This is a genomic window from Melioribacter sp. (genome assembly GCF_049325435.1).
In the GTDB taxonomy this organism is placed as follows: domain Bacteria; phylum Bacteroidota; class Ignavibacteria; order Ignavibacteriales; family Melioribacteraceae; genus Melioribacter; species Melioribacter roseus.
The window spans coordinates 115,343-173,013 of sequence record NZ_JBMOLD010000014.1 but is presented as its reverse complement, the minus strand read 5'-3'; the positions used below and the strand labels follow the sequence as shown (position 1 = coordinate 173,013).

Here is a 57,671-nt window from a genome sequence, read left to right as displayed (position 1 = left end):
TCGGCGTCAATATTATTACATGGGCTCTGATCAATTGAGATGAACGAAAAGATAATTCATATAAAGAGCAAACTGAAAAAGTTTCTCGTTCGCGAAATCCTCGTCGAATTATCGGCGGGACTATGCGCTTTCCTTTCGTCGCTCGTTCTCATGACGATTCTTCTCGCTATTTCGGAAAACCTTTTCCGGTTTTCTTCTCATTCAAGAACAATCCTCTTTTATTTGTTTATTGCCGTCGCCATTATCTCGTTCGGATATTTCTTTCTTCTACCGGCAATAAAAAAAATAATTTCGTATTTAAATCCCGATTACGATTCGCTGGCAAGAAAAGTCGGCAATTTTTTCCCGTCGGTAAAAGACGAACTTGTAAACGCTCTCGAATTGATCGAAGAAAAAAATCCTTCTTACTCCGGTCAACTGATAGCCGCAGCTTTCGATAAAATATACGATAAAGTAAAAGCTCTCGATTTCAATTCCGTTATCGATACCCGTTTATTAAAAAGGCGTTTTCGGGTTTTGCTGATATTGTCGATTGCGTCGGTTTTATTGTTTTCAGCTTCGAATGATATGAGAGCGTCTTTTGCGCGCTTGATTAATTACAACGTCGAATACGCCGAGCCCATGAAATTTCGGTTTGTTATCGAACCGGGTAATTATAAAGCCGTCAAAGGCGAAGAAATCAATATATCGATTAAAACAACCGGCGAAAGTCCCGGGCGTATAAATCTTTACATAAAGACCGACGCCGACGCAGAATTTGCCGGATATCGCCTGCAGCCGGATTCCGCCGGAATTTTCCATTACCGGATTAAATCGATTTTCCGATCCGCAATTTATTATGCCGCAGCCGAAGGAATCGAAAGCGAAGTTTATCAAATCGAAGTTACGGACCCTCCGTTTATAACCGCGCTCGATTTAACAATAATTCCGCCGGCATATACAAAACTTTCGCCCGAATATCGAAACAACGACGGCAACGTAACCGCGCTGCCGGGCAGCCGGGTAAATTTGAAAATCGAATCTTCCAAACGAATATCAAAAGCGGAATTAAAATTTGAATCCGGTAAAAGAGTTACGCTAAAACATTCGGGCAGCGGCGCTTCGGGCGGCTTTACCGTATCGAACAACGATAGTTACATTATTTCACTGAAAGACGAAGAGGATAATTTTAACAAAGACCCGATTACTTATTTCGTTAAAACAATCGAAGACGAACCGCCGTCGATCGAAATGGCGGCGCCGGACGAAGACGTCAAATTAAACAACAATCCGGTCGTGCCGTTGATCGTCCGCATAAAAGACGATTACGGATTTTCGCGTCTGCTGTTGAAATACCGGCTCGTCGCTTCCAAATACCGCGCAGCGGAAGAATCTTTCAACAGTAAGGAATTGAAAACAGGCGGAGGAAAAGAAGAAGAAGTTTTCCACGCCTGGGATTTGTCGCCGCTCGTACTCGCCGAAGGCGAAAGCGTTTCCTATTATCTCGAAGTGTTCGACAATGATAATATAAACGGGCCGAAATCCGCCCGGACAAAGAGTTATCTTATTACCGTTCCCTCGCTCGACGATTTATTCAATAACATAAACGAAGCTCAAACAGAATCTTTAGAAGAACTCGAGGAAACTTTGAAAGAAGCCGAAACTCTCGGAAGGGAATTGCAGCGGATAAGCGACGACCTTAAAAAGAATCAAAAGGAAATTTCGTGGCAGGAAAAGGAAAGAATCGAATCCGCCGCAGAACGCTACAAAAACCTGCTCGAAAAAGCCGAAAAAATCGCCGATAAGATTTCCGAAATGAAAAACGAAATGATGAAAGAAAATCTCCTTTCGGAAGAAACACTTAAGAAATACGAAGAGCTGCAAAAATTAATGGACGACATGAACAGCGAAGAGATGAAAGAAGCTCTCCGCAAACTGCAGGAGTCGCTCCGGAGCTTTATGAGAGATAAAACTCAATTATCCGCCCAGGATTTGAAACTGAACGAAGAATATTTCAAGAAAAGTCTTGAACGGACGATTAATCTGCTCAAACGGATTCAAGTCGAACAAAAAATCGACGAGCTTATTAAAAGAACGGAAAATATAGCAGAAAAGATCGACGAACTTCAAAAGAAAACCGAAGAGAGCGCTTTGTCGGATTCAAAGCAGAGAGAAAACTTAATACAGCGGCAAAACGACATTTCGCAGGAACTCGAAAATCTGAGAAAAACGATGGAAGACCTGGAAGAAAAAATGGAAGGACTCAATAACGTTCCGAAAGAAGAACTCGAACGAGCCATCGAAGAATACTCAAAACAGTCGAACGAAAAACTTTCCGAAGAAGCCCTCGAAAAGCTCCGTCAAATGATGAAATCCGAAGCTCTGAAAAATCAACGTCAGCTTTCGTCGAATATGAAAAACATGCTCAAAGAATTTCAAAATCTGCAAAATTCAATGCAGCAGATGAATCAGGTGAAAACATTGCTCGACATGATGAAACTGCTCGACGATTTGTTGACTCTTTCGAAAGAACAGGAAAAGTTGAAAGAGGAAACCGAGAAATTAGATTACTCGTCGCCCGAATTCAGCGAAAAGGCTAACAAACAAAATAATTTGCAAAGCGGTTTGAACAAAATTCTTCAGAAGATGACAAAAATGTCGCAGGAAACATTTGCAATTACTCCGGAAATGGGCAAATCGATCGGCAAAGCGTTTGCAGAAATGCAAAATTCCACATCGGCGTTGATGTCGCGCAATTCCGGAAGAGCGGTTCAATCGCAAACCGCCGCTATGACAAGTCTGAACGAAGCCGCATCGATGATTAAAACGGGTATGGATCAAATGATGAACGGCGGACAGGGCGGCGGCATGATGAGCCTGTTCCAGCAATTGCAACAGCTTTCCCAACAACAAATGAATTTGAATCAATTGACGCAAAAGCTTCAGCAGGGCGGGCTTTCGCAGGAAATGATGTCGCAATTAAAACGTCTGGCTCAGGAACAGGAGCTGGTAAGAAAATCACTCGAACAGTTGAACCGCGAAGCGAAAGCCTCCGGTCAATCGAAACGGCTCGCGTCGAATCTCGAAAAGATTCTGGAAGAAATGAAAGAAGTCGTCGCCGATATGCAAACCGAAAAACTCAACGACGATTTGATTCAAAAACAGGAGAGAATTCTTTCCAGATTACTCGACGCCCAACGCTCAATAAACGAACGCGACTTCGAAAAGAACAGAACCTCTCAATCGGGAAAGAATCTCGAAACGGAATCGCCCGAGCCATTGAACCTTTCCGACGAAGAAACTCGCAACCGCCTTCGCGACGAATTGATGAAAGCCATCAACGAAGGATATAAAAAAGACTACCGGGAATTGATAAAAAAATATTTCGAACAGCTCGAAAAATCGGGTTCGGTTAAATAGTCCTTAGTCTGAAATCGGCAACGTATAAATTATTGTCGATATCCGCAGCCAGGGGATTAATATCGAATTCCGCGACCGCAGGATTTTCAATCATCATAATCGCGCAATTTCGGATTATTTCAACTAGCGAATCGATATCGACTCCGGATTCGCCCCGCACTCCCTTGATTATTTTTCCAATTTTAGTCTCCGAAATCATTTCGTAAATATCGTTTCTGCTCGAGTAGCAGGATCGAATCGATGTGTCTTCCAGTATTTCAACGTACTTGCCGCCGGCGCCGAACATAATAACGGGACCGAATGACCTGTCGCGAAAGCCGCCGATCAGAAGCTCGTGTTTGATTTTCAAATATTTTTGCACGAGAAAACTTTCCGCTTTCAACCCGTTTTTTTCGAAGCTTTTTTCAATCTCTTTTGCTTTTTCGATCAACTCATTTTTATCTTTAATGTTCAGGCAAACCGCGTTCAACTCGCTTTTATGGATTGCATGTTCGTTAATTCCTTTAATTACCGCAGGAAAAAAATCATCGTTGATTTCCGTAAGTTCATCATATTTCAATATTGCGTTTTCGATCAAAGGCAGATTATATTTTTTTGCTGTTTCATTCAGCTCGGTTTGCGTAAGGTATTTTCCCTTAGGTTTAATCAGGTTTGTTACTTTTCTGTTCAGAAGTTCATGATATTCTCCGCGGTCGGCATTAAGCTTCTCAAGACGATTGTTGTAGAAGAATATATTCGACAATATTTCGGGAGCGTCTTCGGGATTTCTGAAAACCGGTAATTTCAATTTCGAGCTTGTTTTGTAGCGTACCCAGAATTCCGGCAAAGGCATCGTTGTGTGTATAACCGGCTTGGTTGTATTGTCTTTGTTAAAATTGTTATAAATCGCTTCGGCTATTTCAAAAGGTTCAACCATCACCGGTTCAACAAAAATGGTGATTACGGCGTCTACGTTTTCGTCTTCGATCAATAATGCCGTAACGTTTTTATATGTTTCGTCGTCGCCCGAAGGCAAAAGATCGACCGGATTTTCGGCGCTTCCTTCGGGATGAATAATCGATTTGACTTTTTCTTTCGTAGAATCGTTTAAACGAGCAAGTTTAAGTCCTCTTTCCTCGAGTTTGTCCACGCATAAAATTGCGGGTCCGCCCGCATTGGTTACTACCGCAATGTTTTTGCCTTTAATTGCCGGAAAGTTTTCAAAGCCCTTTGCCGTATTGAACAATTCGTTCAACGTTTTAACTCTGATAACTCCGAACTGTTTTAATAGGGCGTTGACAATTTTATCGCTGCCGCTGAGCGCGCCGGTATGAGACGAAGCGGCTTTCATACCGCTTTCGGTTCGACCGGCTTTCAAAACAATAACCGGTTTTTCGACTTCGCCTTTTATAAACGGCAATAGAAAATTTAGTCCGTCGTCGAAACTTTCGAGATAATATGTAAGTACGGCTATGTTGTCGTCTTTCTGCCAGAAACCGAGAAAGTCGTTTTCGTTGAGGTCGGCTTTGTTTCCGATACTGATAAAATGAGCGAATTTTATATCGGTTTCCCTAATTGTATTGAGCACTGCCGCTCCGAGAGCGCCGCTCTGCGAGAAGAATGCGATTGAACCGGTTTCGGGTTTCTCGGCTACAAATGTTGCATTAAGTTTATAACCGGGCAGCGTATTAATTACTCCCATACAATTCGGACCCACGAGCCGCCCGCCGTTCTTTTTTATTAAATCGGAAATCTGCTTTTCGAGTTCGGCTCCCTCTTTGCCAACTTCACGGAATCCTGCCGTTATCAGAATTATTGCTTTGACATTCTTTTCTATCAGCTCTTTAACCGAATCCGCCACAATGTTTTTGGGGAGCGTTACAATTGCAAGGTCAATCTGTTCTTTAATTTTCTTAATCGAAGCATAACATCGATAAGCCAGAATTTCATCGACTTTCGGATTTACGGGAAACACTCTCCCTTTAAAGCCGTAGTCTCTTATATTTTTAAGAATTTCGTAACCAATACTTTTCGGTTTTGAGGACGCTCCAACTATGCAAATCGATTCCGGATAAAAAAATTTGCTTAGCGTTTCCATCCAATCCTCTTTTTTGTATTTAAAATAAGAAAGTGCGTCTTTAAATTGAACCTAAAAAGAATAAATGCGCTTGTATTCATTAAATAAATTATTGAACCGTGAATAAAATCCCGGCATATATAATCAACTTGGCGGTTTCACAATTATAAACTCAAATAGGCATTCTCCTTCATTAAGAAAACCGACCGTAATTAGCCATACGCCAATCCCGATTTCCAAAAATATTCTTATTTTTGCGTTTAATTTATCGTTTAAGAAGTCAAATAAATCGGGGAATAAAAAAATGAGCAAGAAAGTAGTAACCTTCGGCGAGATAATGCTTCGTCTTTCTACGCCGGGATACACTCGTTTTGTCCAGGCGCAGAATTTCGACGTAACATTCGGCGGCGGCGAAGCAAACGTAGCTGTATCGTTGTCGAATTACGGATTCGAGTCGTATTTCGTTACAAAATTGCCGAAACACGAAATCGGTCAAAGCGCGGTAAATCATCTGCGCCGTTTCGGGGTTAAAGACGACTACATAGTACGAGGCGGCGATCGTATCGGCATTTATTTTCTGGAAACGGGCGCCAGTCAGAGAGCTTCGAAAGTAATTTACGACAGGGCAAATTCGGCGGTCGCTCTGATGAAAAAGGGGGAAGTCGACTGGAAAAAAGTATTCGAAAACGCCGCCTGGTTTCACTGGACGGGAATAACCCCGGCTCTCGGTAAAAACGCGCAGGAAATTCTCAACGAAGCGTGCGAAACAGCCAAATCGATGGGAGTTACGGTAAGCTGCGATCTCAATTTCCGGGCTAAAATGTGGACTACCGAAGAAGCTCAGGCTGTAATGAAACCGTTGATGAAATATGTAGACGTATGTATTGCAAACGAAGAAGACGCCGAAAAAAGTCTGGGACTTAAAGCCGATAAGACAAACGTAGAAGCGGGCAAACTCGACGAAGAAGGATATTTTAACGTGGCAAAGAAACTGAAAGAGACATACGGTTTCCAAGCCGTTTCAATTACTCTCAGGGAAAGCTATTCGGCGTCGCGAAACGGCTGGAGCGCATTGTTGCTCGACGACAAAGACTGCAAAGAACCGTACCGCTCGAGAAGATACGACATCGATATTGTCGACCGTGTGGGCGGCGGAGATTCGTTTGCAAGCGGTTTGATTTACGGTCTGCTTACAAAAGAAAACTCAAAGGAGGCTCTTGAATTTGCAGTCGCCGCCTCTTGTTTGAAACATACGATTCCGGGCGATTTTAATCTTGTAAGCGTCGACGAAGTGGAAAAATTAATTAAGAGCGGCGGCTCGGGCAGAGTGGAAAGATAGAATTTAAAGCGGGGAATTTTCCCCGCGTTTTTTTCTATTAATAAACTACTCCATTAATCTTTTCATAATTGCTTCGTAATCGTCTTTGTTGTTCATATTAAAAAAAAGTTCGTCGCTGTAAAATTCCAGTCCTGCCGGATCGATGATTGTTGTATCTGCGGCATCTAGAAGACGATGAAGGGACTTATGGTTTCCGCGGCTGCCGGTCTCTTCAAGTATGTTTTCTATTAAGGGCAGTAGTTTTTTATTGTAAATACCAACCAGCGGCTGCAAATATCCTGCGGCTCGCGAAATCAGAATATCGCTTCGGGATTCGTAATTCAAAAAATATTCTATCATTTCCGCGCTCATCAACGGCACGTCGCAGGAGATGACAAAATTCTTTTCGGTTGCGGAATTTTTCAAAGCGGAATGAATGCCGGCAAGAGGTCCGCTGTTTCTATATACATCTTCCGCGCTTTTCAATCCCAGAAATTTATACTCTTCCGGATCGTTTGTACTGAGGATAATCTCCTCGAAAAACGGTTCCATCAACCTTAAAATAATTTCAATAACCGTAATTCCGTTAATTTTCAGCAAAGATTTATTCTCGCCCATACGCGAGCTTTTGCCGCCCGAGAGAATAACGCCCGTGATATTTTGTCTTTTTTTCATGCGTTCGTCAAATTTTTATACATTTTACGCTGTCGCCTTTTTGAGGATTGCGAATTTCCTCCGGTAAAACAATGAGGCAATTGGAGGCGCTCATTTCGACCAGATTTCCCGACGACTGAGAGAACTCGGACGTAACATTCCATACACCGTTTTCTTCGTATAATATTCCTCTGGCAAAATGCCTCTTTCCGTCCCGTTTTTTCAAATTGTTCTGTAAAACCGCAGTAATCAATTCCGTCTCTTTTTGTTTGAATAAATAATCGATTGCCGGCTCGATAAACACTTTATAATTCACGAGCGACGAAACCGGATTGCCGGGCAACCCGAATATTAATATTTTTTTGTCGTTATTTTCAAAGACGCCGAAGTAGATCGGTTTGCCGGGTTTGATATTAACTTTCCAAAATTTTCTTCGCACGCCGAGTTCTTCGAAAACATCTTTTAAAAAGTCGTATTTTCCCACTGATACGCCTCCGGTAGTAATCAAAAAATCGATATTCGATTCCAGCGTGCCGCGTATCTTTTCTTTAATTAAATTTCTGTCGTCTTTTACGAATCCGAGATTCAATGCAGAATGATTCTGTTCCTTAACGGCCATGTACAAAGAATAAATATTCGACACTCTTATTTTGTCGTTTGCCGGTTTTTCACCAACCGGAATCAATTCGTCTCCCGTGGCAAGGACTGCAAATTTCAACTTAGAAAATACTTTTACCTTTTCCCTGCCGCAGCTTGCAATGGCCGCCGCTGTTTGGGGTTTAATTTTTGTAAACGCGGGCACGGCGATTTTGTTTAATTCGAGGTCGCTTCCTTTGCGGCGTATGTTCAATCCTTTTTTGAAAATAACGTCCGGTTTCAGGCGTAATGTTCCGTTGTTTATTTCGACATCCTCAACCGGAACGACAGTATCGGCGTTACCAGGAAGCTTACCGCCCGTTGTAATCAAAACCGCTTCGTCTTCGGATATTGCAACGGGCGAATAATTCCCCGCGGAGATTTCGCCCTTCACGTTCCACTCGTTTCTTTCTGAAAACACAAGCGCATAACCGTCAACGGCGGAATTATCGAACGGCGGTAAATCTACGTCGGCTATAACGTCTTCGGCAATTATTCTGTTATACGAGTCGAGCAGATCAATTTCTTCAATGCCCGGCTCCAGTTCCGAGATTTCTCTTTTAATTATTTCCAGCGCTTCAGAATAATTAATCACGCTTTTTCTCTTATTATCTTTCAATGTTTGTTGTTTTATTGTATCGGCAGAGAGACGAATAATTATATCACATAATTTCTATTCTGTCGCCTTCGAATATTTCGCCGCCTCGTATTACTTTTGCAAAGATACCTTCGCGCGGCATAATGCAGTCTCCCGCTTTCACAAAGATTGCGCATTTACTGTGGCACTCTTTTCCAATCTGAGTAATTTCGAGTATTGCTTCTTTCCCAATTTTAATACGCGTTCCTATTTCAAGCTTTGGCAGTTCGATAAATTCGGTCGTAATATTTTCAGCAAAAGCTCCCGGTCGAAGGCGGGAAAGTCCTTTTTTTCTCATCACATCGATACTTTCGAGCGCAAGAAAACTTACCTGCCGGTGCCAGTCGCCCGCATGAATATCTCCTTCAATGCCGTAATTTTCAATCAACTTTGCCGACGGAACGTTAGTTTTGGGAATTCCTTTTTTCTTGCTGATTGAAATGGCGACAACTTTACCGCGCGGATCTATAGAACGCAGGCTCGCCTGATTGGGCTGATTTTCGCTGATTTTTAGATTCGTGTTAATCTGCTCAGCCTGCTTCTCCGGCGTGCGGGTCTGCGTCTTCCGGGTTCTATTTACTCCTAATAAAATTTCCACTTTTACCTCCGGTTTTACTCAATAATTTAATTTCGCCGATGACCGTAGATTTGTCGATCGCTTTACACATATCGTAGACGGTAAGCGCCGCAATTGACACGGCTGTCAGCGCTTCCATTTCAATACCCGTTTGAGCGTTTGTCTTTGCGAACGATTTTATTTCGATCGTTTTCTTCTTGCGGTTTAATTTTAATTCCACGTCGATTTTAGATATAAAAATATTGTGGCAAAGCGGGATCAATTCGCTTGTTTTTTTGGCAGCCTGAATGCCCGCGAATTTGGCGATCGAAAGAACGTCGCCTTTTGACACTTCATTGTTTTTAACCGCATCAAAAACCTCTTTCGACACTTTTACTTCGGCATACGCTTCGGCAGTTCTAACTGTAATTTCCTTGCCTGTAACGTCAACCATATTAGCTTTGCCTTTGCCGTCAATGTGCGATAATTTCTTTTTCATCCGCCTATGCTCATCATATTGTTTTGATTTAATTCCGCCAATTCTTTCGCGCCCGGATGTTTCATCCATTTCGAGTTCAACGAATTAAGAATGAAATTAATGATTGTTTCGTCGCTTGTCGATTCGCCGGACAGCAAAGATTTCAAACTTAATTCCGAGGGATTTGCGAACAGACAATTTTTAATTTTTCCCGTTGCCGTAATACGCAAACGGTTACAGCCGTCACAGAAATGATCCGAGATCGAACTGATGAATCCGAGTTTTAAGTTTTCTCCTTCCACGAAAAAATCTTTGGATACTTTTCCGTCGCCGTCTATTTCTTTAAGGGAATATTTTTTTTCGATTTGCGTTTTCATCCCGTTCCAGCTAAAGAATTTGGAATCGTCCCATTGATTTCCCGTGAACGGCATATATTCAATAAAACGAAGCGTAATGGGATGGGATTTGAAGTATTCAACAAAGTCTGTCAGCTCTTCATCGTTAATATTTTTAATGACAACTACATTCACTTTAACGGATTTGAAATTTAGTCCGGTTGCTTTTTCGATTGCCGAGAGCGTTTGAACAAAGTAGTCTTTCCCCGTGATTGCAATAAATTTGTTTCTATTAAGAGTATCAAGACTGATATTGAGCTTATCGACCCCGAAGTTTTTGAGCGATTCGATTTTGTCGGACAGTCGAGCGCCGTTTGTTGTAATTCCGATTTCGAATCCGTATTGTTTTTTTAATGGATAAATCATTTCAAAAAATTCAATTACATTTTTTCTAATGAGCGGTTCGCCGCCCGTGAAGCGAATTTTCTTTACTTCCAGATTCTTGACGAGTATGAGTATTAAACGATACAATTCCTCATAAGAAAGAATGGACTTGTTTGTATCGTAGCGCGCATGCGAATTAGAAGGATTGCAATAAATACAATTGAAATTGCACTTATCAATCAACGATATACGGACGTAATCGTGAATTCTTCCAAATTTATCTGTCAGTTTCATATTGTTTTTAAGTTAATTATCAAATTGCGCTTTAATTTACAGCAATACCATTCCAATAATCGCGGCGATAATCACTACGTATGCCGGGTGGAGCTTGAAAAAGACAACGAGCGCAGCGCCGACGCCTAGAATCAAATATTCCTGCCAGGTTCCTCCGTTTTTGACTGCGTATTGATACATGATTGCCGCAATCATTCCGATTACGGCATATTTTATTCCGTTAAACGCTTTTGCGACAAGAATGTTTTTTTCGTAAATCGAATAAATATATGTGAATAAGAGTATCAATACGGCGGGAGTAAGAATATTGCCAAGATTGGCGGCTACGGCTCCCGCAATGCCGGCGGTTTTATAACCCGTATAGGTCGCAAATTTAATCGAGATGGCTCCCGGAAAAATTTCAACCATACCGAGCACTTTCAAAAATTCATCCTGCGTAAGCCATTGATGATTTTTAACAACTTCTTTTTCAATCAAAGGAATCAACGAGTAGGCGCCGCCGAATGAAAACGAGCCGACTTTTACAAATGCCCAGAAAAGATTTACCAAGCTTTCGATCATTTTTTATTCTCGAGAATATCGTCTATCCAGCTCAACGCAGCCATCATCGAGGGCAATCCGATAGTGGGCAACGACAGCAAAGCTACCTGTCTCATTTCTTCCGGCGCGCAGCCGGCTTTAAGAGCTTTTCGTGCGTGTGAATGAACCGCGCCTTCCAAACGAGCGCCGGTCGATATTGCAAGTTTGATTAATGCACGGGTTTTTTCATCGAGCGGACCGGCAGAGTGAACCGCATCGCCCAGCGATTCGTATGCTTTTGCCACTTCGGGATAATCTTCCGTGAACTTCAGATATCTTTTCGGTATTTGCGACATAATTCTAATCTCCTTTATAAATGTTTTATGTAGTAAATGCATAAATAATATTTCTGCAATAATTGCATATATCTGGATTCCCGCTTGCGCGGGAATGACATTACAATATCAAAAAACCCCGCTTTGCGGGGCGGGGTTTTAAAATATAGACTTATCCTAATTAATCGCTAATCTATTTTAACTCTCCTTTGCAAAGCGTTCTGCCGAACTGAATCGGCGAACCGGCAGGTTAATCCCGCTCTAAGCGGAACAAGTCCGTTTCCAGACCTACCCTATCGGTTGCATCTCATAGAGTAGAACTCCTTAGAGGATGCAACTCGGAGAAAAGAATTCAAAGAACAGTCAAAATTTACTAAATTTTTATGAGTTTCACTTTAGTGTCATAGAACGAAACGCTACCGCCAACGGGATCAACCAAACAAGTGTTGTTTCGTAATGATGAATCAGTCCACATTGCTGCATTAGCGTGTACGCCTTTAGCTCTGCGTGGATCACCTTTAATTGTTTCGCCATCAACTTCAAAATCTGCAGCACCTGTTGCCCAATGACCGAAGCCCAACACAAAAGAAATTACACCAGGTCTCATGGTTTCAGTTAAAATTGCTTTTCCAACGATATCTCTAACTTTTCCATTTTTAAAGTCCCACTTCCCTTCAGTATTTGTCGCACTAATAACTTTTACCATATCATCTTTTCTTATACCTAATCTTGCCGCATCTTTAGGATTAATCATTATTCCGTTTTCAGGCATAATTGGTTGCAACCAGTAAGCAGCGATTGTTCTTGATTTCGTTTGAGTTACAGTTCTATGTGTAATTAAATGTAAATCGTAACCTTCTGAAATTTTATCTACACTCTCTTGAGCATAATTCATTATTGGAAGATACTTAGCATAGCCGTAGTAATTCTTCCCTGTCGCTGCATATTTCTTTGTTGCCGTTTTTTCTTGATAAAGATTCAGCAATGCAGCGTAACGATGTTTAAGTTTATCGCCATCAAAAGACTTATCGTGTTCTTCAAATCTTCCTCCACGATTGAGAATATAGACGACCTTACGCCATTTGTCTTCACCAACTATTTGCTTCCATCTCTGTTCATCAAAAACGGATTTATCAAGGTGTCTGCGCGCTTTTGAAAATACTTCAAGTTCCCTGTCGTCTGCATCCGGAACAGGGGATTCGGTATAAGCAAGATTTGCAATTGCTCTTAGATAAAGATCATCAGGTTTAGTTATATCCAATCCCTCGCCAAGTGCATTTTTTCCAAATGCTTTCAAGCCAAGCTTTTCATTCAAACCCATAAATAAAGCTTCCAAACTGCAAGGAATTTCTTCTCCGTAGACTTTAACTTTTTCCGGAATAGCAGAAATTACCGGTTGACGAACATTTTCAACTTTAGACGGCATATTCGGGTGTGAACCCTGAAACTCCCATCTTTCAAGATATGAAAGGTCAGGAAAGATATAGTCGGCGTACATTGAAGTTGAACCGATGATTATATCGCTGCAGAAGAACAAAGGAAGTTTATTTACATCAGCAAGAATTTCTATGTTTGTGTGACCTGCCGGCAATGCATAAGTAGGGGCTCCCATATAGAAGAACAAAGCTTTTATTGGATAAGGATACGCTTCTCCTATGCTTGGAATAATTTCCTCATAAATATCTGAAGAGAGTGGATACCAGTTTCGCTTGGCGGGATAGCCTTCGAAGAGTGTTGTTTTATCGTAATCAACACCGTGACGTATTGAACTGATTCCAAAAGCAGGAATCTTATCCTTAACTTTTTTCAAATCAAATACACCGCCTTTCGAACCATCATACTTGTAAGTAGACGCTTTACACATTCCGCCGGCCCAGTCGAAATTACCGAGAAGCATATTGATTGACATCCAGCTTAGAACATTATAAAAGCCGTTAGTATGTTGTGCCGGACCGCGATGAATATCAACTGCAGCTTGTTTGCCATAGCTTGTAAGTTCGCGTGCAACTTCAATAACATCTTTTTCAGTTACTCCGGCAATTTCACACCACTTTGTAATTGAATTTTCTTCAGCAGATTCTTTTAGAATTTGCAATCCGGATTTAACTCTTACTTTCTTTCCTTCTTTATTTGTTAATTCAGTGTCAACAAACAAATCACCATAAACAGGATTTTTTTCATCATTAGGATCAACCCAGGTTGGTTTGCCATTGACCATCACCACCATAAACTTTTCTTCATATTCAATTTCATTAGTCTTGTCTTTCGGGTCTTCCATCTTTCTTTTATCAGCTGACTTCAAACCAAAATCTGCTGCGCGAATTAATTTTCCGGGCTCACCGTCTTTTATTTCAACTAACCAGGTTGCGTTTGTCCAGCTTGTTTCATTGGTTTCTTTTGCAGCTGCTTTGTTTGCATTGCGTAAAAACTTTTCGTCATAACGATTGTTATTTATAATCCACTGAATCATTGCAAGCGCAAGTGCTGAGTCTGTTCCGGGTTTTATCGGAAGCCATTTGTGAGCTTTACTTGCTAGTTTGGAAAATCGTGGATCTGCAACTGCAATTTTTGTATAACCCTTTGCAAGGTTTTCAGTTAAACGAACTGTTCTGTTTGTTGGTCCGTAATTAGCCTCAAATAGGTTAGCACCGACAAACAAAACATACTTCGCGTGTTCAAGATCTGCCTGCCAGTAAAATTTTTGACCGCCAGTGAATTTTCCGCCTTGATATTGTTCGCTGATTGCTTTGCAGGTAAAGTATAATGAGCCCTGACAAACAGTTGTATGTCCGTGTAAGTTTGTTGTCCCGAAAGCGGATTGAAAACGAGAGAAGAAGTCTTTTCTTCCGTTTTTCAATCTACCAAAAGCCATAACGAATTGATTATTTTTTGGTCCCAAATCAGGATGATCGGGGTCAATTAGTTTATCAAGATTATCCTTATGTTTTTCTTTGAAAGCTTTAATAAGTTCTTGTTTCTTTGCTTTATCTTTTTCATCCCAAATAGCTTGAATATCTTCTGCCATTGCTTTTGCAACATCGGCATCTCGCAAAGCCATAATATCTTTCAATCCTTCAACTACGCGGTTTTCTTCTCCGGGAACATTCGCAAATAATTTTCCACCTTCAACTATTTCCTGAATGGCTTGCTCAAATGGAATTGTAATCCATTTGTTTTCACCTCTTTTGCCTGCTCGTTTTAATACTTTTCTAATCCTATATGGATCGTAAGCAATTTGAACACCGGCTTGACCTTTAGGACAAAGAGCGCCGTCAATTCTTGCAGCTTCATCAATGTCGGTTTTCATTGGCAGATGCGGTACCATTGTCCACGGATTGTACGGATTGCCATCGATCTTTGCTAGTACTCCATCCTGAATTTTGGCTTTTATTCCGCAACCGGTGTTACAATTCAAGCAGACAGAGTAAATAATATTTTCTGGATTGCTGAATGGATAATCAACATCAGGTCTTTTACTTTTAATAATCATTTGCTGAGTTTGAGCGGAAGCTTTTTCGCCACCAAAGATTGATGCGAGAGCGCCGCCGCCAAGCAAAGCTCCCTTTGCTAAAAAACTTCTTCTTGATTTGTCTATTAATTCCTGTTTCATAATTCTGTTCCTAATTTCTTTTTAGTAAACTGTGAAAGAAACTTAATACCGAAATAAACCAAAGCAACTCCAAATGCGCCGATGAACAGAGCAATAAGGTATTCATTCAATGTTGCCGAGTAATCGAACCTTAATCTTTCGTGATAGAAAGCCTCTTTTAATCCTTTAAGTTCTGCTACGGCTTGTCCCGGAATTAGAATATTTAATCTTGCAGAAACAAAAGTTACAGCAACAATAAAAGCTCCGGTTCCAACCGTCTGATATGTTTTACCCTTTAATAAAAGATAAAGCGCTACTAATGCTCCACCTAAGTGAACAAACCAGAAAACCCACCAGAAAGGACCAAACAGAATAAGTTCAACAGCTTCCCGAATGTGTGAATTAGGCGACCAGAACACCAAACTGTATTCTGCAAATTCTGCTACAAAGTAAAAAATAATTCCACCAATTATTGTGTATCTGAGCATCTTGAATGGTTGATGTGTTAAATCGAATTCTTCATAATGTAAAAATGTGTAAACGAGCAGCAACACAGCGCCGCCGGATGTGATTGCAGAAACCAAAAATAAAATTGGCAGCAATGGAGAACTCCAGAATGGTTTTGCATCCACAACGCCAAAGAAAGCTCCACTTTGACTTGGGAACGCAATCGAAAACAAAAATCCCAATGACATTAAAGGAAGAATCCATCTTTTCTTATCGTGAAAATCTGTTTGTTTTGCTTTATTCAAAGTCAGATAGAAAATCACTCCGGCAGTAATAATAAAGAAAGTGTACATCCACGCATTAAACGCCATCATTGAACCGAAGTTTGGAGCATAAAGTATTCTTGTAAATCTGAAAGGCTGTCCGAGATCTAACCAAATAGCAAACAAACCTGTGATTACAGATGCAACGGAAACAATAATTACAACTCTGAAGTTTTCTCTGAATCCTGTTAAATTAAAAATATAACCCAGGGTTCCCAGTGCAAAGACGCCACCGGCAATTCCAACAAAATGAAAATAAAGTGCAACCCACAAACCCCACGGGACATAGCTTCCATAGCCGGCCAATCTTTCACCCGTTATGAACTTCATAATAAGGGCAACAAGACCGATTGAAAAAACAACCATCCAAATTTTGGATAAATTTTTATAAGTTCTTTCTAACATAATGCACCTCAAATCAAATAAATAACTGATGGTTTAGTACCTTTTTCTTCGAGCAACTTAACTTGATTGTGTTGCCTGGCCATTTCAGCAACTAAAGAATCCGGGTCATTCGCATCACCGAAGTAATTTGCTCGACCAACGCAGGTTGATACGCACATTGGAAGCTCTCCCTCATTCAATCTGTGCAAACAGAAGTGGCATTTGCGTGCATTGCCTATTGGAGAATTATGACCTTCGCGATTCCAGCTTTTTCCATACTCATTGCTTGACAGCAATTCATAAGGTTGAAGTTCGGGCGTATCTTCTGTATAGTATTCTCCGAAATCACTTGTTCTTGCGCCATAAGGACAAGCTGAAATACAATATCGGCATCCTATACATTTGTCATAATCAATCTGCGTAATACCATCGGGTCTTTTCCAGGTTGCGTTAACAGGGCAAACAGCAACGCAGGATGGTTCTTCGCACTGCATACAAGGTCGAGGGAAAAATCTTAATTGTGTATTGGGATATTCGCCAATTTCTTCCTGGACCACAGGACGATAAACGACTCCCGGAGGCAATTTGTTTTCTGCAATACAGGCGACTGTACAAGCGTGGCAACCGACACATTTGCGTGTGTCTATAACCATCATCCATCTTCTTTCTTCGACAGGCTTAGCGAGAGCTTTTTTGAGTTCCGCCTGCATTCTGATTAGTATATCTGATTTTTCGTTTATCTCAACTGTTTTGAATTCGGGTATATCACGAATAGTTTCTTTGCCGGTTGGAACTTCCGGCGGAGGGCTTAAGCGGGAAGCCGTTACAGCAGCAACTGAAGCCGCAACACCACCGCCAACAACTCCGGCTGTTCGCAAGAAATCCTTACGGGAAATCTCTTTGCTTAATAAACCTTCTTGTTTTTTTTCTTCCGTCATTATTTTTATCTCCGTTTATTTTCTTCGCACTTACAAATAGTCTGCGCTGAAATTTTTATAAGAATGAATAGAAGAATGTTATTCTTGGTGTAATTGATGCGTCAATGCTTCTTCCGTTCGGAATTGATTCATAAGTTTCAATAATAACATTCGGGCTGATTGTAACTTTTTCATCCGGCTTATAATTCAAGCTGAAAATGAACCAATTTCTTGAATCTCCTTTAACGCTTGAATCTGTATTGGGATCGAAATAATCATATCTTCCAACAACTGCTAATTCTTTTGAGATGTTGTATGATGCAAATGCTGAGATTCCCATCCCGTTTTTATCTTTTACATCTGTTCCATTTACCATTCCATTTTGTCTTGAGTTTAAGAAGCCTTCAACACCAAATGAATATGCATCTTTTTCTTTATAACCAAGGAACAGAGAGTATGTTAAGTCGTTATTTGCAATGGTTGCCGGTGGATTTGATTTACTTGCCGGATCGTTAATATCCGGACGAGCTTTTAAGTCAGCATAAAGAGTAGCAGTAAATTGTTTGGTTGGTGAATACTGAATGTGTGCATAAAATCTTTTGTATTTGTCTTTCTCAGGTGAGTTTCCGCTACCATTTCCGATCATCGCCCAGTATTTGAATAAACCACCCTGATCAAATTTTCCTTTCAATGCAACCGCAATATCCCGGGAAGAAGAAATCCCCCTTAAATCCATGATAGTTTTTTCCAGAAATCTTCCCCAGAATGTTTCCGTAATTTCCCAGGCTGGGGTTGGCTGAATACCAATAATTAAATCACTCCCTTCAAAGATATCCTTCCATCTGAGATAAGCATCTTTAACAAACACACCAATCTTATTATTAGTTGTGTTGGCAATTTCATTAGCTTCCAGACGGAATCGCGTTGTGAATGATTCAGAAATATCGTAATCATAAGTAAAATAAATTCTGCGTAACTGAAATCCGTTTAAATCTTTTGTCCCGCCATTTACTACATTAGGTAATGATGATAAACCGGTATCTCTTGCAACATTATAAAAATAATCTCCGAACATATAACCGGAGATACGCCCTTTATTCACGACCTCCTGTGAAAAAATGTTGTTTGTTGATAACAAAATGAGCGCAACGCTTAAAAGAATCTTTTTCATTTTTCTCTCCTTTAGAAGTATTATTTAGTTAAATCTTCCGCCGATTTATTTCCTTCTTGAATTCACGTATTCCGCTGCCAATACTTTGGGATAGCTCAGGAATACGTTTGGCTCCGAACAAAACGATTAAAACTTCCGTTAAGCCGGAATTAGCCGGCATATTAACTCCTGTAAATTTTACTATATTAACTCAACTTGCATGCCATATTACCGAGCTTCTATTTTATATCGAAAAACGAATTTTTTATAAGACGCAAGTCTGCCTTCAGCCGATTTTTCGTCATCGACGACGAGTTTTCGACTATTTAACAGAATCTTAACGGTATAATAACATTCTGTTAATATTCCCAAACTATTTTCGTGTTAAAACTCGGAGGAAGGATTATGTATAGGAAAACTTTACTTGCGGCGTTAATACTTTTAGGATTGTCGTACATTGCTCGCGGATCTGCTCATGAAGCCCAAAACATTGTAATAATCGAAGTTGTAACCCAGTATAGATTTGTTTATGACGACGGCGTTTTTAGAAAAGTCTATTCGCCCTTTTCAATACTTGACGAAAACGGACAAACGGTTATAAATTCTGGCGAGGTTTATGACCGACCAACACAAATAAAAATTAAGCCCGGACATTATAAGATTGTCGTGAAAAATAGCTCTGGATATTCAAAAGCAAAAGAGATAACAATTAAGCATGGGAATCGCTTTCAAGTAATAACAATAAACGAACTGCCGGCGCACGGCGGGGGCGCATAGTTATAAACCGTATTTTTCTATTTTACTTTTTAATGTAGAAGGCGGCAGGTTTAACAACTCGGCTGCTTTTGCTTTGTTATAGCCGGCGCTCACGAGAGCATTTTTTATCAATTTAATTTCCAATTCCTCCACAATTTCAGTAAAGGGTTTATTTTTGTCAGAGTCTAAATATATATCCCCGGAAGGGAAGGATAATTCCCGGGGCAGCTTTGCCGCTGTAATCTTGCAATCCCGGCACAGAATCGATAATCTTTCGGCAATGTTTTTTAATTCTCTTACATTGCCCGGCCAATTATAATTCTCTAATATTCGATAGACGGCTTCATCAACTTCATATTGTTTGCCGTTGGAATACTGATGTAGGAAATGATTAAAAAGCGGAACAATATCTTCCTTCCTTTCGCGCAACGGTTTTAAGTATACGGGGAGAATGTTTAATCTGTAATACAAATCCTCCCGAAATTTTCCGGATTTAGACAATTCATTAAGATCGGCTTTTGTAGAAGCAATAACCCGCACATCGATCTTAATCGGTTCGCTGCTGCCGACCCTTTCAATTTCCTGTTCCTGTAAAACGCGCAACAATTTCACCTGAATGTCGAGCGGAACGTCGTCAATATCGTCGAGGTAAATAGTGCCTTGATCGGCTTTTTCGAATCTGCCGAGACGTAATTTATCCGCGCCGGTGAACGCTCCTTTTTCGTGTCCGAAGAGTTCGCTTTCTATTACTTCTTTAGAAAGAATTCCGCAACTAACTTTTATAAGCGGTTTGTTTTTTCTGGGGGAATTGTAATGGATTAAATTGGCGATTAATTCTTTGCCCGTACCAGTTTCGCCGATAATTAACACTGTTGAGTTGGTTTCGGAAATAATTTTTAATGTCTCTTTAAGTTCTTTTACATAATCGCTCTCGCCTATAAAAGCATCGAAATTATATTTGTCCTCAAAATAATTTTGGTATTCTTTGTTTTCAATTCGAAGCGATTTTAATTCTTTAACGCGATTCAATAATAACAGCATTTCCTCTTTGTCGAAGGGTTTTGTAATATAATCATAGGCTCCCTTTTTCATCGCTTCTACCGCAGTTTCAACGCTGCCGTATGCCGTCATAATAATAACAAACGAGTTCGGACTCAGTTCTCTTAACTTCGGCAGCAGTTCAAGTCCGCTTAATACGGGCAATCTAATATCTGAAATTATTACGTCGTATGTCTTTTTTTTGACAACATCAAGAGCCTGCAGCGGATTTTCAAAATCATCAACCGAATATCCGGCATCCTTTAGATCGTCTTTTAAGGATATCCTTAATATTTCTTCGTCTTCAATAATGCAGATATCTAATTTATTCATTGAGTCTTTCTTTGATTATAATTCTGTAAAATAGATTATTTATAAACCCCAAGACTTTCAGGGAGTCATTTTAAAAATTTTTGGGTAATTGTACTTTTACCGTCGTTCCGTTTCCTTCGACGCTTTCAAAGCTTATTTTTCCGTTATGCGCTTTAATAATATTATATACAATCGAAAGCCCCAATCCAGTGCCCCTGCCCGGTTCTTTTGTTGTAAGAAACGGGTCGAAAATATTATTTAATATTTTTTTCGGAATGCCTCGGCCAGTATCTTCAATCATGATTACGACATTATTATTTTCTTCATACACGGAAATTGAAAGTCTTCTTTCGCTTTCGGGCTCGTATTTTAATTTTTCCTCAATTGAGTCTATACTGTTAATAAACAAATTCAAGAAAACTTGTTCAAGTTGGTTTTCATTGCCTTTAATTTTTTTGAGATTTTGGGGAATATTTTTCGTAACTGTAATTCTTAATTTTTCGAGTCGATGCCCAACGAACAGCAATGAATTTTCAATGACTTTATGAATTGACAAGTAACCGAAGTCTTCGTTTTGTTTTCTGGAGAAATTAAGTAAATTACCCACCACTTTTTCGATTTTCTCCACTGCATTATCCATCATAGCAAGATATTTTTTATTCTGGACAATATTTTCCGGATCGTTTATCAACCTGCGAATACAATTTTTAAGTCCGGCAATAGGGTTATTAATTTCATGAGCTATACCGGCCGTAAGTGTGCCTACGGTTGCAAGTTTTTCCGATTGAATAAGATTGGCGTTGGCTTTTTGCAAATCGCGGTATGCTTTGTCAAGCCTAACAATCATCTGATTGAATCGATCCGCAAGTATATCTATTTCGTCCTCTGCCCTAAAGTACATTTTTATTTTCCCAAGAAACCTGTCTCTGATTTTGATAATTGGAATAGGATTAATTCCAATGTTCGCCAGATCGATTCTGTCGGCCACATTCTGAATTAACTTAATAGGTTTCGTTATGAAATTGGCAAAAACAAAGGCTCCAATAATACCAAAAGCCAAAAAAATTGCAACCATAATCCAAAAGACCATAACCGTCGCTTCAACGTCGTTTTGAATAAAATTTTCATAAAGGCCTACTCTCACTTCTCCCACCTCTCCGCTCAGCACCGGTACGGCGATATCAAGAATCAAACTGCTTTCATCGTTTTTTAATTTAAGCAACTGCGTATTATAAATTTTATTGCCATCGAGGGAATTAGCTGCTGCCAGATTACCGGAGAGCCGGTTTTCAAAAGTGTGAACAATCGGCTTTTTCTCCGTGTCGAGAACGAGAATATAGGCAATCGTAGAATCTGTGTTTTTTATATTATTGATGGTGTTTTGTATCGAAACATAATCTTCGAACAAGAGATCCGGCGTTATCTGATTGGATATGCTCCTAGCAATGAAGAGTCCCCTTTTTTCTGTTTCCTTTTGAAGCGAAGTTTGAACGTTATTAAAAATTAGTATAGAGTTTACCGAACCGAAAACAATAACTATAAGAATAATAGCTATCGAAAATTTCCAGAACAACGGCACCTTAAACTTAATTTGATTATCATTGATATAGTTCATCATTGCCTTCTATAAACTTGTCTATATGAATCTTTTTTAAAATTCCTTTGCCTCTGGGTTCATTGTGAAGGTTCAGCATAATTTCTTTTAATTTATTTTTTATTATTGGGTCCAAATCTTTTCGCACCACAAAAGGCGGAATTCCATAGTCTTCCGATTTTTTGATTATTTTTATTTTCTTCACTTTTTCCGGTTGTGTTTTTTCCAAAAAGTCATAAACCAGTCCGTCAATAGTAGCTCCATCCACGAAATTTCTGGCAACCGCTTGAATTGAGTAATCATGTGCATTTGTGTAGATGGTTTTATTGAAAAATTTATCGGGATTTGTTTTTTTTCTTTTCAATAAATTAACTACATAGGCATACCCGGAATTCGAAAGCGGATCGGTAAAAGCAAACGATTTTCCTTTTAGTTCTTCGAAAGAATTAATATCGCTCTGTTTATTAACTATTATATATGCATTATAAAGCGCTCTTCCGTTAACCACAGGCACAACAAGCAGTTCAACGGGTAACTCGTTTTTTTCATTAACATAAGCGCCAGTACAGATAAAAGCAAAATCGAGCTTTTTCTCCTTCAGAAGAAAATTAACTTCGCCATATGTTTTTCTTTGCTTGAAAATTATCGGGACATCCATTTTTTCAGATATATAATCAATCAAGTCCTTATACAGATTGAATGTCTCGATGGGCGAAATCATTGTCGATATGGCGACATATAGTTTTGCATTGTCGGTTGTATCTTCATTAGTCAATTTATTGTCGTTCTCGTAAATATCTATCTCTTTTATGTTTTCTTCCTGTCCGCAAGACCATAAAAAGAATAAAATTACGGGCAATAATATTATGTTAGTGTATTTCATGCTGTACCGTTTTTCTTTTAGTTGTTTTTATTGTTTCTGATAATAACATTCAGGTTTCCGATGATCTATCTTTTATCGAACCATAATTCCGTATATTATACAAGATTTTTGCTTATAAATACGAAATTCCGTCTCACGACAAATTCGCTATAAATAAATATAAACGATATTTCTATGAATTTCCCATCCTCTTGAAATTTAAATTCAACTTCGATACATTTCGGTAAATAACGAAATGAAATTTATGAAAAATCATTCCGTACAACTGTTCAAAGCGCTTTCGGATTTAAATAGATTGCGCATATTAAAAATACTTCAAAGCCGTCCCCTTTGCGTTTGCGAAATTACGGAAATACTGCAGTTGGCAACGTCGACCGTATCCCAGCACCTTAAAATCCTTAAAGAAACAGGGTTTATAGTGGAAGAAAAGGACGGCAAATGGGTCAACTATATGATAAACCCGCGTCCGTCGGACCCCAGAATAAGTTCTATTCTCAGCTCGCTCGATTTCTGGATAGCAGACGAAAAGACAATAATTCGCGATAAAGAAAAAGTTATGAACATAAATCGTCATACAGTATGTTTTTAAATACATTTCGTTTATTATCGAAATATACGGAATAGATTATGAACTGGAAAGAAGAGTACAAATCCTTTTTCTGGATTACCGCGTTTTTCGTTTTTGCCTATTTTATGCCGATCGAAACCGAAACATTTCGCAATGCGATTGTCGACGCCTTCGCTCTCGCCAAGTGGTATGCCCAGGAACACGTTCTTCTCTGTTTGGTGCCGGCATTTTTCATTGCCGGCGTAATAGCCGTATTTATAAGTCAAGCCTCCGTTGTAAAACATTTCGGAGCCAAGGCAAAAAAATGGAAAGCATATTTAATTGCATCGGTTTCGGGTACTATATTAGCCGTTTGCTCGTGTACCGTACTTCCGCTTTTTTCGAGCATTCATAAAAGAGGCGCAGGTTTGGGACCGGCAATAGCCTTTCTTTATTCGGGACCGGCAATCAATATTCTGGCTATAATACTTACAGCGCGAATTCTCGGATTCGAACTTGGCGTGGCGAGAGTCGTCGGAGCTGTTTTGTTCAGCGTAGTTATCGGACTGATAATGGCTTTTATCTATCGAAAAGAGGAAAAAGAAAAAGCCGAGGCTCAACTTGCAATTCCCGAAATTCAGGAAGACAGACCACTTTGGCAAACTACCGTTCATTTTTTCATTTTGGTTGCAATTCTGGTTTTCGTCAACTGGGGCAAGCCCGACGAAACCGAAGGATTCTGGAGCGTTATTTACGCCAATAAATGGTACATAACTTCTCTGTTTGGAATCGGACTAGCTTGGTCGCTCATATATATTATAAAAGTTAAAAAGCCATACGTTATTGCCGGTTCGGCAGCAGTGATTATATCGGCATTGATTTTTCATGACAATCCGACCGTACCGTTTGTAATTGCAATAATTGCAATGGGTGTCGCGCTTACATTCTCGGAAGGCGAACCAAACCAGTGGCTCGGAGAAACGTGGGGATTTACAAAACAGATAATGCCCTTGCTGGGAGCGGGCGTTCTTGCCGCCGGTTTTTTACTCGGATCAGCCGAGGGTAACGGAGGCATTATACCCAAAGAATGGATTTATGCCCTGGTAGGGGGTAATTCGTTGTTTTCGAATTTCTTTGCATCGATAACGGGAGCGTTTATGTATTTTGCCACGCTTACCGAAATTCCTATTCTACAAGGCTTGATTAATAACGGCATGGGAAAGGGGCCCGCTCTGGCTCTGTTGCTGGCCGGCCCGGCTCTCTCTCTTCCTAACATGCTTGTAATTCGAGGCGTAATCGGCACGCAAAAAACCACCGTTTATGTTTTCCTTGTTGTAATTATGGCAACAATCAGCGGATTGATATACGGAGCTTTGTTTTAGTTCGTTTACACAATCACCGAAAGAAAATAATTAGAAAGGAATAAAATGAAAAAAAGAATATTAATACTTTGCACCGGCAATTCCTGTCGCAGTCAAATGGCGGAAGGATTTCTCAAATCGTTCGACCCCGACCTGGAAGTTTTTTCGGCGGGCACAAATCCATCCTCTCAAGTTCACCCGAACGCAGTAAAAGTAATGAAAGAAGTCGGAATCGATTTGTCAAATAACTATCCTAAAAACGTTGACGAATTCATTAATCAATCTTTCGATTATGTCATAACCGTCTGCGACAATGCAAAGGAAACCTGTCCGGTCTTCATGGGCAAAGTAAAGCATCAGCTCCATATCGGCTTCGAAGACCCGGCCGAAGCTACCGGAACGGAAGAAGAAATATTGAATACTTTCCGCAGGATACGCGACGAAATCAAAAGGGACTTTTATCAATTTTATATAAACGAAAAACAAAAGGAGGAACAATAATGCTCGACATTAAAGTGCTTGGACCCGGATGCGCCAACTGCATCAAACTCGAAAACCTCGTTAAAGAAGTAGTAGAGGAAAACAATATTCAGGCAAATATCGAAAAGATAACCGACCCGATGAAATTTGCAGATTACGGCGTAATGATAACTCCCGGTCTTGTGGTTAACGGCAAAGTGCTTTCGAGCGGTAAATTGCCTACGAAATCCACGCTCGAACATTGGTTGAAAGAAAATTTACAATAAGTATAATTACGATTCAATAACGTAAAGGTTGCTCAATGAACAAAGCCATTTCAAAAAGACTTTCTTTTTTCGATCGGTATCTAACGCTCTGGATTTTCATAACAATGTTCGTCGGAGTCGTTCTGGGTTCTGTTTTTCCCGGGATTGCGGATTTCTGGGATTCGCTCAGCAGCGGAACGACAAACATTCCGATTGCCGTCGGACTGATATTAATGATGTATCCGCCGCTTGCAAAAGTAAAATATGAAGAGTTGCCCGTCGTATTCAAAAACACAAAACTCCTAACTATCTCGCTAATCCAAAACTGGATCGTCGGACCTTTGGTAATGTTTCTGCTTGCTATTTTGTTTTTGCCCGACAAACCCGAAATGATGATAGGCGTAATACTCGTCGGACTTGCACGCTGCATAGCGATGGTACTCGTTTGGAACGATCTCGCTCAGGGCGATTCCGAACTTGCCGCAGGACTGGTAGCCTTCAACGCCATCTTTCAAGTGCTTTTCTATTCCGTTTATGCGTATATTTTTATAACATTACTCCCTCCGATATTCGGAATGCAAGGCGCATTAGTTGAAGTGTCGATTTCGGAAATCGCGGTCACAGTTTTAATATATCTGGGAATTCCGTTCGCCGCCGGTTTTGTGAGCCGCTTAACTCTTACAAGAACCAAAGGAGAGGAGTGGTATAAAACCAAATTCATTCCCAATATTTCATTACTGACCCCGACAGCACTTCTCTTTACAATCTTTGTTATGTTTTCATTGAAAGGCGATAAAATAGTCGAGCTTCCGCTTGACGTTATAAGGGTTGCAATCCCGTATACGTTCTACTTTACGATAATGTTTTTTGCCACATTCTTCTTTGTTAAAAGGCAAGGAATACCGTACGAAAAAACAACCACAGTTGCGTTTACTGCCGGCAGCAACGATTTCGAACTTGCCATTGCCGTTGCGGTAGCTGTCTTCGGAATCAATTCTCACGCGGCTTTTGCCACTGTAATCGGTCCCCTGGTTGAAGTGCCTGTATTGATCGGACTCGTAAATGTAGCGCTGCGATTAAAGAAAAAATTCGGATGATTTGTTCTGTTCCGGCACTGCTGTTATTTTTCCTTTATGAAAAAAGGAAGGGAAGTAATGGAAAAGATTAAAATAGAATTTCAATATTTCGAAAATTGTCCGAATCATGAAGCAATGCGCCAAAATCTCATCGAGGCAATTAAGGGAATAGAAAATAAAATCGAGTTGACCGAAGTCAAAGTGGAAAACGAAGAAGTAGCGCGGAGAGTCTCTTTCAGAGGCTCTCCTACAATATTAATTAACGGTAAGGACCTAATCGATATGCCGGCGCCCGAAAATCCGAAATTAGCCTGCCGATTCTATCCGGGCGGCATTCCTTCGCCGGAGGAAATAAGGGAAAGGATTTTAGGCTAACCGGTTGCTTCGATACGTTTTTCGCTTCGCTCAAAACTACTCAGCAACCTCGCTTCTTTTTGAAATTTACGCTCGTTCAAAACTACTCAGCAGCCTTGCTTCTTTTTGAAATTTATGTTCACCCAAAACTACTAAGCAGCTTAGGATTTAAACCGAGCGTTGAGTAGCTCGATTTATCGGGCGTATCGAAACGCGGGAATGCGGAATGCTACATTTCAACCGTAAACCTATTTACTTTATCAACAATAATTTCCTTGTGGTTATAAAATCAATTGCCTGCATTTTACAAAAATAAACGCCGCTTGGAAGATTCTCCCCGTCGAAGTCTATTGTATATTCGCCCGGATATTTTACATCGTCAACCAACACAGATATCTCATTGCCGAGTATATCGTATATTCTTATTGTTACACGGGCTTTATCGAAAACAGAATAGATGATTTTTGTTACCGGATTGAACGGATTGGGATAGTTCTGGTATAAATTGAATTTTGTTGTCATTTCGTCGTCCTTTACGGAAGTAATTACTCCCCAACTGCTGCCGTTTATTATCGCCCCTTGTAATGCAGTAACATAATAACCGACTTCGCCGGTAAACCTGAAATAGATGCCTAAGTTTTTTCTGAACTCTATATGGGATGCAACCAGATCGTCCATATCTAGTATAATCATAGCCGAATCCGCTCCGTAAGTTGTATCGTCGTAAGTAATAAAGCACTCCGTTATATCGCATTGTCTCCAGACGATTACAGAATCCCGGCTATAAATAAGTTTGTATTTTGTATCGTCTATTCCTCCGCATCCGCCGTTCTGATAATATTTAATTTCGTTTGTTAATGTATCGTATCTTTCGTAGTGAATACCGGTGTTTTCCTTTACTACAAAGTATTTTATACCGTTTGGCATTAACGTATCGCCGATGACTTCTTTTATTATGTATGAAGTATCGGGTATCGTTCCCGCTTCGTACGACAAATGTATGTACTTCCATTTGTTTCCGATATTCAGCGGATAAAAATCGCTATTGTTTTGCGCCGATAAATAACCGCACAAAATCAATATGATAATAAATGCACGTTTTTTCATTTTTATGCCCTCTAATATTATTTAAATGCTCGGTTTCAGCTGCGTTGTATATTTAATAATCATTGAAGATTGTAGTGCGTATTATTACCTGACCCCCGCCGCACCAAAATTTATTGAAATATAAAATTTCTATGAAATAATCTCAATGAGAAATGCGATAAAAATCGTTTTTATTGTCGCTTAATTAGCGGGAACTTTCCTTTGCTTTTTGTAAATTCAAGGAATTGATAAAATGGATATTTCAACAGACAAAAAAATTTATTATAATTACTTTGAAATAAACAAGAGGGAGACAAACAATGAAAATCAAAGCTGCGGAAAACGGTCCTTATTTAATTGAGGTTCAAGAGGCAAGCGTAAAGAGAGGCGACAAGGAAGAAAAACTTGCTCAGAAGACAATAGCGCTTTGCAGATGCGGACATTCAGCCAACAAACCCTTCTGCGATGGAGCTCACAAAAAACACGGTTTTACGGGCGAACAGGCCGAACTCGATATATCATAGATAAATAATTAAACCGTCGGGAGAAAAAGATGTCTATTAAAAAAGAATATTCAAAAGACAAAGCCGTATGCCGCGTTATTTTTACACTGCCGGAAGAAATTGGCAAGCAGTTTAAAACCGTTGCCTTAATGGGCGATTTCAACAACTGGGATCCGAAAGCAAATCATTTTACAACCGGCAAGGACGGATCGCTAATCGTTTCGGTAGAACTGGAGCCGGGCAACGAATATCAATTCCGTTATTTATGCGACGGCGAAACGTGGCTGAACGATCCGGAAGCCGACAAATTCGTTCAATCGCCTTACGGCTCGGAAAACTGCGTTATTGCGGTTTGATTTTATAACCGGAAAGGTAATTTACGCAGACGTTTGCCCGTGGCTGCAAATATAGCGTTGCCCACCGCAGGAGCGCACGGACCGACGGCTACTTCTCCCAAACCGCCAACGCGGTAGGTGTTTTGCATTATGTGGGTTTCGACAACCGGCATTTCGGAAAATTGAAGCATCGGAAAATCGTCGAAATTACTTTCGACAACGCTTCCGTCCCGGATTGTAATTTCACCTTTTAATGCGGCGGTCAAAGCAAAAGCAATTCCGCTGTCCATTTGCTGTTCTACGATGTCCGGATTGATTACTATTCCGCAATCTACGGCGCATGTAATTTTATCGACAATTATTTCTTTTGACTCGGTTACGGTTACTTCTGCAACCTGGGCGCTGAAACTGTCGTACCCGGCAAATGCTGCTATTCCCATCCCTTTTCCCGGAGGGAGTTTTTTGCCCCAGCCGGCTTTCTCCGCCGCGGTTTTCAAAACCGCCTTCATACGCGAATCGTCGGGCAGCAATTCCATCCTGAATTCGTACGGATCGCGCCCGGCTGCATGCGCCAACTCGTCAATAAAACATTCTGCCGCAAAGGGGTTCTGCGAGTGATAAACCGAACGCCAATACCAGATTGGAACGGGAATATCGACAATCGATGCGGTTATTTTATAATTTGGAATAATGTAGTCTTTTTCGATAGCGCCGCCTAAAGTATCGTATTGTTTTGGCGTTAATTTGGCTCCCCAATTTTGAACTGCAATCGAAGGCGCTATGACATGATGCGAAAAAGAAAAAAGTTTGTTGTTTTTATCAACCGAGCCTTTAAGCTTGTGCATGCTTACCGGACGGTATCTGTCGTGTTTTATATCGTCCTCTCGAGTCCAGGTTACTTTAACGGGTTTTCCAACTGCTTTCGATAATTCGACGGCTTCAACAACAAAATCGGGATTCGTTCTTCTGCCGAAACCGCCGCCCATCAGCGTAACATACACGACAACGTCTTCTTCATTTAATCCGAATGTTTTTATAACGGCTTCTCTCGCTTCCTGCGGACTTTGTGTCGGAGCCCATACTTCGACTTTATTATTTTCGAATTTAGCGGTACAATTCATCGGCTCCATCGGCGCATGAGCTTGAAAAGGCGCTTCGTAAATAGCTTCCAATGTTCTATAATTTTTTTCCTCTGCGTCGTCAGGATTGCCTTTTATTTCGACCAGGTCGCCGTCCGTTTTCAAGTATTCTTTTAATTTATTGTTTATGGTCTCGGAATTTACATTTGCATTGGGACCAAGATTCCATTCGACCGACAGATTTTCAACTCCCTTAAACGCCTGCCACGTGGATTCTGCGAAAACGGCAACGCCAGTGGAAACTTTTTTAACATCCAAAATACCTTTTAATGATTTGGTTACAGAATCGTCGTAATTCTTAACCGTTGCGCCGAAGGCGGGACTCCTGCCGACTGCGGCATATACCATTCCTGGCAATACTATATCAATTCCAAATTTTGCTTTTCCGTAGATTTTGTCGGGCGAGTCGGTGCGATGGAGTTTTTTGCCGATTATTTTATAATCTTTCGGGTCTTTGAGTTTTACGTTTTGAGGTACGGGGAGTTTAGATGCCTCCTCCACTAAATCCCCGTACCCGACTTTTTTATTATTCAGTTTATTTACGACGTAACCGTTCTCGGCTTTACAATCGGAAGGTTTAACGTTCCATCTGGCGGCGGCGGCGGCAATCAACATTTCGCGAGCCGTAGCGCCTGCAATTCTGAGCGGGTCCCACGATTTTCTAACGCTAGTGCTTCCTCCGGTAATCTGATCGCCGTATTTCGGGTCGCCTTCGGCCTGTTCGATTTTAATCTTACGCCAGTCGACTTCCAATTCCTCTGCGACAATCATCGGCAATGCCGTTCTCACCCCCTGTCCCATTTCCGAACGATGCACTACAATTGTAACAATTCCATCGGTGTCAATTTTTATAAAAACGCTTGGCGAAAAAATTTTAGGTTTGTCGCCCTCCGAAGCGACAAGACTATTAAGCGGTACGAATGACGCCAGGCAGAGCGCGGCGCCGCTCATGCTAAAAACTTTTATAAATTCTCGACGTGTCTGTTTAACGCTCATTTCTCCGCCACGACTTTTTTAATTGCTTTTTTAATTCGGTTATAAGTTCCGCATCTGCAGAGAACCTCATTCATTGCTTCTTCAATTTCTTTGTCCGATGGATTCGGATTTTCGTTCAATAATGCAGCGGCTGCAAGAATCTGACCGGGCTGACAATATCCGCACTGAGACACCTCGACTTCAATCCATGCCTTTAAGAGAGGATTATTCCGGTTTTCCGCCAGCCCTTCGATAGTTGTTATCGATTTTCCTTCGACCGATTCGATCGAAACGGAACAAGATTTTTCCGCTTTCCCCTCGATTAAAACAGTACACGAACCGCAGATACCAATTCCGCACCCGAATTTTGTACCTATCAGATTAAGGTTGTCTCTTAAAACCCATAAAAGCGGTGTTCCGTTCTCGACTTCTACGGTCTTTGTTTTTCCGTTTACAAAAATTGAATATTTAGGCATCTTTTATATTTTTAATTAACCCTTCATAAATCTAAAACTTTTGAAAAAGAAGTTCAACAGAAAAAGTGAATTAATTCTTTCCGGCTTTATTATCCTTCTAATCATTCAGTTTGTTTGTCGGTGGTTCTTGGTTTGGGAGTTCAAAGTTTAAGTAGAAATTAGGGATTAGGGATCAGGTGTTTGCGGTTAGAAGTTTTTTTAGTTCTAGGATGATAGACAACAGCCGGTGGTTTAAGGCGTATAGTATAAACATTTATTTTAATGAAGAACACAGAACCTCAACACTCTGCCCCCTGCACTAAGAACTTCCGAACTCCAGCGCTAATTTTGTAATTCAGGCATTAAACATAACGTTGTAGCCAATTCAAATATTCCCTTTAATTCCCTGATTCTTATTTGGACGCTTCTTATATTTGTATTGATTCTTTAAATCAACGCAGGGGAAAAAATGAAATCTTTCTTAAAGCCGATAGCTTATTTTGTCGTCCCGATATTATTTATAGCGTCCGTGATTTATGTCTTCGACAAAGAAACGGTCGAAAAGAATTTGATGAGAGCCTCGGAACAATATTCTTATATGCTTCAATTAATCGGGGATACGGATAAACTGCCGCGTTCTGTTGACGATTCGGGCAATGTTCTTCTTGTCGAGGCTCACGACTGGACAAGCGGATTTTTCCCCGGTAGTTTGTGGTATCTTTACGAATATACAAAAGACGATAAATGGCTCAAAGCTGCAGAAAAATTTACCCATAATTTGGAAGGTCAGCAGTTCAACAACACAACTCACGATCTCGGTTTTATGATCTACTGCAGTTTCGGAAACGGTTACAGGCTCACCGGCGACGAGCATTACAAACAGGTATTGATCGACGCTGCGAAAACTCTCGCATCACGCTTCAATCCGAAAGTCGGATGTATTAAATCGTGGGACGGTCAGGACGAAGTATGGGAATATCCCGTAATTATCGATAACATGATGAACCTCGAATTATTATTCTGGGCAACGAAAGAAACCGGCGATTCGAGTTTTTATAATATTGCGGTAACGCACGCCAATACAACAATGAAAAATCATTTTCGTAAAGACTACAGCACCTGGCACGTGCTGAGTTACGATACGACTTCCGGCAAAGTTACAAAACGAAATACACATCAGGGATACGCCGACGAATCGTGCTGGGCGCGCGGTCAGTCGTGGGGTTTATACGGATTTACAATGTGCTACCGCGAAACCGGCAATACAGAATATCTGCTTCAAGCAGAAAAAATAGCCGAATATATTTTAAATCATTTGCCCGAAGACATGATTCCGTTTTGGGATTACGACGCGGCGGATTTTCCCAAAGACGCTTCGGCGGCGGCAATTATGGCATCCGCTTTCTATGAATTGAACGAGCTAACGCAAAAAGAAAAATACAAAACTTACGCCGACAAAATTATGCATGCGCTTTCCCAACCGGAGTATCTTGCCTCCGCAGGCACAAATGCCGGCTTTGTTTTGAAACATTCGACCGGAAACAAACCTGCTAATTCGGAAATCGACGTTCCGATAATTTATGCCGATTATTATTTCATCGAAGCAAATTTGAGAAAACTGAAATTTGAAAGTAACCATAATTAATCTTTATTAACCATAAGATTTTTTTTATAAAAGCGAATGAATAAAGGTGAATACACTACAGGAACACTGGAATAAAATTTTCAAGGAAACGCCTGAAGAAAAACTCGGCTGGTATGAAAGCGAAGTGACCCAAACCATTAGATTTTTGGATGGAGTGAACTTTGAAAACAAATTAGTTTTTCTGCCCGGAGCCGGCACTTCTAGATTGATAGACGGATTAATTGAGAATGGAGCAATACTAATACTAAATGATATAAGCAACGAAGCATTAACTGCGCTGCGAAAAAGGGTTGGAAATCCGGACAAACACTTATGGTATTGCGGCGATATATCCAAACCGTTGCCGAAAGAAATACCGGCGGTTGATATATGGATAGACCGTGCGGTTCTTCATTTTTTGATTGAAGATAAAGAGATTAATGGATATTTCGAGAACCTTAATCGTATCGTGAAAACGAACGGATACGTCTTGCTGGCAGAGTTTTCGTTGAATGGAGCGCAAAAATGCGCCGGTTTGAATGTTCATCGTTACTCTGCAGACGAATTAATAGAGCGGGTAGGCTGTAATTTCAAGTTGCTTAAATCCGAAGAGTACGTATATGTTAATCCTTCAGGCGGAGAACGCCCGTATATTTACACTCTTTTCAAAAGGAACGGCGCATAATTTTATTTAAGATCGACCGTTGAATTTATATATTTAATTATCTTAGCCGGCGAATTTGTGGTTATATAGCCGGCTCCAAGTTTTGCCAGCCGAACCGCGTCTTCGCCTTTTTCAACGTTGTAGACGCATAGCTCAAGTCCGTTATCTTTCAAATAACCAGAAAGTTCTGCGTTTATGTACGAAGCGTTATTGAGATCGACGCCGTCGCAATTTAGTTTTTTCAATGTATGCATTAGTCGTTTGTGCGCTAATCCGTTAAGGCATTTTCTCTTTGACGAAAACCACTCGAATAACCAATAAACTTTTATTTCCGGAAATAATTTTTTTGCCGAAATAATAGTATCGGGATTGAATGCTATGATTCGAATACGATCGTGCGATAATTTACTTTCCTTCAGTACTTCAGATAGCTTGACAAGAAATTCTTTTCTGTCGTCTTTGACTTCGATAAAAACTCCGCGGTTGTTTGGAATTATATCGATTATTTCTTCGATAGTGGGAATGAAACTTCCTTCGAACCGAGAATTTTTCCAGCCGCCCACATCGACGGTTTTCAGCTCGGAAAGTTTTGTTTTAATTACGTTTAGTCTAGAGCCGGTTTTCGAGGTTCTTTTTGTGTTTGCATCGTGAATGCAAACTATGCGGTTGTCCTTTGTAAGCCAGAAATCTCCTTCTATAAAATCCGCCCCTTCCGAAAAAGCTTTTTGAAACGACGGGATTGTATTTTCCGGAGCTTCGTCGGAAGCGCCGCGATGGGCGACTATGTAAACTTTTTCATTCGTCATAACCGGAAAGATATCCTCTGGCAAGTTTAATGTATTCATTAATTTGATTTTGCACCCAGGCGTTATCCTTTTTTAATTCTTTAGCCATAATTTCCGCCGCTACCGGCGCCATTTCGATGCTTGCTTTAGCGTCGAGCAAAAGCGCGCGAATTCTTCTTGCAAGAAAATCTTCTACGGTTATTGCCATCTCGTTTCTCACCGCCCAAACGATTTCCGCTTTTATATAAGGCAAATGCGGATGAATCGGTTCTCTTAAATGCTTTTCTTTGGTTAGAATTCTTTCTTCGATTTGAAATTTATCCGCGCCGTAATAGTAGAGCGGGTCGTTGTGATTCGTATTTTTCAGATAGCCGTGAACGGGAAGATTTTTAGTAACCGATTCCCGCTCTTCGAGTCCTCCAACTAATATCGCGTGGTCGATTAAGTCTTCGCCCATCTTTCTGTAGATTGTCCACTTTCCTCCGGTTATTGTAATCAAGCCGGAAGGAGATACGGAAATCTGATGTTTTCTTGAAATATCTTTTGTCGGTATGGCTTTTCCTTCGGAAATTGCCAGCGGTCTTAAACCTGCAAAGACGCTCAGAATATCGGAGCGTTGCGGGTCTTTCGAAAGATATCGGGCTGAATTCGAAAGCAGAAAATCGATCTCTTCTTCGGATGCCCTCGGTTCGATTTCGGGTTTATCGACTTCGGTATCGGTTGTGCCGAGTATAACTTTGCCGTGCCACGGAACGGCAAATAAAACTCTTCCGTCCGTAGTGTGCGGTATCATAATCGCCGAATTACCCTGCAAAAACGATTTGTCGAGTACAATATGAATGCCGCGGCTCAGCGCCACCGAATTGGAATTCTCGCCCTCGTCCATATTTTTAATATCGCCCACGAATATTCCCGCTGCATTTATAAATGTCTTTCCTTTCACATGGAAAGCATTGCCGGTTTCGACGTCCAGTAAATTAACGCCGTTAAGAATTCCTTCCTTATCTTTTGTAAATCCCACGGCTTTCACATAGTTTAGCAAAACGGCTCCGTTTTCGTATGCCGTTTGAGCCAGATTTATTGCCAGTCGCGAGTCGTCGAATTGACCGTCGTAATAGATTACTCCGCCGAGCAATCCTTCGGGATCGAGATTCGGAATTGCATTTAATGTTTCTTCTTTTGAAATTTTTTCCGAGGGTCCCAGTCCAAGCTTACCCGCCATTAAATCGTAAACTTTCATTCCGATATTATAAAACGGTCCTTCCCACCATTCATAATTCGGAATTATGAATTGTTGATTCTTCACAAGGTGGGGAGCGTTTTGCATCAAAAGACCTCGTTCGTGCAGCGCTTCGAAAACGAGCGACAAATCGCCCTGCGCCAGATACCGGACTCCCCCGTGAACAAGTTTTGTGCTTCTGCTCGACGTGCCTTTCGAAAAATCGTATTGTTCTACCAACAGAGTTTTAAATCCTCTTGAAGCCGCATCGACTGCGGCGCCCAATCCGGTAGCGCCGCCGCCGATTATTATAATATCCCAAACTTCGTCTTTATCGGATAAAAGTCGTTTAAGTTGTATGTCTCTGTTCATAATCAATATTGATGAAAAGCGTCGGATACAAATTTAAGCACGTTCGGCAGCGATTCGCGCCAGTATGTCCAATTGTGCGCGCCGTCTCTCATTCTGAACTCGTGCGGTATTCCTTTCTTTGTCATTGCAATATGAACTTCCGAATTCATGATTGTAAGAAAATCGTCGTCGCCGCAATCGATATACCATCGAACGGACTTCAACTGTTCGGCAGGTAAATTGTTTATCAGGTTAACCACGTTATAGTTATTGTAAAATTCCAGAGCTTTTTCTTTCGATAAATTTTCTATACCTCTCAGTATATAATAATTATTCAGACTGTCGGCGTTTGACGGACCGGTAGCGGCGCTTAACGGGCATGCGGACGAAAATAGTTCCGGATGACGCAGCGCATAGATGAAAGTGCCTTCGCCGCCCATCGACAGCCCCGCAATAGCGCGGTAGCGTTTCTGCGACCGGATTCTGTATGTTTTTTCGATGTACGGTATGAATTCGTTAATGAAAAAATCTTCATACCGATAATCGGTCTCGGGACGGTTAACGTATCCTCGGTATGGAGCGTCGGCATTCGGCATTACAATGATCATCGGAGTGGCTTTACCCTCCTTAATTGCTTTGTCGGCTATGTGAAGCACTTCGCCAAACTGAATCCAGCCCGCCTGGTCGTCGCCATACCCGTGCAATAAATACAGAACAGGATAACTTCTTTCCGAAGTTTCATAATCGGGCGGCAGATAAATTGCATACTTTCTTTCGCCTTTTAGTACTTCCGATTTCATCGAGAGATTATCATATACTTTGCCCGCTTGAGCCGAAAGCGTCAGCGGTATGAAAGTAATCAGTACAATAATTTTTTTTAACATAAGCGCCTCGTTTAATATTGTAACGGAAAAACTAATTTTCTTGCTCTCAAATATCAAATTATTATTTAAACAAATTTTATTTTTGAATTTCAATTTATAATTTATTTTTTTTAGAAGATAATATATAACTGTATTCGGGGGTATGCGATGAAAAAAGCCAGCTCTTTGTTTTTCTTAGCATTTCTATTTATCAATTCCGTATCGATTAAAGCACAGTTATCTCTGCCGTATATATTCGGAAACGGAATGGTTTTGCAAAGACAACAGGAAATTCCCGTTTGGGGCAAAGCCGCTGCGGGAGATACGGTAACGGTCGAATTAGAGGGCTATAAAGTTACTACGATAGCCGACAGTCTGGGAAAATGGCGAACGGTATTGCCTGCAATGGAAGCGGGCGGACCTTTTGTTTTGAAAGTAACATCGGGCAACCAATCAATTACTCGCAATAATGTTTATATAGGCGACGTATGGCTTGCTTCGGGTCAATCGAACATGGAATATACTCTCAACAATGCAACGGGAGGAAGCGCTGCAATTTCTTCTGCAAACACTCAATTAATAAGGCAGTTTAAAGTCGCAAAAGGATTAACCGACGAACCGGCAGACGAAGTTCCGTCCGGCAGTTACTGGATGCCCGCTACTCCTCAATACGCGGGAAATTGGAGCGCGGTCGGTTTCTACTTTGCAAATTATCTTTACAAAGATTTGAATATTCCGATCGGTATAATTAATTCGTCTTACGGAGGAAGTCGTATCGAAGCATGGATGAGCGATGAAATGCTCGGTTACGACGAGCAGGACGTTAAACTTGCAAACGGAGAGCCTGAAAGGCAGCCTACCGTTGCTTTCAACAGAATGATTAATCCTTTAATTGGTTTTCCGATTAAAGGAGTAATTTGGTATCAGGCGGAATCGAACGGCGATAATATGAATGATGCGCTGGCTTACGGCGATTTGTTTATTAAATTAATTAACGGCTGGAGGCAATTGTGGAATCTTGGCGATTTCCCGTTTTTGTGGGTGCAGCTTCCGAATTACGGACAGGTTTACGATCAGCCGCAAACGTGGGATGCATGGCCTCAGTTAAGAGCTCAGCAGTCGGGAGCGCTGGCTTTACCGAATACCGGCGAAGCTGTTGCTATCGACGTCGGCTCTACAGATATTCATCCGCCGAACAAAGAACCCGTAGGCTATCGTTTATCTTTAGTAGCGCGCAAAATTGCTTACGGAGAGGATATCGTTTATTCGGGTCCCCGCTATAAAAGAAATCTACTTAGAGACGACGGGAAAATAGAAATATATTTTGACCACGTCGGCAGCGGTCTAGAAGCCAAAAATTCCGACAGCGGAGAAGTCTTTTCGTTTGCCGTTTCGCGAGATAATTCGAACTGGGTTTGGGCAAACGCTCTTATCGACAGCGAAAAAGTTATTGTGTGGAACGACAATGTTCCCGAGCCAATTAAAGTTCGTTACGCGTGGGAATATAATCCTGCAAATGCAAATCTTTATAATAAAGAAGGATTGCCGGCGGCGCCTTTTCTTGCCGATGTAAATCCGGGTTTTAAAATAGCTGTTTTCTCTGCGGAAAGAACTACCTTGGAAACCGGACAGAGTACAACTCTTTCATGGTTGGTCTTCGGAGCGTCTTCTGTTACGCTCAACGGCGCCGAAGTAGATTCCGCAGGCTCCGTTATTGTTACTCCTTCCGAAACAACGACTTACACATTAATTGCGATTAATCGAGAAGACCCGAACGAATCCGATACTGCAACCGTCCTTGTCGAAGTGCTCGATCCCGATATGATTAACAGATCATTGAACCGTCCGGTAAAAGCATCGACCTTTGAAGCTTGTTGCGGAGACGAACGTCTTCCCGAATTCGCTGTTGACGGCGATATGGAAACGCGCTGGAGCAGCGCTTGGCAGCAGGAATCTGAATCTACCGCTGCAGACCCGAATTTAGACGACAATCCCGACGACGAATGGCTCATGGTCGATCTCGGCGAATCAATCGATATTGAAAGAGTTATTCTCTATTGGGAAGCGGCTTTCGGTTCACAATACAACATTGAGGTTTCGTACGACGGGTATTTATGGCAGACTGTTTATGAGGAAAGAAACGGTGACGGTAATCAGGATAATATAATATTTGAAAATCCTGTAAGCGGAAGATACATCAAATTCCACTTTATTAAACGCGCTACTCAATGGGGATATTCTCTCTATGAAATTGCTGCATACGGCAAACTCTCGGAAAAGAAACCGCCGGAAGTCGACATTACAACCGACTTCGGTAACGTCACGGAGCCTTCTAAAAAAGGAACCTTTACGGCAAATGCTGTCGATAATGACGGCGAGGTAGTGAAAGCCGAATTTTTTGTCGACGGAGTTTCAATTGGCATTTCCAACACAAAACCTTTTAAAATCAGCTGGACTCCCGAACAGTCAGGCGTTTACAATATTACCGTAGTTGTTACGGATAACGACAGTATCGCCGTTCAATCGGAACCGTTCGAAGTCTACGTGTTGGATAATTCCAACCTTACCGTTTTCGAAGCGGAAAAAGGCGCTTATACAGGTCAGGGCAATGTGCTTAATTCGTCGGTAACCAGCGGCGGCAAATATCTCGAATTGCGCGACGCATGGACTCTTACATTTGACAATGTAGAAGCTCCCGAAGACGGCGAATATCTTCTGATAATGGCGTATCAATTAACATTCGAATCTCCTAAAACGCAGTATCTCGTAGTGAACGGAGACACGCTGGCCGCCGTCGAGTTTACGGCTCCAAATAAAACTTCGTGGCTAAAGCGCGGCATTATGATTCCGCTTAAATCCGGCAAGAATGTTGTTGCCATTCACGGATTCTGGAATTGGATGAGCTTCGATTATATTGCAATAGAAGGTCTGATTCCGGTTTCCGTAAACGAAGAAAAAGGCGTACCCAATTCGTTTGTCCTCGAACAAAACTATCCGAATCCGTTTAATCCGGCAACGAAAATAAAATATCAACTGCCGGAAAGTAATCATGTAATATTAAAAGTATATAATTCCCTTGGCGAAGAGGTGGCGGAATTGATTAATAAAGAACAACCTGCGGGAAATTATGAATTGGAATTCGACGGAAGCGGTTTGCCCAGCGGAATTTATTACTGTACAATAAACTCCGGTAATTATAGAGCGACAAGGAAAATGATACTGCTGAAGTAGGTTATTACTGTAAATATTGTTGTGTGTTTTATCTCCCGCGTTTCGATACGCCCGATGAATCGGGCTACTCAACGCTCGGTTTTAAAGTAAGGTTGCTGAATAGTTTTGAGCGAAGCGAAAATTTCAAAAGAAGCAAGGTTGCTGAGTAGTTTTGAGCGGAACGAAGAATGAAAATCAAGCCGGTTTAAATTACTTCTGAAAAAACGAAGATTCTAAGTTTTATTTCTCAAATTTATGTCTCAATTGATACTTCCCGCGTTTCGATACGCCCGATAAATCGGGCTACTCAACGCTCGGTTTAAATGCAAAGCGGCTTAGTAGTTTTGAACGAGCGTAAATTTCAAAAAGAAGCGAGGTTGCTGAGTAGTTTTGAGCGGAGCGAAAAACGTATCGAAGCAACCGGTTGACCAACAACCTTCTCCTTTCTTTCCGGGCATCGGAATTCTCCGTTTTTTATATTAGTTATTAAAATAAATAATTCAGGAGCTGTAATGAAAAGAATACGCTACACTCTCATAATAGTTTCGTTAATGATATTAAACATTATCGTCAAAGGCGTTCCCGGCGAGGGAATGTATCCTTTAAGCGAATTGAAAAGACTCGATTTAAAGAAGCTTGGCTTTAATCTGAGTTTGAGCGATATTTATAATCCCGACGGAACCAGTTTGATTAATGCGATCGTCAACATAGGCGGTTGCACCGGTTCGTTCGTCTCGGAAAACGGACTTATACTTACTAATCATCACTGCGCATTCGGAGCCGTCAGTCGCGCCAGCACGCCCGAAAACAACTATCTCGAAAACGGCTTTTATGCCGCCGGCATCGAAGACGAAATTCCCGCCGCCGGCTATACGGTCAGGATTACCGAATCTTACAAAGACGTTAGCGACGAAGTTATGGCGGGTCTCGACGAAATATCCGACTTTGTCGAAAGGAGCCGTTTAATCGAAAAACGGATGAACGAAATTGCCGCCCGCGAAAAAGACGAAGCCAATGCCGTCGATGCGGAAGTATCCGAAATGTTTCCCGGCAAAACTTATATCCTTTTCAAATACAAAATTATCAAAGACGTGCGACTCGTCTACGTTCCTCCGCGTTCAATAGGAGAATTCGGCGGCGAAACCGACAACTGGATGTGGCCGCGTCATACAGGCGACTTTTCGTTTCTGCGAGCATACGTTGCGCCCGACGGTTCTTCTACCGAATATTCTGAAAGCAATGTGCCCTACCATCCGCAGAAATTTTTGAAAATCAATCCTAACGGGGTAAAAGAAAACGACTTCGTATTTATTCTCGGATACCCGGGAAGAACGTATCGCAACTATCCGGCATGGTTTCTGGATTACCAGCAAAATTACTTTCTGCCTTATAACGAACAGCTCTATTCGAACATGATCGACGCCCTCGAAATTCTGAGCAAAGGTGATAAAGCTCTCGAATTGAAATACGCTCCTTTCATAAAAAGTCTTTCCAATGCCATGAAAAATTACCGCGGCAAAATGCTGGGTATTCGCAAACTCGAACTCCTGAAAAAAGAATACGATGAAGACAGAAAACTGAAAGATTTCATCGATAACGATCCAGAACTCGAAGAAAAGTACGGCAGTCTCTTTGACGAACTCGAGAGCGTTTACAACAAATTATTCGACAACATCCGTCCTTCGATGTGGTTGAACAGACTTTATCGTTTTTCGAATGTAATTAATTATGCCGATGCAGTTTTAAATCAAATCGAAGGCAAGCCTTCGAACGATATTAACAAAATATATCAACGTATCGATCTGCCTTTCGAAAAAGTGTTTTTGAAGAAAATGCTGGACGACGCGCTCAACTTTTCGGAACTCTCGTCGGTCGACGCAGTAACGAATGTTGTTAATGACACGGATACCGAAACTTTTTTAATCAAATTATTCGAATCGGAATTTCTAAAAGAAGAAACGCTCGACAAATTGACTAGCGGCGAAACAAACTATTCCGAAATTAAACCGGAAGACGATTTGCTGCTGGTTTTCGCGGCTGCGTTGAAAAAACAAAAAAACGAACTTAATGAAATATCAGCTTACGTCGACGGAAAACTGAATATGCTTTTGCCTCAATACATTGAAGTAAGAAAACTTTACGAAGGCAGGTCGTTTATTCCGGACGCCAACGGCACATTGAGAATGACATACGGCAATATAAAAGGATACGAACCGAGAGACGCGGTTTATTACAAACCGATAACAACCCTTGAAGGCGTTATCGAAAAAAGTTACCTGGGCAACGAATATGCGGTACCGGACAATCTTAGAACCGCTTACGACAAAAAGAATTTCGGAGAATTCTTCGATGCCTCTGTCGGCGGAGTTCCGGTGGCAATTTTATACAATACCGACACAACCGGAGGCAATTCCGGCAGTCCCGTTATGAATGCCGACGGAGAATTAATAGGACTGAATTTCGACCGTTGTTTCGAAGCCACAATTAACGATTATGCGTGGAACGATTCTTACAGCCGTTCCATCGGCGTCGATATTCGTTATATTTTATGGATAGCTAAATATGTAGACAATGCCGAACGAGTAATCGAAGAGGTAATTAAATAAAAAAAGGCGGGCTCGACGCCCGCTTTTTTTATTACTTGGCAAATATCATTTTCTTAACGATAAAATTATTTCCCGCTTTCAAAGCATAGAAGTAAATTCCGCTTGAAAGTTTATATTTATCCGCAGAGAATTCCAGACTGTAGCTTCCCGCATCTTTCGCTTCGTTTACAAGCGCCGCCACTTCCCTGCCGAGCAAATCGTAAACTTTTATTGTAACGAATTGCCGTTCGGGTATTTCATATCTTATAACCGTCGAGGGATTAAACGGATTGGGATAGTTTTGAGAGAGGTTGTAAGTAAACGAAATTGAATTTTCACGCACATCCGTAATCAATTGACTGTATTTATTTCGCGCGGCTTGAATAGACGCGCGCAGCTCTTCGAGATTATCGCCCGCTGCAATTACAAAAGGTATTTTAACTTCGCCGCCGTCAATCAAGTCATGCGGTCCGGACGAAACAACCATCGAAACGTCCGCCGGTCCAATCTGCTTTGTAATAACTCCGCCTGTCAGAGCGCTCCATTTTTCTTCTTTTGTAAATCCGTTTTCGTCAAAGAGCATTACGGCGCCGGTGTCTGCTGAATTTTCAATCGGATAAAATCCGAGTTTGCTTTCATCGTGCAGCAGACCAATGCCGACATACGTGTCGAGGATCGAATCATTTTCGCAATAAACATATCCGAAACGTCCTTCTTCGTCGAAACCGACTATATCGATATCGGGTATTTCGGCGGGCATATCCCAATCGAAAAAGTATCCGGCATAAAGACCGTTAATATCCGCTCCGCTCTGATTTATCAGTTTATTTACGAGAATTATATAACTGTCGTCCGGGGCGTCCGAAAATCCGTAAGAAGTGAGCTCCGTTTTAATTCCGAGAGCGCCCTCTCCGAATCCCGAATCGTCAAACGCCGTTCTTCCGATTTGATTATTATTTTCATCGGTTGTAATACGAACCTTTTCCAACAGATTGAAATCTTCATTCTGAAAAAAATCGTTCCTTGCGGCGTCCATCACTTTTGTCGAAGAAGCGCCGTACATAAAAGCTCCTTCGAACAAGAGATTATCGCCGTTTTTGTAGACAAATCCCCTGCCTTCCTGATTGTCCGGATAGTCGTTAAAACCCAGAGCGCCTTTGCTTGTGATCGTCATTACTATTTTGTTGGCGTCGTGCGTCGCATAAGTAGGATTGACTCTTACAGAAAACCATTGATAGTCCTCGTAAGAATCGCCTTCGTATTTGATCATTATATCGACAGTATGGTTAAACGGGGAATTCTCGGAGATTACAAATCTGAACGGAGCCGAAGAATTATCGGCGGTATCCAGCGTATTCATTGCAGGCAGATTAAACTCGCTATTTTCAAGAATAATAGCGTCGTCGTCGGACATCAGATAAACTTTTGTTTGCGGAGACGGATCGAGATAATTCGTAAATCGGATTCTGATATCGACGGCTTCGCCCGACTCGAGTAGTCCGTTGCCGTTTCCGTCTTCAACTAAGTCGATTTTAGTCGCTCTGATCGAAAAGAGATTAGTATCTTTAACCGCATTATACGCGTCGATCCTACCTGTTCCGAGGAGATATTGATTTTGCGGCAAACTGCTTTCAAGAGGGGCGCTCGAAGCTCTTATTCTTTCGGCAATTTGAAGAGGGGTATAATTCGAAAATCTAGCCGCCACCAGTCCTGCAACGCCCGCGGCATGAGGAGACGCCATCGAAGAGCCGCTAATGGAACGGTAAATCGAATCCGCTCCGGAATACGTAGGCCATGTGGAATAGATAAATGAGCCCGGCGCCATAACGTCGACCTGAGTGCCGAAATTGGAGCCGGAGTGAGAACCATAAGTCGCTTTTCCTCCTTTTTCATCGAGCCAGCCGACAGATAGAACGCCTTCGTAACTGGCGGGATAAAAGAGTTCCGAGCTGTTTTCGTTTCCGGCAGCGGCAATTATAACGACCCCGTTTTCGATGGCATAGTCGATAATTTCTTTTTCGTATCGCGAATATCCGTACCCGCCCCAGCTGCAATTGATTATTTTGGCGCCGTTGTCGACCGCCCATTTAATTCCTTCGAATCCGTACCAGACAAACGGATAACCGTTGGCGTCGCGTTTGTCGCTGCGCGATACTTTAACGGGCATTATAGTGCAATTAAACCCCACTCCGGCTATTCCAATCGAATTGTTGGTGACGGCGGATGCAATTCCCGCCACATGAGTTCCGTGATACGAATTTCTACCGTTGGGTGGAATGTCTTCGCGCGGGTCGTCGTCCGGTCTGCCGTTTATTCCGCCCAAATCGGTTCCAACCAAATTGCCGTTTGAATCGAACAATATATTTGCTTTCAGGTCGGGGTGATTCCAGTCGACGCCGGTATCGATTATGGCAATTATTATCGAAGTATCGCCTTTGGAAATATCCCACGCTTTTTCAGCGGAAATCATACCGATATTGTACTGCCTGCCAGCGCTCAAAAGAGAATCATTCGGAATTATGGCTACTCTTCTGATTAACTTTGGCTCAGCCCATTCGACTTCTTTCATTTTATTCAACTTTGCCGAAACTTCGTACGGATCTTTATTGCCGCCGGTTTTCAAAATGTAAATCGATTCGAATCTGTCGGCGCCTTTTCTCAATACATTTGCGCCCTGCGGGAATGCCTTTGCAATCCCGTCGATTTTTATTGATTTCTTTTCCGTTTCACTTTTGAAAGCGTTGACGTCTGCATAAGCATCGTTCAATTTAACAACAATAGTATTGTTCAGATAATAAACATTATCATGTATTTTGATTTCCTCCTGAGAAAAGAGCGTTGCTGCGACGAACAGGAAAATTAATATTCTTAGGATCGGCTTCATTTTACACCTTGGTTTTACCCGAAATTAAAATAAAAAGCAATTACTGCAATAATAACAATTTATTCTGACATTCGGTTCTTGGCGGGAGATTAAAATGCCCGCCGTTAAGCGGGCGCTTTTTTATAAAAGGAAGGAAATTTATTTATATGCCGTAACCGTAATACTCATTAGCCCTACGGAGCTTTTTTTGAAATTCGCTATCTCTTTTTCGTCAAGATATTTCTTCAGAAGTTCGTCCGGCAATTCGATTTTTTTGGAAGTTTTGATTTCAATCTTCTTAAAACCGGTATCTTCGATAATTTTAAGATATTCTTTTTCAGGAATCGCACCGGAAACACAACCGGCATAGAGTTCCGCCGACTTTTTAAATTCTTCGGTCATTTCGCCAGTCGAGACTATGTCCGAAACGCAGAAATGCGCGCCCGGTTTTAGTATTCTGTAAATTTCGGCAAAAGCCTTCCTTTTGTCCGGCACAAGATTTAATACACAGTTGCTTATAACAACGTCCGCCGTGTTATCTTCAAGCGGTACATTTTCGATATCGCCGAGCTTAAAGAATACATTATCATAGCCGAGTTTCGAATTATTTGCTTCGGCTCTTCGGATCATTTCTTCGGTCATGTCGATCCCGATAATCTTTCCTTTATCGCCTGCGATTGCGCGCGCTACGAATGCGTCGTTTCCCGCGCCGCTGCCGAGGTCTACTACCACATCGCCTTCTTTAATGCCGGCATGTTTGGTCGGAATGCCGCATCCCAAACCGAGGTCTGCGTCGGGCATATAACCGGCTTCTTCCGTATAATCATCCTGAAGGTTCGAATAATCGACATCGTCGGGGCAGCACGCGTTATTATTGCAACAAGATTCCGAATTTTTTTTAGCGGCTATTTGAGCGTATTTTTCTTTCACAATTTTTTTGAGTTCGTTTTTATTTTCCATATTGATTCTCCTTTTTCAGCAACATCCAGTTGCCGAAAATAATTTGTCAAATTGCTTTTTGGCGCGTTGCAATTTTTTTTTATTTACGCAGTAGCAGATTTTCGGACCGTCGATTTCTCCATCGATAAGCCCCACTCGTTTTAGTTCTTTCAAATGCTGCGATACAGTCGACTGAGCCAGCGGCAGATGTTCTACGATACTGCCCACCATACACGAATCCATCTTGTTTAGAAACTTAAGAATTTTCAAACGCGCAGGATGCGACAATGCCTTTGCCACATCCGCCAGCCAAACTTCTTCGTAGCTGAAATTTTCTTTTTTTGAAAAAGCCATTATTCCTCCAATCGTTAATCGTAAATATACGATAAATATTTTAAAAGTCAATTTTTGCGTTTTTTCTTCTATTCAGAATTCATTTGGATTTTTTTATTGCGGGGCAGACAAGAACTTGTCTGATAATTTGTTTGCAAGTTTTATAGGCGCGACTTTACTAGCCGCGCCATACGGTAATTTTTATTGAAGGTTGTCGTAAATCATTTCAGCGAAAATTTGTTGTCCGTGTCGTCAACGTCGGGAATTTGAGGAGTTCCGAGCAAAAGCTCTTCCGGTTTTTTGCATTTAATTTCGAGTTTAAGCTCTCCGGGTTTTCCTTTCCAGATATCTGCCTGCGCCTCGAAAATCTTTTCTTTAGCTTCGCCGTTTTTTACAAATAAAACGACGGGAAGAGGCAAACCGCCATTATTCTCAATTTCAACAAAAAGATATCCGTCTTTGGCTTCCGCTTTTTTAATAGACAGATCCGGGTACTTGAATTCGAAGAACCACGGTTTAAAAAACCAATCGAGGTCTTCGCCGCTTACATCTTCGAATGTATTAAAGAAATCGTAAGGAGTCGGATGTTTGCCGTTCCAGCGTTTAATATATTCGTGCAAGCAAGCTTTGAATTTTTCCTTACCCATGAATTTCATCATAAAATCGTACGCGGCGCCCGGTCTGCTGTAGGAAGCCATTCTGTAGGATATGCCTCTCAATTGAGACGAGGGGACGATCGGCGGCAGGTCGGTATCCCGACCGCCGTATTGCGAATATCCTTCCGCATTCCGTTGTCTGGGGTCGTATCCGGGCGCATTCAATTCCTGAAAATCGAACGGCAGCATGGTAGCCCAGCCTTCGTCCATCCACGCATATTTCCGCTCGTTAATTCCCATATAAAACGGGAAATAAGTATGCGAAATTTCATGCGACGTTAAATGAACGGTGCCTCTCAGATTGTCTACCGACGAATCGTTGCACATCATGGGAAACTCCATTCCGCCTCTGCCGTTAAAAACTGTCATAACAGGATAAGGATATTTAACGCCCGGCATTTCCTCCGAAAAATAAACAATCGATTTACGCGCAACTTCGGCAACGTTGTAAAATCCTTTCGATTCCGGATTGTAAGCCGCCGAAATTAATACGTCCCGCCACGTTGAAGCATCCCACAAATAATGGTCGCTCATAGCAAATGCAAAGTCGGGTATCGATTCCGATCTGAATTTGTACGTAATTTTATTGCGCTTTTTAGTTACGTTGCCCAGATCTTCTTCGCTAATAATATGTATGATTTCATCGGAGGAATTTGCCGTTATGTACTTATCGAGAATTTTCTCTTCGAATACTTCTTCGGGATTCGATAATTTGCCCGAAGCCCAAACCACAAAGTTTTGAGGAACAGTAATGTCGACTTGATAATTTCCGAAATCGTTGTATGTTTCGGCATGTCCCGTATAATCGTTCATATCCCAGCCGTCGATATCGTCGTAAACCGCAATTTGCGGAAACCAATAAGCCACAAAAAATGAAGTGGAATCATACGCGCCCATTCGAATTTGCGATTCGCCGGGAATTTTGACTTCCCATTTAAAATAAAGCTCTGCTTTCTCTCCAGGTAATAATTTTTCTTTAAGGGGAATAATCAATTTTGTTCCGGTAATATGAGGCTTTTCGTTGTCGCGAGTAATTTCGAATTCCGAGCCGTTCAATTTCGCCGTAGAGATTTTCATTCCTTCATTTACGGCATCGGGCGATATTTCTATATCCCTTGCGTTTCCTTTGCGGTATAAATCCCCGAGCAACTTAACCACTATAATATCGAGCGTATCGGGACTGTTATTATAATAAGTAACCGTTTCTTCCGCATTAATTCTTTTTTCCGAAGGTATTACCTCCGCTTTGATAATATAATCGCTTTTATTTTGCCAGTAATTCCTTCCCGGTTTGCCGTCATAAGACCTGGTTTGTTTTTCGTATGCACCTTTGAAGTTAACGGGAAGAGGTTGAGAAAGCAAAATGACGGGGATAAATAAAAAGATTGCCAGCTTTTTCATTTTAGAGCCCTGAGTCACATTAATGAAAATGTAATTTAGGAGAGAAAACAGAAAGAAACAAACAGGCGGCGGAAAATCCGCCGCCTTTTATGCGTTATTCCTCTCCGTTCTCTTCGGGAGCCACTCTGGCTATGTCGGCAATTTCGTCGCCTTCGTTTAATTTAATGAGTCGAACGCCCTGAGTGTTTCTGCCCATTATTCTGATATCTTTCACCGCCTGTCGAATCACCATCCCTTTGGTAGTAATAATAACCAGTTCGTCGGTGTCGTTGACTTCTTTCATTGCAATCATCTTGCCGTTCTTTTCGGAAGTTTTAATTGTAATAATGCCTTTGCCTCCTCTTCGAGTCAAACGGTAGTCGTCCAATTCCGAGCGCTTGCCGTATCCTTTGTTTGTAACAACCAGTAAGGTAGAGGCGTTTCTTACAACAATCATTCCGATTACCTTATCGTCTTTGGCAAGATTGATGCCTCGCACACCCGTTGCGGTTCTGCCCATATCGCGCACGTCCTTTTCGTTAAAACGGATAGCCATACCGTTCCGTGTGCCGATAATAATATCGTTGTTTCCGTCGCTCAATTTTGCTTCAACGAGATTGTCGCCGTCGGCAAGATTTATTGCATTAATACCGCCCCGGCGAATATTGGAATATGCGGAGAGGACGGTCTTTTTGATCGTGCCTTTTTCGGTAACCATCACGACGTATTTATCGTCGCTGAATTCTTTTACCGCTACGAAAGCCGCAATCTTTTCTTCTTTCGATTTTTCGATAAGGTTAAGTATCGACCTGCCTTTTGCCGTTCTTCCGCCTTCGGGAATTTCGTGAACTTTGAGCCAATAGCATTTACCTTTGTCGGTAAAGAACATAATGTAATGGTGCGTGGAAGCGACAAACATATGTTCAATAAAATCCTCGTCTTTGGTGCCGGCGCCCGTAACTCCTTTGCCGCCTCTCGATTGACGTCTGTATCCGCTGACGGGAAATCTTTTGATAAATCCTCTGTGAGATATCGTTACTACAACGTCTTCTTCGGCAATTATATCTTCGAGCGAAAAGTCTTTGTAATCGTAAATAATTTCGGTTCTTCTCTCGTCGCCGTATCTTTCCTTCAGCGCAAGAAGTTCTTCTTTGATTATTTGTTTTCTCTTCTTTTCGCTGGCAAGAATGCCTTTCAGTTTTTCGATTAATTTAATCGTTTCTTTGTATTCATCCTCAATCTTCTTTCTTTCCAGACCCGTGAGGCGTTGCAATCTCATGTCGAGAATCGCTTTCGCCTGGATTTCGGAGAGTTTGAATTTACGCATTAAATTGCGTTTAGCGGTTTCGACGTCGCGCGATTTTTTAATTGTTTCGATCACTTCGTCGATATTGTCGAGCGCAATGATATATCCTTCTAGAATATGAGCTCTTCTTTCGGCGGCGTCGAGTTCGAATTTTGTTCTTCTGATAAGAACGTCCATTCGGTGATCGAGGAAATGCTCCATCGTTTGCTTGAGAGTAAGCACTTTAGGCACGCCGTTTACAAGCGCAAGCATTATAACGCCGAAAGTAACCTGCATTTGCGTGTGTTTGAAGAGCTGATTCAATGTAACCGCCGGCTGACCGTCTCTTTTCATTTCGATAACGATTCTCATACCGTCGCGGTCGGATTCATCGCGTATGTTCGAGATTCCCTCGATTTTCTGATTTCTTACCAGGTCGGCAATTTTTTCGATCAGCGAAGCTTTGTTAACCTGATAGGGAAGTTCCGTTATTACGATATTTTCTCTGTCGTTTTTCAGAGTTTCGATATTGGCTCTTGCCCGAATTGTAATTTTGCCCCGTCCCGTCAAATAAGCTTCTCGAACGCCTTCGTAACCGTAGATTATACCGCCCGTGGGGAAATCGGGGGCTTTAATGTGCTTCATAATATCTTCCGGAGTAATTTTTGGATTGTCTATCAAAGCAATCAATCCGTCGATAACTTCCGAAAGATTATGCGGCGGAATGTTAGTTGCCATACCGACCGCAATACCGCTGGCGCCGTTTACAAGAAGATTGGGCAAATAAGCCGGCAGAACCGAGGGTTCCTGTAAGGTGTCGTCGAAATTCGGGACGAAATCGACCGTATTTTTATCGAGGTCTCTAAGCATCTCTTCCGATATACGAGCCAGACGCGCTTCGGTATAACGCATTGCCGCCGGGCTGTCGCCGTCTACCGAACCAAAGTTTCCCTGTCCGTCAACCAACGGGTATCGGAGCGAGAAATCCTGTACCATTCTAACCATAGTATCATAAACGGCGCTGTCACCGTGAGGGTGATACTTACCGAGTACTTCGCCGACAATACGAGCTGACTTTTTATACGGTTTATTGTATGTCAATCCCAATTCGTGCATTCCGAATAAGACCCTTCGGTGCACGGGTTTTAATCCGTCTCTCACATCGGGTAATGCGCGCGCAACTATAACGCTCATAGCATAATCGATGTAAGACGATTTCATTTCTTCTTCAAGAGTAATCGGTACGATTTTTTCGAATATTGTGCTCATTTTTCCAGTCTGTATTAATTATTAATTTCTTATTTATTCCAAAATCAGTGTTGCCGAACCGAGGTAAAACAAGATTGTGCCGATATCGGTAAGAGCCAGAGTTACCGGACCGGCGGAAATTTTCGGGTCTAATTTTGTTCTGTGTAAAATTGTTGGTACGCTTATACCCCAGAAAGCCGCCAGCATTTCCACCATTATAATGCTTAAACTAACTACGAAAGCGGCCGCATAATCGTTTTTCCATGCGGCTATTACAATAAATACCAAAAGGGCGCAGCTTATGCCCAGCAGGAATGCCGTTTTCAATTCTTTGACAATCGATTTTATATACCATTCCTTTGTAGGACGATTTGTATGAAGCGCCTGAATAGCCACGGTCATCGATTGTATACTGATGCTTTCTCCAAGCCCCAGAACGAGAGTAATAAAAAACGCTATAACAATGCTTTCGGCCAAAGTGGCTTCGAATAAACCGGCAAGCATTGCGCAAACAGTTCCGCTGATAATGGTTGTAACGAGCCAGGGGAAACGATATCTCCAGGCTTTTAGAGGTGTGGCGTTTTTAATTTCCTCGATTGTAAAACCGATTGTTTCGAAGATATCGCTCATTCTGTGGCGCTCTTCAATATCTGGTTCGATTTCGAGCAATTCTTCGGTAAACAAATTTACGTCGACTATTCCAATAATTTTATGATCTTTATCGACAACGGGCAGCGCCAGAAATTTATACGTAACAAAAAATTCGCATGCGTCATATACCGTTGAATTATCCGGCAAAGCCGCTACGCGCGTAATCATAATATCTTTAATTATTGTATTTTTCGAAGCCGTAAGTAATCGTCTGGTAGGAAGCACGCCTACAAGACGCTGTTCCTCGTCGACTACATAGAAATAAACAATCCGTTCCCCGATGCCTTCGGTGCGGATTTTTTCGAGCGCTTCTTCAATTGTCAGATCCTGATTAAGCGCCGTATAGTCGACCCTGACGTATTCCTTTAACGGGTGATTGTATTTATGATGTTTCGGCATTAAACGTCCAATTTGGCATACTTGGCGTGTTTTTCAATAAATTCTCTGCGTGGCTCAACTGCGTCGCCCATAAGGGTCTCGAATATCTTATCTGCTGTCGCTGCGCTTTCGAGATTAACCTGAAGTATGGTTCTTGTTTCGGGATTCATAGTGGTTTGCCACAACTGTTCCGGATTCATTTCGCCCAATCCTTTGTATCTCGATATGACAATGCCTTTCATTTGTTTCTGCGTTTGTTCTTCGGTTTCTTCGACATCGGCAATTTCTTCCTCTTCTTCTTTTCCTTTAACGTCGCCCTTAAGGCGTTTAAGAATCGCATCCCTTTCCTCGTCGTCGAAAGCATAAAATTCTTCTTTGCCCTTTTTAATTTTATAAAGCGGCGGCTGAGCTATATAAACTTTGCCCTGGTTGATCAAATCCTTCATGTGACGGTAGAAGAACGTAAGGAGAAGGGTTCTGATGTGGCTTCCGTCCACGTCGGCATCCGTCATTAAAATTATTTTACCGTAACGCGATTTAGACGCGTCGAAATCTTCTCCTATTCCCGCTCCGATAGCCGATATAATTGCCTGAATTTCCTGATTCTCCAGTATCTTATTTATTTTCGCTTTTTCTACGTTTATTATTTTTCCTTTAATAGGAAGAATAGCCTGAAATCTTCTGTCGCGTCCCTGTTTGGCAGAACCGCCAGCGGAATCTCCTTCGACTATATAGATTTCACAATGCTCGGGGTCGTTAATCGAGCAGTCGGCTAATTTGCCGGGGAGATTCAACGAATCGAGAGCGTTTTTTCTTCTAATAAGTTCTCGGGCTTTACGGGCTGCTTCGCGCGCTTCGGCAGCTTTGACGCTCTTCTCGATTATTTTTTTTGCTACAGAAGGATTTTCCTCCAGATATTCGGCGAGTTTTTCTCCCACTATCGATTCGACTATTGATTTTACTTCGCTGTTTCCTAGCTTTGTCTTGGTTTGTCCTTCGAATTGAGGTTCCATAACCTTAACGGAAATAACCGCCGTCAGTCCTTCTTTAAAATCTTCTCCCGTTAAAGATATTTTGCTGTTTTCTTTAATCAGCTTGTTTTTATAGGCATAATTATTAAAAGTTCTCGTCAGCGCAGTTCTGAAACCTACGAGATGAGTTCCTCCTTCAATAGTATTTATGTTGTTTACATATGTATGGACATTTTCGTTGTACGAATCGCTGTATTCAAATGCCACTTCGACGGGCGTTCCCTCTTTTTCTCCTTCGATATAAATCGGCTTGTGAAGAGGATTGCGCTGTTCGTCGAGGTATCTTACAAAGTCGATCAGTCCGCCTTTAAAATGATATTTCTCTTCTATGCCTTCATTCTCGTCGATCAAAATCATAGTAACGTCTTTGTTCAAGTATGCGAGTTCTCTCAAGCGTTCGGCAACTATTTCGTATTTGAATTTTACCGTTTTGAATATCTCCTTATCGGGCTTGAAAGTAATTTTAGTGCCAGATTTACCTTTTTTATACGTTCCCGTTTCTTTAACCGGTCCTTGAGGAACGCCTCTTTTGTATTCCTGCGTATAGATTTTTCCGTCTCTTCGCACTTCTACTTTTAGCCATTCCGACAGAGCATTGACCACCGAAACGCCCACGCCGTGCAAACCGCCCGATACTTTGTATGTGTTTTTATCGAACTTGCCGCCCGCGTGCAAAACCGTCATCACCACTTCGAGCGCGGATTTCTTTTCGACCGGGTGGATGTCCACAGGAATACCGCGTCCGTAATCTTCCACCGTAACGCTTTGGTCTTTGTGTATTGTAACGATAACCGTGTCGTTAAATCCAGCCAGAGCTTCGTCTATACTGTTGTCGACTACCTCGTTAATAAGGTGATGCAAACCACGCGAGCCTACGTCTCCTATGTACATAGCGGGGCGTTTGCGCACCGCTTCGAGTCCTTTTAATATGTTGATATTTTTTGCTGTGTATTCGCTGCTTTGAACCGTGTTGTTTTTCATATTTTATATCAGTTTGATTGTTTTTAAAATCTGTTTATTAAAAAACCTGTTTATCTTTTCTGTTATCTGTTTTCTGTATAAGAAGAGTTCGCTTTTCCAAACGGAGTTTTCCACCTTAATAAACAAGACCCGATCTTCCACTTTTTTTGGCGTCGCTATTTTTTTCAGTTCGGGGAAAATAGTATAAAATTCCTCTATAACGTTGTACGATTCCGCTATTTCCCTGATGTCTTTAAATTCTTCCTGTGCAATTATCTGGCTTATGCTCTTAATATCAGTTGACGATTTTTGCTTTACCATTTTCCACCGTTATCAGTCTGTTGTCGTTATTCAGCTCTTCGTAATAAGTCAGGTCTGTCATTGTAATGAATGCCTGTCCTATTTCCGAAAGGTATGCGCTTATTTTCTCAGCGCGGTATTTATCGAGCTCGCCGAATACGTCGTCCATCAAAAAAACGGGCGTTCTGTTTATTCTTTCCTTGATGTAAAAAAATTGAGCGAATTTCAAAGCTATCTGAAACGTCTTGTGTTGTCCCTGCGAACCGTATTTTTTCAATTCTTTATCATTGATTAAAAACAGTAAGTCGTCGCGGTGAGGACCGATTAAATTGACTCCTCTCCTTATTTCCTCCTCTTTTACAGAGTCGATCTGTTTTCTGAATTCTACAGCTATATTTTCTTCCGGACTGCAAAGCGTTGAATAAGAAATAAACGGCGTTTCGACGTCTCCCATAATATACTGATACGCATTTTTGAGGTACCCGTTGAACTCGGATACAAATTTATTTCTGTGTTCGATTATTTGCGCTCCTTTGAGAATCAGGGATTCCGTCCAGGCTTCCAGCTGATCGTATAAATTCAGATTTCTGTTTTCCCTTATTTGCGACAAAAGGTTAGAGCGTTGTCTCAAAATTTTATTGTAATCAATGTAGATATCCAAATAAGAATGACTCAATTGCGATAGAGTGGAATCGACAAATTTTCTTCTATCCGACGGAGAACCCTGAGTAAGCTGGTGGTCTGCCTGAATGAGCGTTACAATCGGAAATTTGCCTATTATTTCGGCGGAATTCGGAATTATTTTGTCGTCGAGATAATAGTATTTCCTCCTGGTATCGTAATTCAAACGAACCGAATGAACCGCCAAATCCTCAATAACTCCTTTAATTTCCATAAATTGCCTGCCAAAAGTAATAGTATCGGAATCGGATGAAGACAAAAGATTCTTAGTGGTGCACAGGTAGTAAATTGCTTCTAATATGGATGTTTTTCCCTGTCCGTTTCCTCCTACCAGGAAATTTAATTTATTGGAAAACTCTACCGATGTGTCTTCATGCAGCCTGAAATTGCGCAAGTTAATATTTCTAAGGATCATTTTATGTATTCAAACGTACGGGCATCAACAGCATCATCAAATCTGTATTTTCTTTTTGTTCCACCGGTTCGATAATTACCGCTTTGGTAGGGGAATGCAGTTTAAATATTATCTCATCGTAATCCGACAGATGACTTAAAATATCGTTGATATACGTGGAATTGAAACCGATCTCCATCTTCTCACCCCGGTATTCGCATTTTACTTCTTCTTCGCCGGCGGCGCCGATATCAATGTCTTCAGCGGAAATAATAATTTGTTCCGAATCGATCGAAAATTTTACTCTCCTCGTTGTGCTAGTAGTAAAGAGCATCATTCTTTTAATCGAGTCGAGCAATTCGTTTGTTTTGACTCTGAGAGCATATTCGTTTTCCAGCGGAATTACGCTCTTATATTCGGGGTATTTCTGCGCTATCAATCGGGTAATCAATTCCATGTCGTTCAGCTTGAACGATACGTAACTGTTAGTAAAATATACTTTCAGTTCTTTTTCGTCCAAAACTTTAGATAAAACGGAAACGGCTCGTTCAGGAACCACATATTGTTTGTTTATGTCCGCTTTGATGTTTTTATTCAGATAATTGACGAGTCGATGACCGTCTGTAGTTACAAATCTCAAGCCTTCATCGCAAAATTCGAAAAGCGTTCCCATCATTGCCGGTCTTATTTCTTCTTTACTCATTGCAAAAGCCGTTTTATCGAAAGCGCTTTTTAAATCCTGACCGTTAATTGATATTTCATAGACGTCGTTGCTCGTGTTAATGGTGGGAATTTCCGGGAACTCGTCCGCGTCGATATAGCTTAATGTATACTTGCCTTTCTCCGTGGTTATTTCTAGTCTTTTGTTGCCGTTTATTTTGAAGTGTACGGTAGTGTCCTTCAAAGACTTGATAATATCGTAAAACAGACGCGCTGGAATTACTATTTTAATATTTTCGTCCGAAGCTATATTCAAAAAAGACTTCAGAGATATTTCCAGATCGGTTGCATAGACCGTCAGCACTCCGTTTTCTACTTCGAGCAGAATATTTTCCAATATCTGCATCGGCGTTCTTGTGGGTACTGCGGGAATGATTTTGGCAAGTAGCTTTTCGAGCTCTTTACTGTTCGCTTTAAATTCCATAAATTATCTCCACCTTTCAGCAAAAAATAATAAAATATAGAGAGATTTACAATTTTATTTTAGCCTTATCCACACACGTTATTATTATGTTTTTATAGTATTATTTAATGAATAAAAGAACAAAAACAATAAGACTGTTGATATGTTGATAAGTCTGAAAATACCAATTTACAGAGCAAAAAAGGATAATATGAAAAACGATAAATGTTGATAACGGGTTGAAAAAAACGAGTTATCAAAACGATGTTCATAAGATTAAATTATCCACAAGTTAAAAACAGACGGTCAACAAGTTATACACACTCAGGCGGCGCTCATTTCGATTTTATTTTTCAGACTTTCTATAATTTCCTTGACGTTGCCGTCCTTCTCAATCAATAGTTCCATAGTATTATAAGCGTGAATAACGGTCGAATGGTCTCGTCCGCCGAAATGCAGACCGATGGTTTTGAGCGAAGATTTAGTTAAAACTTTGGAAAGATACATAGCAATCTGACGAGCCAGTACGATTTCTTTTTTACGGTTTTTCTCGCGTACTTTATTTTCATCCACCTTAAAATAGTCGCAAACCACTTTG

Annotated in this window: 50 protein-coding genes and 1 riboswitch (2 of these 51 running past the window's edge); of the genes, 16 read left to right on the top strand and 34 right to left on the bottom strand. The window is 41.3% G+C overall.

The genetic code is table 11. The features are described 5' to 3' along the window. Together ACOYVE_RS11880 and ACOYVE_RS11875 are read left to right on the top strand one after the other, a co-directional pair. A protein-coding gene (locus ACOYVE_RS11880; RefSeq protein ID WP_014855762.1) for a DUF4159 domain-containing protein crosses the window boundary here: on the top strand, positions 1-38 show its final stretch. The gene continues 604 nt to the left of window position 1, outside the view; the window shows 38 of its 642 coding nt (coding positions 605-642); the start codon falls outside the window, past its left edge; it ends in the stop codon at positions 36-38. Position 39: 1 nt separating this feature from the next. After that, positions 40-3,399, top strand: coding sequence for a DUF4175 family protein (locus ACOYVE_RS11875; RefSeq protein WP_422882140.1), 3,360 nt, complete (start codon positions 40-42; stop codon positions 3,397-3,399). Here the strand turns inward: ACOYVE_RS11875 and ACOYVE_RS11870 are convergent. Beyond that, on the bottom strand, positions 3,392-5,476 hold the full coding sequence (locus ACOYVE_RS11870) for an acetate--CoA ligase family protein (RefSeq protein WP_422882139.1): 2,085 nt from the start codon (positions 5,474-5,476) through the stop codon (positions 3,392-3,394). The two genes, ACOYVE_RS11875 and ACOYVE_RS11870, sit on opposite strands and share 8 nt — an antisense overlap. Before the next feature lie 283 nt (positions 5,477-5,759). Here ACOYVE_RS11870 and ACOYVE_RS11865 point away from each other — a divergent pair, with 283 nt between their 5' ends. Continuing rightward, the gene (locus ACOYVE_RS11865; RefSeq protein ID WP_014855759.1) at positions 5,760-6,794 is read left to right on the top strand and encodes a sugar kinase; all 1,035 of its coding nucleotides are present in this window, start codon (positions 5,760-5,762) and stop codon (positions 6,792-6,794) included. A gap of 45 nt (positions 6,795-6,839) precedes the next feature. On the opposite strand, the gene mobA is transcribed toward ACOYVE_RS11865, so the two are convergent. From mobA to ACOYVE_RS11805, 12 genes are all read right to left on the bottom strand, one after another. After that, positions 6,840-7,448 carry a molybdenum cofactor guanylyltransferase gene (gene mobA, locus ACOYVE_RS11860; protein WP_014855758.1) on the bottom strand — a complete coding sequence of 203 codons (609 nt, stop codon included), beginning with the start codon at positions 7,446-7,448 and terminating at the stop codon, positions 6,840-6,842. Between the two features lie 7 nt (positions 7,449-7,455). Beyond that, positions 7,456-8,658: a gephyrin-like molybdotransferase Glp gene (gene glp / locus ACOYVE_RS11855; RefSeq protein ID WP_422882138.1), complete on the bottom strand. Its 1,203-nt coding sequence runs from the start codon at positions 8,656-8,658 to the stop codon at positions 7,456-7,458. 67 nt (positions 8,659-8,725) lie between these two features. Next, positions 8,726-9,298: an MOSC domain-containing protein gene (locus ACOYVE_RS11850; RefSeq protein WP_422882136.1), complete on the bottom strand. Its 573-nt coding sequence runs from the start codon at positions 9,296-9,298 to the stop codon at positions 8,726-8,728. Then, complete coding sequence (moaC, locus tag ACOYVE_RS11845; protein ID WP_422882135.1) at positions 9,273-9,755, bottom strand: cyclic pyranopterin monophosphate synthase MoaC; 483 nt, start codon at positions 9,753-9,755, stop codon at positions 9,273-9,275. The genes ACOYVE_RS11850 and moaC overlap by 26 nt, the downstream gene beginning before the upstream one ends. Further along, on the bottom strand, positions 9,752-10,747 hold the full coding sequence (gene moaA, locus ACOYVE_RS11840; protein ID WP_422882134.1) for a GTP 3',8-cyclase MoaA: 996 nt from the start codon (positions 10,745-10,747) through the stop codon (positions 9,752-9,754). The genes moaC and moaA overlap by 4 nt, the downstream gene beginning before the upstream one ends. 36 nt (positions 10,748-10,783) lie before the next feature. Then, on the bottom strand, positions 10,784-11,308 hold the full coding sequence (locus ACOYVE_RS11835; protein ID WP_422882132.1) for a chromate transporter: 525 nt from the start codon (positions 11,306-11,308) through the stop codon (positions 10,784-10,786). Then, positions 11,305-11,622, bottom strand: coding sequence for a carboxymuconolactone decarboxylase family protein (locus ACOYVE_RS11830; protein WP_422882130.1), 318 nt, complete (start codon positions 11,620-11,622; stop codon positions 11,305-11,307). Before ACOYVE_RS11830 ends, ACOYVE_RS11835 begins: the two co-directional genes overlap by 4 nt. Positions 11,623-11,789: 167 nt before the next feature. Continuing rightward, positions 11,790-11,957, bottom strand: a riboswitch (molybdenum cofactor riboswitch). 17 nt (positions 11,958-11,974) lie between these two features. After that, positions 11,975-15,211, bottom strand: a complete 3,237-nt coding sequence (locus tag ACOYVE_RS11825) for a molybdopterin-dependent oxidoreductase (RefSeq protein ID WP_422882128.1) — start codon at positions 15,209-15,211, stop codon at positions 11,975-11,977. Then, positions 15,208-16,365, bottom strand: coding sequence for an NrfD/PsrC family molybdoenzyme membrane anchor subunit (gene nrfD / locus ACOYVE_RS11820; protein WP_422882126.1), 1,158 nt, complete (start codon positions 16,363-16,365; stop codon positions 15,208-15,210). The genes ACOYVE_RS11825 and nrfD overlap by 4 nt, the downstream gene beginning before the upstream one ends. Positions 16,366-16,373: 8 nt before the next feature. Beyond that, positions 16,374-17,282, bottom strand: coding sequence for a 4Fe-4S dicluster domain-containing protein (locus tag ACOYVE_RS11815; RefSeq protein WP_422882124.1), 909 nt, complete (start codon positions 17,280-17,282; stop codon positions 16,374-16,376). A 55-nt stretch (positions 17,283-17,337) separates the two neighbouring features. Continuing rightward, positions 17,338-18,432 carry an outer membrane beta-barrel protein gene (locus ACOYVE_RS11810; protein WP_422882122.1) on the bottom strand — a complete coding sequence of 365 codons (1,095 nt, stop codon included), beginning with the start codon at positions 18,430-18,432 and terminating at the stop codon, positions 17,338-17,340. A gap of 28 nt (positions 18,433-18,460) precedes the next feature. Next, on the bottom strand, positions 18,461-18,592 hold the full coding sequence (locus ACOYVE_RS11805; protein WP_014855747.1) for a twin-arginine translocase TatA/TatE family subunit: 132 nt from the start codon (positions 18,590-18,592) through the stop codon (positions 18,461-18,463). 224 nt (positions 18,593-18,816) lie between these two features. Here ACOYVE_RS11805 and ACOYVE_RS11800 point away from each other — a divergent pair, with 224 nt between their 5' ends. Next, a complete protein-coding gene (locus tag ACOYVE_RS11800; RefSeq protein WP_422882120.1) occupies positions 18,817-19,188 on the top strand; it encodes a hypothetical protein in 372 nt (123 codons plus the stop codon). Here ACOYVE_RS11800 and ACOYVE_RS11795 read toward each other — a convergent pair whose 3' ends face one another. The 3 genes from ACOYVE_RS11795 to phnD all read right to left on the bottom strand — a co-directional run bounded on the left by ACOYVE_RS11795 (position 19,189) and on the right by phnD (position 22,994). Then, positions 19,189-20,538, bottom strand: a complete 1,350-nt coding sequence (locus ACOYVE_RS11795) for a sigma-54-dependent transcriptional regulator (RefSeq protein WP_014855745.1) — start codon at positions 20,536-20,538, stop codon at positions 19,189-19,191. 70 nt (positions 20,539-20,608) lie between these two features. Further along, a complete protein-coding gene (locus ACOYVE_RS11790; RefSeq protein ID WP_226990977.1) occupies positions 20,609-22,135 on the bottom strand; it encodes a sensor histidine kinase in 1,527 nt (508 codons plus the stop codon). Beyond that, entirely contained in the window at positions 22,116-22,994 is an 879-nt protein-coding gene (gene phnD / locus ACOYVE_RS11785; protein WP_422882117.1) for a phosphate/phosphite/phosphonate ABC transporter substrate-binding protein, read from the bottom strand. Before phnD ends, ACOYVE_RS11790 begins: the two co-directional genes overlap by 20 nt. A 244-nt stretch (positions 22,995-23,238) precedes the next feature. Between phnD and ACOYVE_RS11780 the strand changes: the two genes are divergently transcribed. The 6 genes from ACOYVE_RS11780 to ACOYVE_RS11755 are packed head-to-tail and all read left to right on the top strand — an operon-like array spanning position 23,239 to position 27,078. Beyond that, positions 23,239-23,583, top strand: a complete 345-nt coding sequence (locus ACOYVE_RS11780) for an ArsR/SmtB family transcription factor (protein ID WP_014855743.1) — start codon at positions 23,239-23,241, stop codon at positions 23,581-23,583. Between the two features lie 38 nt (positions 23,584-23,621). Further along, a complete protein-coding gene (locus ACOYVE_RS11775) occupies positions 23,622-24,923 on the top strand; it encodes a permease (RefSeq protein ID WP_422882115.1) in 1,302 nt (433 codons plus the stop codon). A 45-nt stretch (positions 24,924-24,968) separates the two neighbouring features. Further along, on the top strand, positions 24,969-25,403 hold the full coding sequence (locus tag ACOYVE_RS11770) for an arsenate reductase ArsC (RefSeq protein WP_014855741.1): 435 nt from the start codon (positions 24,969-24,971) through the stop codon (positions 25,401-25,403). After that, entirely contained in the window at positions 25,403-25,648 is a 246-nt protein-coding gene (locus tag ACOYVE_RS11765) for a thioredoxin family protein (protein ID WP_014855740.1), read from the top strand. The genes ACOYVE_RS11770 and ACOYVE_RS11765 overlap by 1 nt, the downstream gene beginning before the upstream one ends. Positions 25,649-25,683: 35 nt before the next feature. Beyond that, complete coding sequence (arsB, locus tag ACOYVE_RS11760) at positions 25,684-26,724, top strand: ACR3 family arsenite efflux transporter (protein ID WP_422882113.1); 1,041 nt, start codon at positions 25,684-25,686, stop codon at positions 26,722-26,724. Between the two features lie 57 nt (positions 26,725-26,781). Further along, on the top strand, positions 26,782-27,078 hold the full coding sequence (locus tag ACOYVE_RS11755) for a DUF2703 domain-containing protein (RefSeq protein ID WP_014855738.1): 297 nt from the start codon (positions 26,782-26,784) through the stop codon (positions 27,076-27,078). Between the two features lie 231 nt (positions 27,079-27,309). Here ACOYVE_RS11755 and ACOYVE_RS11750 read toward each other — a convergent pair whose 3' ends face one another. Beyond that, positions 27,310-28,164 carry a T9SS type A sorting domain-containing protein gene (locus ACOYVE_RS11750; RefSeq protein WP_014855737.1) on the bottom strand — a complete coding sequence of 285 codons (855 nt, stop codon included), beginning with the start codon at positions 28,162-28,164 and terminating at the stop codon, positions 27,310-27,312. Between the two features lie 299 nt (positions 28,165-28,463). Here ACOYVE_RS11750 and ACOYVE_RS11745 point away from each other — a divergent pair, with 299 nt between their 5' ends. Further along, a complete protein-coding gene (locus ACOYVE_RS11745) occupies positions 28,464-28,667 on the top strand; it encodes a CDGSH iron-sulfur domain-containing protein (protein ID WP_014855736.1) in 204 nt (67 codons plus the stop codon). Positions 28,668-28,696: 29 nt separating this feature from the next. Further along, positions 28,697-29,002: an isoamylase early set domain-containing protein gene (locus ACOYVE_RS11740; protein WP_422882110.1), complete on the top strand. Its 306-nt coding sequence runs from the start codon at positions 28,697-28,699 to the stop codon at positions 29,000-29,002. Between the two features lie 2 nt (positions 29,003-29,004). Here the strand turns inward: ACOYVE_RS11740 and ACOYVE_RS11735 are convergent, their stop codons facing one another. After that, positions 29,005-31,116, bottom strand: a complete 2,112-nt coding sequence (locus ACOYVE_RS11735; protein WP_422882108.1) for a molybdopterin cofactor-binding domain-containing protein — start codon at positions 31,114-31,116, stop codon at positions 29,005-29,007. After that, a complete protein-coding gene (locus tag ACOYVE_RS11730) occupies positions 31,113-31,571 on the bottom strand; it encodes a (2Fe-2S)-binding protein (protein ID WP_422882107.1) in 459 nt (152 codons plus the stop codon). The genes ACOYVE_RS11735 and ACOYVE_RS11730 overlap by 4 nt, the downstream gene beginning before the upstream one ends. Before the next feature lie 448 nt (positions 31,572-32,019). Here ACOYVE_RS11730 and ACOYVE_RS11725 point away from each other — a divergent pair, with 448 nt between their 5' ends. Together ACOYVE_RS11725 and ACOYVE_RS11720 are read left to right on the top strand one after the other, a co-directional pair. Then, positions 32,020-33,195 (top strand): glycoside hydrolase family 88 protein, encoded by a 1,176-nt coding sequence (locus ACOYVE_RS11725; RefSeq protein WP_422882105.1) that lies wholly within the window; start codon positions 32,020-32,022, stop codon positions 33,193-33,195. Between the two features lie 46 nt (positions 33,196-33,241). Further along, the gene (locus ACOYVE_RS11720; RefSeq protein WP_422882104.1) at positions 33,242-33,859 is read left to right on the top strand and encodes a methyltransferase domain-containing protein; all 618 of its coding nucleotides are present in this window, start codon (positions 33,242-33,244) and stop codon (positions 33,857-33,859) included. Between the two features lie 2 nt (positions 33,860-33,861). Here the strand turns inward: ACOYVE_RS11720 and ACOYVE_RS11715 are convergent, their stop codons facing one another. From ACOYVE_RS11715 to ACOYVE_RS11705, 3 genes are read right to left on the bottom strand one after another with little or no spacing between them, the layout of a single operon-like run. Further along, positions 33,862-34,644 (bottom strand): glycerophosphodiester phosphodiesterase family protein, encoded by a 783-nt coding sequence (locus ACOYVE_RS11715; protein ID WP_422882102.1) that lies wholly within the window; start codon positions 34,642-34,644, stop codon positions 33,862-33,864. Beyond that, positions 34,634-36,214: a glycerol-3-phosphate dehydrogenase/oxidase gene (locus tag ACOYVE_RS11710; RefSeq protein WP_422882100.1), complete on the bottom strand. Its 1,581-nt coding sequence runs from the start codon at positions 36,212-36,214 to the stop codon at positions 34,634-34,636. Before ACOYVE_RS11710 ends, ACOYVE_RS11715 begins: the two co-directional genes overlap by 11 nt. Before the next feature lie 2 nt (positions 36,215-36,216). Next, positions 36,217-37,077, bottom strand: a complete 861-nt coding sequence (locus ACOYVE_RS11705) for an alpha/beta hydrolase (RefSeq protein ID WP_422882098.1) — start codon at positions 37,075-37,077, stop codon at positions 36,217-36,219. A gap of 147 nt (positions 37,078-37,224) precedes the next feature. On the opposite strand from ACOYVE_RS11705, the gene ACOYVE_RS11700 reads away from it, so the two are divergent. Then, positions 37,225-40,287 (top strand): discoidin domain-containing protein, encoded by a 3,063-nt coding sequence (locus tag ACOYVE_RS11700; RefSeq protein ID WP_422882096.1) that lies wholly within the window; start codon positions 37,225-37,227, stop codon positions 40,285-40,287. A 314-nt stretch (positions 40,288-40,601) separates the two neighbouring features. On the opposite strand, the gene ACOYVE_RS11695 is transcribed toward ACOYVE_RS11700, so the two are convergent. Continuing rightward, positions 40,602-40,724, bottom strand: a complete 123-nt coding sequence (locus ACOYVE_RS11695) for a hypothetical protein (protein ID WP_422882094.1) — start codon at positions 40,722-40,724, stop codon at positions 40,602-40,604. A gap of 54 nt (positions 40,725-40,778) precedes the next feature. On the opposite strand from ACOYVE_RS11695, the gene ACOYVE_RS11690 reads away from it, so the two are divergent. Next, a complete protein-coding gene (locus ACOYVE_RS11690) occupies positions 40,779-42,872 on the top strand; it encodes a S46 family peptidase (RefSeq protein ID WP_422882092.1) in 2,094 nt (697 codons plus the stop codon). Between the two features lie 31 nt (positions 42,873-42,903). Here the strand turns inward: ACOYVE_RS11690 and ACOYVE_RS11685 are convergent, their stop codons facing one another. The 11 genes from ACOYVE_RS11685 to dnaA form a co-directional block, all read right to left on the bottom strand. Continuing rightward, positions 42,904-45,735, bottom strand: a complete 2,832-nt coding sequence (locus ACOYVE_RS11685) for a S8 family serine peptidase (protein WP_422882090.1) — start codon at positions 45,733-45,735, stop codon at positions 42,904-42,906. A 138-nt stretch (positions 45,736-45,873) separates the two neighbouring features. Next, complete coding sequence (gene arsM, locus ACOYVE_RS11680) at positions 45,874-46,674, bottom strand: arsenite methyltransferase (protein ID WP_422882089.1); 801 nt, start codon at positions 46,672-46,674, stop codon at positions 45,874-45,876. A gap of 15 nt (positions 46,675-46,689) precedes the next feature. Continuing rightward, positions 46,690-47,007 (bottom strand): ArsR/SmtB family transcription factor, encoded by a 318-nt coding sequence (locus ACOYVE_RS11675; RefSeq protein WP_422882087.1) that lies wholly within the window; start codon positions 47,005-47,007, stop codon positions 46,690-46,692. 200 nt (positions 47,008-47,207) lie between these two features. Further along, positions 47,208-49,043 (bottom strand): M1 family metallopeptidase, encoded by a 1,836-nt coding sequence (locus tag ACOYVE_RS11670; RefSeq protein ID WP_051015851.1) that lies wholly within the window; start codon positions 49,041-49,043, stop codon positions 47,208-47,210. Between the two features lie 94 nt (positions 49,044-49,137). Then, a complete protein-coding gene (gene gyrA, locus ACOYVE_RS11665) occupies positions 49,138-51,576 on the bottom strand; it encodes a DNA gyrase subunit A (protein ID WP_014855717.1) in 2,439 nt (812 codons plus the stop codon). Positions 51,577-51,609: 33 nt separating this feature from the next. Continuing rightward, positions 51,610-52,605, bottom strand: coding sequence for a magnesium transporter (locus ACOYVE_RS11660; RefSeq protein WP_014855716.1), 996 nt, complete (start codon positions 52,603-52,605; stop codon positions 51,610-51,612). Beyond that, complete coding sequence (gene gyrB, locus ACOYVE_RS11655) at positions 52,605-54,596, bottom strand: DNA topoisomerase (ATP-hydrolyzing) subunit B (RefSeq protein ID WP_014855715.1); 1,992 nt, start codon at positions 54,594-54,596, stop codon at positions 52,605-52,607. Before gyrB ends, ACOYVE_RS11660 begins: the two co-directional genes overlap by 1 nt. 3 nt (positions 54,597-54,599) lie before the next feature. After that, entirely contained in the window at positions 54,600-54,896 is a 297-nt protein-coding gene (locus ACOYVE_RS11650; protein WP_014855714.1) for a DUF721 domain-containing protein, read from the bottom strand. Then, a complete protein-coding gene (gene recF / locus ACOYVE_RS11645; protein WP_081489467.1) occupies positions 54,871-55,971 on the bottom strand; it encodes a DNA replication/repair protein RecF in 1,101 nt (366 codons plus the stop codon). Before recF ends, ACOYVE_RS11650 begins: the two co-directional genes overlap by 26 nt. 1 nt (position 55,972) lies before the next feature. Next, positions 55,973-57,094 carry a DNA polymerase III subunit beta gene (gene dnaN, locus ACOYVE_RS11640; protein ID WP_014855712.1) on the bottom strand — a complete coding sequence of 374 codons (1,122 nt, stop codon included), beginning with the start codon at positions 57,092-57,094 and terminating at the stop codon, positions 55,973-55,975. Between the two features lie 303 nt (positions 57,095-57,397). Further along, on the bottom strand, positions 57,398-57,671 hold the 3' end of the coding sequence (gene dnaA / locus ACOYVE_RS11635; RefSeq protein ID WP_014855711.1) for a chromosomal replication initiator protein DnaA. 1,139 nt of this gene lie beyond the right edge of the window; the window shows 274 of its 1,413 coding nt (coding positions 1,140-1,413); the start codon falls outside the window, past its right edge — the gene reads right to left on this strand; its stop codon occupies positions 57,398-57,400.

Excerpts from the sequence above, each read along its gene's own strand:
- ACOYVE_RS11670 (WP_051015851.1), bottom strand. The coding sequence starts at position 49,043 with ATGAAAAAGCTGGCAATCTTTTTATTTATCCCCGTCATTTTGCTTTCT.
- gyrA (WP_014855717.1), bottom strand. The coding sequence starts at position 51,576 with ATGAGCACAATATTCGAAAAAATCGTACCGATTACTCTTGAAGAAGAA.
- ACOYVE_RS11750 (WP_014855737.1), bottom strand. The coding sequence starts at position 28,164 with ATGAAAAAACGTGCATTTATTATCATATTGATTTTGTGCGGTTATTTA.
- phnD (WP_422882117.1), bottom strand. The coding sequence starts at position 22,994 with ATGAAATACACTAACATAATATTATTGCCCGTAATTTTATTCTTTTTA.
- ACOYVE_RS11690 (WP_422882092.1), top strand. The coding sequence starts at position 40,779 with ATGAAAAGAATACGCTACACTCTCATAATAGTTTCGTTAATGATATTA.
- ACOYVE_RS11695 (WP_422882094.1), bottom strand. The coding sequence starts at position 40,724 with ATGCCCGGAAAGAAAGGAGAAGGTTGTTGGTCAACCGGTTGCTTCGAT.
- ACOYVE_RS11685 (WP_422882090.1), bottom strand. The coding sequence starts at position 45,735 with ATGAAGCCGATCCTAAGAATATTAATTTTCCTGTTCGTCGCAGCAACG.
- arsM (WP_422882089.1), bottom strand. The coding sequence starts at position 46,674 with ATGGAAAATAAAAACGAACTCAAAAAAATTGTGAAAGAAAAATACGCT.
- ACOYVE_RS11770 (WP_014855741.1), top strand. The coding sequence starts at position 24,969 with ATGAAAAAAAGAATATTAATACTTTGCACCGGCAATTCCTGTCGCAGT.
- ACOYVE_RS11730 (WP_422882107.1), bottom strand. The coding sequence starts at position 31,571 with ATGCCTAAATATTCAATTTTTGTAAACGGAAAAACAAAGACCGTAGAA.
- ACOYVE_RS11810 (WP_422882122.1), bottom strand. The coding sequence starts at position 18,432 with ATGAAAAAGATTCTTTTAAGCGTTGCGCTCATTTTGTTATCAACAAAC.
- ACOYVE_RS11830 (WP_422882130.1), bottom strand. The coding sequence starts at position 11,622 with ATGTCGCAAATACCGAAAAGATATCTGAAGTTCACGGAAGATTATCCC.
- ACOYVE_RS11710 (WP_422882100.1), bottom strand. The coding sequence starts at position 36,214 with ATGAACAGAGACATACAACTTAAACGACTTTTATCCGATAAAGACGAA.
- ACOYVE_RS11825 (WP_422882128.1), bottom strand. The coding sequence starts at position 15,211 with ATGAAACAGGAATTAATAGACAAATCAAGAAGAAGTTTTTTAGCAAAG.
- ACOYVE_RS11700 (WP_422882096.1), top strand. The coding sequence starts at position 37,225 with ATGAAAAAAGCCAGCTCTTTGTTTTTCTTAGCATTTCTATTTATCAAT.
- mobA (WP_014855758.1), bottom strand. The coding sequence starts at position 7,448 with ATGAAAAAAAGACAAAATATCACGGGCGTTATTCTCTCGGGCGGCAAA.
- ACOYVE_RS11660 (WP_014855716.1), bottom strand. The coding sequence starts at position 52,605 with ATGCCGAAACATCATAAATACAATCACCCGTTAAAGGAATACGTCAGG.
- recF (WP_081489467.1), bottom strand. The coding sequence starts at position 55,971 with ATGATCCTTAGAAATATTAACTTGCGCAATTTCAGGCTGCATGAAGAC.
- ACOYVE_RS11875 (WP_422882140.1), top strand. The coding sequence starts at position 40 with ATGAACGAAAAGATAATTCATATAAAGAGCAAACTGAAAAAGTTTCTC.
- nrfD (WP_422882126.1), bottom strand. The coding sequence starts at position 16,365 with ATGTTAGAAAGAACTTATAAAAATTTATCCAAAATTTGGATGGTTGTT.
- ACOYVE_RS11815 (WP_422882124.1), bottom strand. The coding sequence starts at position 17,282 with ATGACGGAAGAAAAAAAACAAGAAGGTTTATTAAGCAAAGAGATTTCC.
- ACOYVE_RS11805 (WP_014855747.1), bottom strand. The coding sequence starts at position 18,592 with ATGCCGGCTAATTCCGGCTTAACGGAAGTTTTAATCGTTTTGTTCGGA.
- ACOYVE_RS11740 (WP_422882110.1), top strand. The coding sequence starts at position 28,697 with ATGTCTATTAAAAAAGAATATTCAAAAGACAAAGCCGTATGCCGCGTT.
- ACOYVE_RS11765 (WP_014855740.1), top strand. The coding sequence starts at position 25,403 with ATGCTCGACATTAAAGTGCTTGGACCCGGATGCGCCAACTGCATCAAA.
- gyrB (WP_014855715.1), bottom strand. The coding sequence starts at position 54,596 with ATGAAAAACAACACGGTTCAAAGCAGCGAATACACAGCAAAAAATATC.
- ACOYVE_RS11800 (WP_422882120.1), top strand. The coding sequence starts at position 18,817 with ATGTATAGGAAAACTTTACTTGCGGCGTTAATACTTTTAGGATTGTCG.
- ACOYVE_RS11775 (WP_422882115.1), top strand. The coding sequence starts at position 23,622 with ATGAACTGGAAAGAAGAGTACAAATCCTTTTTCTGGATTACCGCGTTT.
- moaA (WP_422882134.1), bottom strand. The coding sequence starts at position 10,747 with ATGAAACTGACAGATAAATTTGGAAGAATTCACGATTACGTCCGTATA.
- arsB (WP_422882113.1), top strand. The coding sequence starts at position 25,684 with ATGAACAAAGCCATTTCAAAAAGACTTTCTTTTTTCGATCGGTATCTA.
- moaC (WP_422882135.1), bottom strand. The coding sequence starts at position 9,755 with ATGAAAAAGAAATTATCGCACATTGACGGCAAAGGCAAAGCTAATATG.
- ACOYVE_RS11705 (WP_422882098.1), bottom strand. The coding sequence starts at position 37,077 with ATGTTAAAAAAAATTATTGTACTGATTACTTTCATACCGCTGACGCTT.
- ACOYVE_RS11650 (WP_014855714.1), bottom strand. The coding sequence starts at position 54,896 with ATGGTAAAGCAAAAATCGTCAACTGATATTAAGAGCATAAGCCAGATA.
- ACOYVE_RS11870 (WP_422882139.1), bottom strand. The coding sequence starts at position 5,476 with ATGGAAACGCTAAGCAAATTTTTTTATCCGGAATCGATTTGCATAGTT.
- ACOYVE_RS11725 (WP_422882105.1), top strand. The coding sequence starts at position 32,020 with ATGAAATCTTTCTTAAAGCCGATAGCTTATTTTGTCGTCCCGATATTA.
- dnaN (WP_014855712.1), bottom strand. The coding sequence starts at position 57,094 with ATGGAATTTAAAGCGAACAGTAAAGAGCTCGAAAAGCTACTTGCCAAA.
- ACOYVE_RS11795 (WP_014855745.1), bottom strand. The coding sequence starts at position 20,538 with ATGAATAAATTAGATATCTGCATTATTGAAGACGAAGAAATATTAAGG.
- ACOYVE_RS11735 (WP_422882108.1), bottom strand. The coding sequence starts at position 31,116 with ATGAGCGTTAAACAGACACGTCGAGAATTTATAAAAGTTTTTAGCATG.
- ACOYVE_RS11745 (WP_014855736.1), top strand. The coding sequence starts at position 28,464 with ATGAAAATCAAAGCTGCGGAAAACGGTCCTTATTTAATTGAGGTTCAA.
- ACOYVE_RS11755 (WP_014855738.1), top strand. The coding sequence starts at position 26,782 with ATGGAAAAGATTAAAATAGAATTTCAATATTTCGAAAATTGTCCGAAT.
- ACOYVE_RS11780 (WP_014855743.1), top strand. The coding sequence starts at position 23,239 with ATGAAAAATCATTCCGTACAACTGTTCAAAGCGCTTTCGGATTTAAAT.
- ACOYVE_RS11835 (WP_422882132.1), bottom strand. The coding sequence starts at position 11,308 with ATGATCGAAAGCTTGGTAAATCTTTTCTGGGCATTTGTAAAAGTCGGC.
- ACOYVE_RS11675 (WP_422882087.1), bottom strand. The coding sequence starts at position 47,007 with ATGGCTTTTTCAAAAAAAGAAAATTTCAGCTACGAAGAAGTTTGGCTG.
- ACOYVE_RS11715 (WP_422882102.1), bottom strand. The coding sequence starts at position 34,644 with ATGACGAATGAAAAAGTTTACATAGTCGCCCATCGCGGCGCTTCCGAC.
- ACOYVE_RS11790 (WP_226990977.1), bottom strand. The coding sequence starts at position 22,135 with ATGATGAACTATATCAATGATAATCAAATTAAGTTTAAGGTGCCGTTG.
- ACOYVE_RS11865 (WP_014855759.1), top strand. The coding sequence starts at position 5,760 with ATGAGCAAGAAAGTAGTAACCTTCGGCGAGATAATGCTTCGTCTTTCT.